Consider the following 57,671-nt stretch of genomic DNA (forward strand, 5'->3'; position numbering starts at 1 on the left):
CTCGCGCTCGGCCCAGCCCGAGTGGTCCTTGAGCGACAGGAACTTCAGCGCGTGCAGTTGCTCACCCCGCCGCGCCAGGAACACCGTGCCGAAGCCGCCCGCTCCCAGCCGCCGTTCCACCCTATAGGGGCCCACCTCCGTGCCCGGCCCTATCTGCGACACCGAGGTGTGATGCCGCCTGCGGCGCCCCTTCGCCGCAGCGGGCCTGACGGCGGGTTCACTCATGGCGGGCCTCCCTGTTAGGGAGGCAGAGACTACCACAACCACCCAGGTAGGTGCGCGCAGGCACTTATGACACCCCACGAGAGGCCCGCCCAGCCCGATGACCGGACGTTCGGTCATACCAGAAGGTTTGAACGGATTAACGCACGAGGTATATACACCTACCAACCCATGCGTATAACCCACTGCCAGCGTTCCCGACGCGGATCCGCGCAGGAGAGTCACTCCATGTCCTTGAAGCTCGCAGAGTACATAGGCACCGCCACCCGCCAGGCCCGCACGCAAGCGGGGCTCTGCCGCCAACAAGTCGCCGACGCCGTGGGGCTGCCGCTTCCCGTCTACGAAAGGCTGGAGCGAGGACGACTGCTGCCGAGTGTCGCCACCCTCTGCCGCCTGGCCCGGGTGCTCAACACCTCCGTGGATGTCCTCGTGGGACGGTTGTTCCTCTTCCCGGTCCTCGAGCCATGAGAGAGCAGATCGCTACCAGGTTGGGGTATGCCGCCCGCACCGCGCGAGAACGCCTGGGCCTGACCCAGGCCGAGGTGGCCGGACTGATGGAGCTGTCTCCCATCGTCTACAACCGCATGGAGCGCGGAAAGATGCTCCCCAGCGTCCCCACGCTCGTCCAGCTCTGCGAGACCTTGCGCGTCTCTCCCGCCGAGCTGCTCGGGTTTCCCCGCCCGGAGAAGTCGCGCAAGACTGCCACCTGGGATGAGGACCCGCCCTCGCTTCAGCAACTCGTCGCCCTGTCCCGGCGTTTGGACGACAGCCAGCGCCAGGTGCTCATCACCGTGGCCAAAGCCCTCCTCCGCTGAATCCAGGACCGGGGCGCCACCTCTTCGCGTCCCGGTCCTGGCCTCCTCTCACCCCTCCAGCTCGTGGCTGTCGATGGACTCGGGGTAGAGGCCCCCCTCCACGGGCTCTGCGACCTCCCGCACGGCGCGGGCCTCAGAGAGCAGCCGCTCCACATGCTCGGCGGCCTCCCTCCGCCCGTACCCCGGGGCCAGCACGGAGAGCTCCGCGCGAAGTTCGCCAAGCAGCTCCCCAGCCGTTGCGTGGCGCTCAGCCGGGTCTCTCTGGAGCGCCCTGCGCAGAAGGGCCTTGAGTCCCTCCGACAGGCCCGCTACCGCGCGCTCGACATCCTCCGGGCCGAAGCGCTCCACCCACGCCAGCATCTCCTCCAGCGGCAGCTGCGGAGCCTCATCCGCCCTCACCTTCACACCTCGTGACGGTGTGAGCGCCGCCCCTTGCTCCCCAGCGAGGAGGTGACGGCTCGTCAGCGCCTCCAGCAGGACCAGCCCCAGCGAGAAGATGTCCGAGCGGGCATCCATGGGCTGGTCCAGGAGGTACTCGGGCGAGGCATAGAGCAGCTCCCCTTTCTTGAGCAGCTCTGGCGTTTCTTGCCGCCCCACCCTCTTCGAGAACGCCGCGCCGAAGTCCGTCAGCTTCACCTCTCCGCCGCGGCGGCCCACCCGAATGTTCCGGGGGCTGACGTCCCGATGGATGATGCCCAGCGGGCGGCCTCCTTCCTCCCGGTCGGTGAGCGTGTGCGCGTACTCGAGCGCGTCCGCCACCTCCGCCGTGATGTAGAGGGCGAAGGGGGTCGGCAGCGGCTGGCGCCGCAACGCCGCCATGCTCAGCAGCGACTCGAGCTGCAGCCCGGCCACGTACTCCATGATCACGTACGGCGTGCCACCGAACACCTTGAAGTGATGGGCCTGGGCAATGGCCGGATGGTGGAGCCGGAACGCCAGCTGCACCTCTTCCTTCAGGCGCTGGCGCAGCTCAGCCCGTTGGGGGTGATGAAGGCGTTTGACCACCACGTAGCCACCCATGCCGTGAGGCAGCGACCGCTCGAAGAGGAGCAGTTGCACTCCGTTCTTCCGCTCCTCCAGGAGGCGCAGGAACTTGAAGGTGACCCGCCCCGCAGTGAAGGAGTCTTGCCGCTGGAGCAGACGGGACAGCCTCTCCATGCCCTTGATCACCACGGCGAGTTCCCGCCGCGCCTCCGGTGACAAGCCCTCCTCCGGCGCCTCGTCGCTCATGTCCTCGGTGGTCCGTTCCTCGGGGCTCGTCTCTTCCCCCTGCTCCACGTCCGCCCGCGACCCTTCCTCATGCTTCTTGTCACTCATGGTTGTGCTCCCGAGGGGCGCGGCGATGGGGTGCTGACCTCGGGCTCTTGCGGCTCCAGGCTGACGACGACGCCGTTGAAGTACGCGCTGCGGGGAAGCCGCGGCAGGCGGGTGTCCTCGCGAAAACCGCTCTCCCGCGCGGAGTAGAAAGTGCCGAGAACGAACTCCGCTGCCGTCACGGTTCCGGCCTGTACCTGCACAGGCCCCGCGCACTGAAGAGGGGTCCCCGTCAGCGTCATGACGAGATAGCCATCGGGCCGCAGCACCGCGAGGGGCTCGAAGCGCCGCACCCGCGCGTTGAGCACGGGCCGGGTGACAGGCTGCCCACCGGTGATGACCTCGGCCAGCAGGTAGCTGGCGGCGACCCGGGGGCCGTACCGCTGCATGCCCCCGTCCGCGAACTCCAGGTCGAGCATGAGGCGCAGCCGCCTGGCTTCGTCCACCGTGAGCTCGCCATCCGCCAGCAGCGGCTCGGTCCGCAGTCCCGCGCTGAGCAGCAACAGCCCGAAGTCGTCCGCGGCCGCCAGGATCGCATGCTCCTGGCGATAGACGCCGCTCTCCTTGCGCGCGCAGCCAGCGGCCCCTACCGCGAGCGCCACCGCCAACCCCCATGGGGTGACGCCATGGGTAGGCCACGCCCTACGCTTCAACCTGACTTGCCACATCTACAACCTCCTTGGTTAGTTGACCTATTGGGTTAGCACAAGAGGCAGGACAAGGGGAAGCAGGCGGGCTGGAGCGCCCTCCCATCGGGCACGCCGATGCGCAACTCAGGGAGAGGGGAACCGGGGATGCCGCCGCAGTCACGACGCCAGATACTTGGGCGCCAAGGGTAGCCGCACAATCAAAGAGCGGGCGAAGCCGGTGTTGGAGGCAACGATGCAGAATTCGCCCTACATGCCGTGGCGTGGACGCTGCGCAAGCCGCGCTGGTAACGTCGAACGTCCTTCACGCGAGGAACGGATGCCGACTCTCAAAGCGGTGGCCCTCGTCATTTCCGCCCTGGTGCTGAGCGGCTGCCCCTCGGAATTCGGCAAGGACGGCCGCGTTGCCAAGGCCGTGCACAAGGATTCGGAGCAGCAACAGCTAGAACTCACGCAGTGCTCAGACCAGCGAAAAAGGGAAGTCTGCGCACATGGCAAGGAGAACTCGGACGAGTGTCGTAAGTGTGGAGGGCCGTAAGTGCGGAGGGGGAACTGGCGTACCGTCGTCGCTGTCTTCGCGGCCGTTCTGCTGCCACTGCCAGTGCTGCTGCTGCTGTGGGGACTGCTGAGGCCGGAGATGCCAGCGCATGCGCCCCCCGGAGTGCGTATCAGTCCCATGCTCACCCAAGAGCAACGCTCGCAGTTGGCAACGTACGGGCAGCGCTGCGGACCGGAGAAGGTGAAGTGTGAGCCGCCACTGGGCTGTTTGTTCGACGTCCGCTTCCCGCGGTCGACCTGCGTCGACAGCGAGTGCCTGACGGATGCTCAATGCCAGGGAGGAGAGGTATGCCGAAGCCTTGCCACCTGGCCCGAGGGTCCACAGGTGCGCCGCTGCATTCCCATTGGCCCGCGCCAGGAAGGGGAGGCCTGCGTCGAACTTCCGCGTGACAAACGAAACTCCTGCGCCCCCGAATGGCTGTGCAGTGGCCGCGAACACGCCTGGTGCGCCCGGCCATGCCACCCAGGCGACAGCCAGGAATGTCCCGAGGGCTTCTTCTGCGCGGACACCGTTCCGCAGCCCGCCTGCCTGCCCACGTGCGAGACCCGGGGATGCCCCTCTGGTCAGCAGTGCATCTCCTTCGAGGAAGGGGCCTCGGTGTGCGCGCAGGTGTATGGCCCCCAATGCCAGCAAACACCCTGCCCCGGTGGCCTCAAGTGCGACGTAGCCTATGAGCCGCCGTATCCAGGCAAGGTGTGGATGGAATGTGTCGAAGAGTGCGGCGAAGGCCATCCCCCCTGCGGTGCTGGCAAGGTTTGCGACGGCTGGCATTGCCTACCCGCCTGCGACCCTCACGGCCCTCCTGATGCGTGTGGCGAGGGCTATCATTGCAACCGCAGTCTGGAGCGCGGCCCCTTCTCATGCCAACCGCTCTACTGGAATTGGACCCTGGGCATCTAAAGAGGGCGAAATCCTCAGCTCTTCACGCGCTCCTGGTCCTTCCCCTGCTCTGGAGCCTTGGCACCCTCGCCCTCCGAGCCAGCCTCGGGCGCCTGGGGCCAGATGATCGAAGCCACGATGCTGCCGGTGAGGATGAGGCCAATGATTCCCAGCGACAGCCCCTCGTGCAGGTGGAAGTCGAAGTACGTGGCCAGCATCTTCAACCCCACGAAGCACAGGATGATCGACAGCCCCACCTTCAGGAAGTGGAACGTGCTCATCAGCTTCGACACGAGGAAGAACAGCGAGCGCAGACCCAAGATGGCGCACACGTTCGATGTGTAGGCAATGAACGCGTGCTGGGTGATGCCCAGCACCGCGGGAATGGAGTCCAACGCGAACAGCAGGTCCGTGGCCTCCACCACCAGCAGCACCAGGAACAGCGGCGTCACCTTCAGCCGGCCATCCTCCCGCAGGAAGAAGTGGCTGCCAGAGCCCTGCCGCGCCACCGGCAGCACCCGCCGGGCTAACTTCACCACCGCCCGCTGCTCCGGGTCCGCCGCCTCGGCCTCCTCCTTGGACAGCAGCATCTTCAGGCCCGTGAAGAGCAGGAAGGCGCCGAACAGGTACATCAGCCAGTGGAAGCGGCTCACGAGCGCCGTGCCCGTGATGATGAGCACCGCGCGCATGATGAACGCGCCGATGATGCCCCAGAAGAGCACCCGGTGCTGGTACTCGAGCGCCACCCGGAAGTAGCTGAACACCACCAGGAAGACGAAGAGGTTGTCCACCGACAGCGCGTATTCGACCACGTAGGCGGTGAGCCACTGCAGCGCCAGCTCGTGGCCCATGAAGGCCCCGATGCCCGCGCAGAAGATCAGGCTGAGGGCGATCCACACCCCCGTCCAGATGCCTGCTTCCTTCGGTGTCACCGCGTGGTCCTTGCGGTGGAACACGCCCAGGTCGATGGCGAGCATCGCCACGACGAAGACGTGAAAGCCGACCCAGATCGCGACTTGCGTGTTCACAGACCTTCCCGGGTTGAGGCGGAACGCCGGCCACCCTACCCGGCCGGACGGGCTCCGTCGACTCCTGCCTAACGCTTCTGGGCCCGGTCCGCTACAAGTCCGTGGCCGGCCGGCGCAGGACGACCACCGAGCGACCCGCCACCTGCACCTTGCCCCCAGCGGGGGTATGGGCGTGGGAGCAGTCCTCCGCCGTCGTCGTGTCCACGAGCAACTCCCAGTCCGCCCCCCACTCGATGGCGGGCAGGGCGAACGTCATCGGCTCGTGGTGGGCGTTCATCAACACCAGCAGCGTGTCCCCCACCACCCGGTGGCCCTGCTCGTCCAGGGCCGCGATGGCATCCCCTCCCAGCAGGAAACCCAGCGCACGTACATAGGGTTTCTCCCAGTCCTCCTTCTTCATCTCCTTGCCGTCCGGGCGGAACCAGGCCAGGTCCTTCAGCTCGCTGTCCCAGATGTGGGAGCCGCGGAAGAAGCGCCGCTTGTGGAGCACCGGCTGCTCGCGGCGCAACCGGCTCAAACGGATGGTGAAGTCCAGCAGCGCCCGCTGGCGGGGGTTCAGGTCCCAGTTCACCCACGAGAGCGCGTTGTCCTGGCAGTAGGCGTTGTTGTTGCCCTTCTGCGTGCGCCCCATCTCGTCCCCGGCCACCAGCATGGGCACGCCCTGGGACAGGAAGAGGCTCGCCATGAAGTTGCGCTGCTGCTGGGCACGCAGGGCGTTCACCGCCGCGTCGTCCGTCTCGCCCTCCACGCCGCAGTTCCACGAGTGGTTGTCGTTGGCCCCGTCCCGGTTGCTCTCGAGGTTCGCCTCGTTGTGCTTCTCGTTGTAGGTGACCAGATCGTGCAGGGTGAAGCCGTCGTGCGCCGTGACGAAGTTCACGCTCGCCGTGGGCATGCGGCCGGACAGCGCGTACAGGTCCGACGAGCCCGTCATCCGATAACCGATCTCCGCCGCCTGCCGGTCATCCCCCTTCCAGTAACGGCGGATGGTGTCTCGGTACTTGCCGTTCCACTCGCTCCAGCGCACCGGGAAGTTGCCCACCTGGTAGCCGAAGTCCCCCACGTCCCAGGGCTCGGAGATGAGCTTCACCCGCCTCAGCACCGGATCCTGGTGCACCATCTGGAAGAAGGCCGCGCGCGTGTCGTAGCCGTGCCTGTCTCGCCCCAACGTGGTGGCCAGGTCGAAGCGGAACCCGTCCACGTGCATCTCCTCGACCCAGTAGCGCAGCGAGTCCATCACCAGTTGGAGCGCGTACGGGTGGGTGGCGTTCCACGAGTTGCCGCAGCCGGTGAAGTCCTGGAAGAAGCGCGGATCCTTGTCCGTGAGCCGGTAGTAGGCGCTGCAGTCCAGGCCCTTGAAGGAGAGCGTGGGCCCCAGGTGGTTGCCCTCGCAGGTGTGGTTGTAGACCACGTCGAGGATGACTTCGATGCCGGCGCGGTGGAGCGCCTTCACCATCTGCTTGAACTCGGTCACCTGGCCGCCGCGCGAGCCCGAGCCGCTGTAGCGCGCCTCGGGAGCGAAGAAGCCCAGGGTGTTGTAGCCCCAGTAGTTGGTGAGGCCCTTCTTCACCAGGAAGTGCTCGTCCACGAAGGCGTGGATGGGCAGAAGCTCCACGGCGGTGACGCCCAGCCGGGTGAGGTGCTCCACCACGGCCGGGTGCGCCAGCCCCGCGTAGGTACCGCGCTGAGACTCGGGCACGGCCGGGTGGAGCTTCGTGAAGCCCTTCACGTGCAGCTCGTACAGGAGCGAGCGGTTCCACGCGGTGGCGGGAGGCTTGTCCCCCTCCCAGTCGAAGTCATCTGTCAGGACCACGGCCTTGGGCACACCCGCGGCGTTGTCCCGCTTGTCCATGACGAGGTCCGCGTCCTTGTCGCTGTCGTCCCCCGCCTTGTAGGCATACATCGCCGGGGCGTAGTCCACGCGGCCGTGGAGGGCGCGGGCGTACGGATCCACCAACAGCTTGTGCGGATTGAAGCGCAGGCCTCGCTTGGGCTCGTAGGGGCCGTGCGCGCGCAGGCCGTAGATCGTGCCCGGCTGCAGCCCGGGAACGTAGCCGTGCCAGACGTGGTACGTGGTCTCCAGAAGAGGAAAGCGGCGGAGCTCTCGAGAGGGATCGCTCGGGTCGAAGAGGCAGACCTCCAGCTTCCGGGCATGCTCCGCGAAGACCGCGAAGTTGATGCCCTCTCCGTCGTACGTGGCGCCCAGGGGATACGGCTTCCCTGGAAGCACCTCGGCCCTCCTCATCCGGTGCTCCTCTCCAGCAGGATGACCGGGAAGTTCGCGAGGAGCGGCGAGAGGGGCAGCACCACGCCACCCGTCGTCCCGCGCTCCGGCCGCACCTCGCGCCCGGTGAACACATCCCGGAACATCATGCCCTCATAGGCGTCCGGAAGCGTCACGAAAGTGCCTTCATAGGCGCGAGACAGGCCCCCCTCCCCCTCCAGCGCGGGGAGTGTGAAACGCGGAACCACTGCGAGTACCACCGACTCCCCGTGCTCCCGGGCGAGGGCCACGGCCGCCCGCTCGCGAGGCCCCGTCAGCTCCAGCTCCCGGTAGCCTCCCGAGCGGAAGAGGCTCGCCTGGCGCTGGCGCAGCCGCAGGCCCTGGGCAAGCACGTAGAGCTTCACCCGCCCATCGTCCATGTGGGCCTTCAGCTTCGCGCACAACCCCAGCAGATTCCCGGAGGACTCCTGATCCAGCGCATCCAGCAGCTTCGCGCGCAGGCCGTAGTCCACCGGGCGCCGGTTGTCCGGATCCACGAGGGACAGATCCCACAGCTCACAGCCCTGGTAGGTGTCCACCACCCCGGGCGAGGCCAGCTTGAGCACGAGCTGCCCCAGGGCGTTGAGCTGCCCGGCCGGCTCGATGCGGTGCTTGAACTGGCGCACGTCCTCCAGGAACTCGGCGCTCTTCTTCCAGTCGAAGCACCCGTCCACGAAGCGCGCCACCGCGGTGTCGTAGTCCGCGTCCGGTTTGGTCCACGAGGTGCGGACCTTCGCCTCCTTGATGGCCTTGGCCATGTACTCGCGCACGCGGCGCTGGAGGTCCTCGTGTTCCGTCTGAGAGAGAGGCTCGCCGCCCATGGGCCAGGCGCCCACGATCGTCTGATAGAAGAGGTACTCGTCGTTGCGCGAGGGCGCCGCGCCACCGGGCAACGTGGAGACATGCGCCGCGTTGAGCTTCGACCAGCGCTCCACCCGCTCGCTCCACTCCTGGGGCAGCTCGGTGAGCACGTTCAGCCGGGCGCGCACGTCTTCGCTGCGCTTCGTGTCATGGGTGCTGGTGGTGAGCAGGCTCGCCGGCCAGTGCTCCGCGCGCTCGCGGTTGCGCTGGTGGAACGAGACTGCCCGCGTCCCGAAGTGCTCGGGCTCCCCGCCCACCTCGTTGAGCGAGACGAGCCGGTTGTAGATGTAGAAGGACGTGTCCTCCAGGCCCTTGGCCATCACCGGGCCCGTCACCTGCTGCAGCTTCATGGCGAAGCGCAGCATGACGGCACGCTCGTTCTCGTTGAGGTGCTCCGGGTAGCGCCGCAGCAGGATGTCCCCCAGGAAGTCGAAGATGCTGACGTTGGTGGTGGCGTTGCGCTCCTTCGCCCGGGCAATGGTCCACTCGATGTACTGCACGTCCCGAGCGTCCAGCTCCGGCCTCCACCCGTCCACGTAGGTGCGGTAGACGGGGAACAGCGCGATGAACTCCCCCAGCGCCCGGCGCAGGCTGTTGAGCGTGAAGTCCCGCGTGCGGCGGTTCATCTCCGAGATGCGGTTCAGCTCGTGAGCGAGCATGTTGATCTCGCTCGACATCGCCGTGCTCATGATGAGCAGCTTCTTCTGGCGGACCAGCTCCTCGAAGTCCGGCGCCTGGCCGATGAAGCGGTGATACGTCTCCGTCAGGGGCTTCTCGGCCTCCGCCTGCACGAAGACTCCGCCCACCGAGTTGGCGAAGCGGTAACCCGTCGTGCCGTGCACCGCCCACGCCTCGGGGATGCGTTCGCGGCCTCCCTGGATCTTCTCCACCACCACATAGAGCGCCTTGCGCAGCGGTGAGGCGACGTCCTCCGCCACCTCTGTCCGCCACAGCTCCAGCAGGCGCTGCTCCACCACCGACCAGCGCGTGTCGCTGTCTCCGAACTCCTCCTGGAAGCGCGCGCGCACCTGCTCCACGAAGAAGCGCTCCTGGAGCCTCAGGAAGTACGCGGTGGGATCGAACAGCCCATCCGGGTGATCGATGCGAAGGCCCGTGACACACCCTTGCCGCAGCCAGTCGAAGATGCGCGCGTGGGCCTCATCGAAGACCTCCGGATCCTCCACACGGATGGCCGCCAGCCCGTTGATGTCGAAGAAGCGGCGGTAGTTGATCTCCTCGCCAGCCACGCGCCAGTGCGCCAGCCGGTAGCTGCATCCAGCCAGCAGCGCGTCCAGCCGGTCGAACGAGCGCGGGTTGCCCGGAGTGCCATTGCACGAATCCACGCAGGCAGACACGAAGGTGGCCACCTCGGGGCTGGCCTCCACCACCGCCGCGAGCCGGCGCTTGATGACCTCCTTCTCGCGGTTGCGCTCGAGCACCTTGGGCCGCTCCGTCTCCGTACGCGTCGGCAGGTGCTCGATGGCGGTGAGGATGGATTGCAGCTCGATGAGGTGCGGGTGGCTCTCGCCCAGCCGTGCCTCCAGCTCCTGCAGGCCGGGCCGCAGCACGTTGCCGTACTGCCGAGGCGCCAGCGGCAGCAGGTGATCGTAATAGTGGATGAAGAAGGCGCCGTCCCGGTAGCCCAGCTTCAGCTCCCCGTTCTCCAGGACGATGCCGTACTGGTCCCCGAGGATCGGCAGGAGCACCTTGTCCTGCAGCTCGTCCTTCACCGGCTTCCAGTCGATGTCGAAGTACTTCGCGTACACGGAGGACGGGCCGTTCTCCAGCACGTCGAACCACAAGGAGTTGAAGCGCTCGATGCCCATGTGGTTGGGCACCACGTCCAGTACGTGGCCCAGCCCCTTCTCCTCCAACGCGCGGCACAGGGCCAGATGCTCCTCGGCCGTGCCCACCTCGGGGTTGAGGTGCTGGTGGTCCACGCAGTCATAGCCGTGGGTGCTGCCGGGCGTCGCCTTGAGGTACGGCGAAGCGTAGAAGTCGCTCACCCCCAGCCGAGCCAGGTACGGCACCACCGCCTGGGCCTCCCGGAAGTTGAAGCCCTGGTGCAGCTGCACCCGGTAGGTGGACAGCGGTGTCGTCCGAGCCCGAGCCAGCAACTCCTCGCGGACGCGCGCGTACAGCCGCTCGGCGATGGCGGCCCCACGCTCCGCCGCTCCAGGAGCAGCGTTACTCCCCTCTTCCAGTCCTTGGCGCAGCATGCGCTTGGAGAGGTAGGAACTCCTGCGGAAGTTGGCCAGTGGTCAGCAGCGCATTCCGCGCGATTTCCAACGCTCACCCGCCCTGGGGGATCCCCCCCAAAAGCAGAGGGCCCGCCACGGTGTGGCGAGCCCTCGGAGCAACGCGCGCCCGATCACGGGCTGGCGCGTGGCCAACTACTCCTTCAGGTGCTTGAAGGCCCCGGCGACCTCGGTCATCTTGATCTGCTTCTTGTTGCCGTAGACCTTCTTGAGGTTGTCGTCCAGGTTGATGAGCTGGCCCTGGTTCAGACCATTCTTCTTGAAGTAGTCCCAGAGCTTCTTGATCACCGCGGTGCGCGGCAGCGGCTTGTCGCCAACGACAGCGGCGAGCTCGGGCGTCGGAGTGAACTCCTTCATGAACGCGGCGTTCGGCTTGCGCTTGGCACCACCAGCAGCCTTCTTGGCGGCGGGAGCCTTCTTCGCAGCAGCAGCAGTGGTCTTCTTCGCAGCAGCCTTCTTAGCGGCCATTCTGTGTCTCCTCCCCTCCGAAGGGGACGTGGATTACGGCGTTGAACAACCTAAGCCGTGGGCGGCGTAGTAGCACGGCCCGAGCCGAAAAACAGCCCTTCCGTACGCATTCCCCTCTGAAAACCGCTCGGTGATCGCTGCCTCACACTCGAAGAAGGGGGGGTGAAGCATGGTTTTTCCCTCGGGAGAGCGGGGGTTACCCACGGGATTTTCTCGCCGCGGAACAGAGGTGACCCGCCACGTTTCTCCTCGGGCGTGCGGGGCTCCGCCGAGGGAATTCCTCTTGCCGCAGGAGCTTCTTTGGTTTTGAAGGCGGGGGCACCCACAGCCCGTGCGAGGCCCCGCGGCGCACGGCCCCCTTGCTCGCCGGCCGAGGTTGACCGGCGAATTCCCCCCCTTCCGGCATCGTTGACACACCCGTACAGGAGTGTCAGGAAGCCGCCAGCCCCATGCCCGCCAAAGCTGCCTTCTACGATGTCGACGGGACGCTCGTGAGGACGAACATCGTCCACGTCTACGCCTATTACGCCATGAACCGGGGCTCACTCCTGGGGATGGCGGGGCGGAGCCTCGGCACGGCCGCCAGCCTGCCCCTGTTCGGCGCCCTGGACTTCATCAACCGCAAGGTCTTCAACGAGTTCTTCTACCGCTATTACGAAGGTCTCTCCGAGGACCGCCTGGTCACCGTGGCCGAGGACATGTTCGAGGACGTGCTCAAGCCCGCCCTCTACGAGCAATCAAAGGATCTCATCGCCGAGGCCCGGCGCTCCGGTTGCCGCATCGTCCTCGTCACGGGAGCCCTGGACTTCACCATGCGCCCGCTCGCCCGATACCTGGGCGCCGACGAGCTCATCGCCAACAAGATGCAGTTCGTCGGCGGCAAGGCCACTGGCAAAGTGATTCCCCCCATCATCGAGGGTGCCAACAAGGCCAACGCCATCCGGGATTACTGCGCGAAGGAGGGCCTGTCACTGGCCCACTGCCACGGGTACTCGGACAGCGCCTCGGACTACGCCATGCTGGCCATCGTCGGCCGGCCCACGGCGGTCAACCCGGACGTGCGCCTGCGCCAGTTGGCGCGCGCCTACAACTGGCCCATCCTCGATCTGAAGTAGTCACGAAAAACTCCCATGCGCCCCATCAAGACGCTCCAGAAGCTCTACGACGAGGAAAGTCAGGTCGTCATCACCGAGAAGGGCAGCCCCCCGCGGGTCCTCTTCTCCGGAGAGAACTTCCTGTTGGAGGACCTGCCCGTCGGCACGCGGGTCATCTTCCCGCGGCCGCCCATGGCCGGCGTGCCCAACGTGAAGGCCGCCATCCGCTGGGCCATCAACCACCCGGAGGGCATGGACCCGCTGCACGCCCTCATGCGCCCGGGCATGAAGCTCACCTGCGTCATCGACGACATCTCCGTGCCGCTGCCACCCATGGTCACCCCGGACGTGCGGCAGAGCATCCTCGAGGTGGTGCTGGAGCTGGCCGCCGACAGCGGCGTGGATGACATCCACCTGCTCATCGCCAACGCGCTGCACCGCCGGATGACCGAGGCGGAGATGCGGCGCATGGTGGGCCAGAAGATCTACGACGCCTACTACCCGGACCGGTACTACAACCACGACGCCGAGGATCCGGACGGCATCGTCGAGTTGGAGCGCACCAGCCAAAACGAGGTGGTGGCCGTCAACCGCCGCGTGGCGGAGAGCGATCTCATCGTCTACGTGAACGTGAACTTCGTGCCCATGAACGGCGGGCACAAGTCCATGGGCACCGGTGTGACCAACTACGCCAGCCTGCGCCACCACCACAACCCGAAGACGATCCGCGAGTCGGACAGCTACATGGAGCCGAAGGCCAGCGCGCTCTATCGGAGCAACTCGCGCATCGGCACCGTCATCGACAAGAACCTCAAGGTGTTCCACATCGAGACGACGCTGAACAACCGCATGTTCGGCGCCCCCATGGATTTCCTCGGCAAGAAGGAGGAAGACTACACGGAGGCGGACAGGCTCAAGCTGCAGGCCACGCTCTTCGCGCTCAAGCATGCCCCGCGCGCGGCGGCCCGGAAGATCTTCAGCGCCGTGCCTGCCCCCTACGATGTAACGGGTGTCTTCGCCGGCGCCACCGAGCCGGCCCACGCCAAGACGCTGGAGATGAGCTGGAAGCAGTACTCCGTGCCGGTGGATGGGCAGAGCGACATCGTCATCTTCCCCATCCCCTTCATCTCGCCCTACAGCGTCAACTCCATTCTCAACCCGCTGCTGCTGCAGGTGATGGGGCTGGGCTACTTCTTCAACCTGAACCGCGGCATCCCCCTGGTGAAGAAGGGCGGCGTGCTCATCCTCCTGCACCCGGCGTTCGACGAGTTCGATCCCGTGCAGCACCCCAGCTACATCGAGTTCTTCAACCGGCTGCTGCCGGAGACGCGGGACTCCATGAAGCTGGAGCACAAGTACGAGCGCGAGTTCGCGGAGAACCCCTCGTACGTGCACCTGTACCGCAAGGGCAACGCCTACCACGGCGTGCACCCCTTCTACATGTGGTACTGGGGCGAGAACGGCCGCCAGCACGTGGGCAAGGTCATCGTCGCCGGTGCCGAGAACAACCACGTGCCCGAGCTGCTCGGCTGGGACCGGACGGACACCCTCACCGAGGCCATTGAAGAGGCCCGGGGCTTCATGGGCCGCTCCGCCACCATCAGCCTGCTGCGCATCGCGCCCACCCTGCTCGCGGACGTCAAGCTCTGAGCCGCTCCGAGCCACGTCCCGCGGAGCCCGAGTTGCACATGACTCAGCTGCCTGAACTGAACGTCTCCCAGATCTTCACCGGCAAGCGCCTTCTCTTCGCCGGCTCCACCGGCTTCGTGGGGAAGGTCACCCTGAGCATGCTCCTGACCCACTACGGCCAGGAGCTGGACAAGCTCTACGTGCTCGTGCGCAAGGGCAGCGCCGCCTCCGCCGAGCGCCGCTTCTTCGACAAGGTCGCCCCCAGCGAGCCCTTCCAGCCGCTGCGGGATGCCCTCGGCGAGGAAGGTGCCCTCGAGTTCCTCCGCAAGAAGTGCGAGATCCTCGACGGCGACATCACCGATCCCCTCATGGGGGTAGAGCCCGCCCAGGCCGACGCGCTCACCGGCAAGGTGGCCGCCATCATCAACTGCGCGGGACTGGTGTCCTTCAACCCCTCTCTGGAGGTGGGCCTCAACGTCAACACCCTCGGGGTGAAGAACGCGGTGGAGCTGGCGCTCAAGTGGAACGCGCCGCTCATCCACATGTCCACCGCCTTCGTCGCGGGCAACCGCAGCGGACTCGTCTTCGAGGACGAGGAGGTGCTCGGCTACTTCCCCAAGCGCGACGAGATGGATGGCCGCGACTTCAGCCTGGAGCAGGAGCTGAAGGATGCCGAGCGCATCGTCGCCCGGCTGCGTGAGCAGGCGGATGACAAGGCGCTCACGTCCATCTTCCGGAAGAAGGCGCTGGACCGGCTGGAGGAGGAGGGCCGGGACGCCTCGGACGAGAAGACGCTGCGCCTGGCCGTGGGCCGCGAGCGCAAGCTGTGGCTGTCCGGTGAGCTGGTGCGCGCCGGCATGGAGCGCGCCAAGCACTGGGGCTGGCCCAACACGTACACGTACGCCAAGAGCCTGGGCGAGCAGGTGCTGGCCGCCACGCCAGGCCTCCGCTACTCCATCGTCCGCCCCTCTATCGTCGAGAGCGCGCAGCACTTCCCCTTCCCCGGGTGGAACGAGGGCTTCACCACCTCCGCGCCGCTGGCGTTCGCCGGCCTCAAGGGCCAGCGCAGCATCCCCGCCGGGGAGCGCACCATCTTGGATACCGTCCCCGTGGACCATGTGGCCGGTGCCACCATCGGCATCACGGCCCACTCGCTCACCGTGGAGGAGCGGCGCGTCTACCATATGGCTTCGGGGGACCTGAATCCCTTCTACGCCAGCCGCTCCGTGGAGTTGGTGGGCCTGTACCGCCGCCGCTACTACCGCAACAAGGAGACGGGCAACGCGCTGATGAACAAGGTGCGCTCGCGCGTGGAGCCCGTGCCCGTGTCGCGCCAGCAGTTCGAAAGCTTCAGCGCCCCGGCCTTCATCCAGGGCGTGAAGCTGCTCAAGAAGGTCATCGACGAGGTGCGGCCCAAGTGGGGCGCGCCCTCGGTGCAGGCCCTGCTGGATCGCGCGCAGGTGAAGCTGGATGACGTGTCCGAGCAGGCCGCCAGCCTGTCCGCCATGATCGATCTGTTCCTCCCCTTCATCTGGGAGAACCGATACGTCTTCCGCTGCGACAACACGCGATCGATCTACACGCGCATGGCGCACTCGGACCGGGTGAAGATCCCCTGGGATCCGGAGCACATCGACTGGCGCACGTACTGGCTGGAGACGCACCTGCCCGGCCTGGAGAAGTGGGTGTTCCCCGGGCTCGAGGAGGAGACCCAGCGGCGCACCGTCATCCCCGCGCACCGCGATCTGCTGGAGCTGTTCGAGGCCTCGGTGCACTCGTGGCGCCACCGGGTGGCCTTCCGCATGTTCGCCGGGGAGAAGGAAGAGCGCTTCACCTACGGCGAGGTGCACCGCTACGCGGCCCGCGTGGGCAGTGCGCTCTTGCGCGCCGGCGTGAAGCACGGAGACCGGGTGCTGCTGGTGTCGGAGAACCGGCCCGAGTGGGCCATCTCCTACTTCGGCATCCTGCGCGCGGGCGCCACCGTGGTGCCCGTGGATCCGGGGCTCAGCGAAGCGGAGGTGGTCAACATCTCCCGCCGCGCCGAGGCCAAGGTGTGCCTCATCTCCGAGCAGGCCATGGAGGAGGACTTCCCGAACCTCGTCGGCGCGCTGACGACCGCCGAGAAGCCCACGCAGGTGCTCAGCCTAGCCGAGGCCATGTCCGGAGATCCGGCGTACCCGGATCGCATCGGTCCGGTGCGCAAGACGGCGGCCGCGGATGACGTGGCCAGCCTCATCTTCACCTCGGGCACCACGGGCACGCCCAAGGGCGTGATGCTGACGCACCGCAACTTCGCCGCTCTGGTGGCGAAGCTGGCAGGCGCGTTCAACATCGGCGTGGGAGACGGACTGGTCTCCGTGCTACCGCTGCACCACACGTTCGAGTTCTCCGCCGGGTTCCTCACACCGTTCTCTCGTGGCGCGGAGATCACCTATATCGACGAGCTGACGGCGGACCGGCTCGGCGAGGTGTTCGAGACGGGCCGCGTCACGGCGATGGTCGGCGTGCCGGCGCTGTGGCAGCTGCTGCACCGGAAGATCACCCAGGAGATGGCCAGCCGTCCTCCGGTGGTGGAGCAGGCCATCAAGGCGCTCATGGCTTCTCACGGGGAGCTGCGCAACCGCAGCTCGGTGAACCTGGGCAAGCTGCTGTTCTGGCCGGTGCACCGCAAGTTCGGTGGGAAGGTGAAGTTCCTGGTGTCAGGCGGCTCGGCGCTGCCGGATGACGTGCACAAGGCCTTCCACGCGCTGGGCTTCAACATCACCGAAGGCTATGGCCTCACCGAGGCCGCGCCGGTGCTCAGCGTGGCCGAGCCCACCAACAAGCGCCAGCCGGGCACGGTGGGCAAGCCGCTGCCGGGCATCGAGATCCGCATCGATCAGCCGGACAACGATGGCATCGGCGAGGTGCTGGCCAAGGGCCCCAACATCATGGCGGGCTACTTCGGGGACCGAGAGGCCACCGAGGCCGTCATCAAGGAAGGCTGGCTGCACACCGGAGACCTCGGGCGGCTGGACGCCGAGGGCCGGCTGTACCTGGTGGGCCGACAGAAGGACGTGATCATCGATGCCAACGGGAAGAACGTGTACCCGGATGAGCTCGAGGATCTGTACGGCGTCCACACGCACGTCAAGGAGCTGTCCATCGTCGGCCTTCCGGAGGACGGCGGGGGCGAGAAGGTCGCCTGCCTGTGCGTGCCGGACTACAAGGAGCGCCCGCGCGAGGAGGTCCGCCGCGAGTTGGAGGAGCACTTCCGCAACGTGAGCGCGGACATGCCCTTCTACCGGCGGGTGAAGGTGCTGCGCTTCTGGGATGGAGAGCTGCCCCGCACCTCCACGCGCAAGGTGAAGCGCAAGCTGGTGGTGGAGGAGCTCAAGCGCCTGGAGCGCCTGGCCTCCACGGGCGAGAAGGCTCGCGAGCGGGTGACGCACCCAAGCACCGGTGGCGTGAGCGACTGGCTCTACCCACTCATCGCCGAGGTGGTGAATCGGCCGGTGACGGACGTGCGGCCGGATGCGCGGCTCTCGGTGGACCTGGGCTTCGACTCGCTGATGCTGACGGAGCTCTCGGTAGCGCTGGAGCAGGCCGGCGTGCCGCTGCCCGCGGTGAATGATCTGACGCAGGTGCAGACGGTGGAGGACCTGCGCAAGGTGATCGTCGCCTCCGGGCGGCGGCCGGCGGCGGAGGCTCGGGCGAAGGAGATCTCCGAGGACCACAAGCGCTCCGAAGAGATGGAGATCCCCGTGCCGGAGGTGGTGGCGAACGTGGGCCGGCAGCTTCTGACATTCGGGCAGAAGGTGCTGTACGGCGGCATGTTCGACGTGAAGGTGACGGGCAAGCAGTTCGTTCCGCAGAACCGGAACTTCCTCGTCATCGCCAACCACGCCAGCCACCTGGACGCGGGCCTCATCCGCACGGTGCTGGAGGAGCAGGGCCGCAAGACGGTGGCGCTGGCGGCTCGGGACTACTTCTTCGACACGGCGCTCAAGCGGGCCTACTTCGAGAACTTCACGGATCTGATCCCCATGGATCGCCACGGAAGCCTGCGCGAGTCGCTGCGGCTTGCGGGCGAGTCTCTGCGCATGGGCTACAACCTGCTCATCTTCCCGGAGGGGACGCGCTCGACCACTGGGGAGCTGCTGGAGTTCAAGCCGACGCTGGGCTTCCTGGCGCTCACGTATGAGGTGGACGTGCTGCCGCTCTACCTCAAGGGCACCTTCGAGGCGCTGCCCAAGGGCACCATGTTCCCGAAGTCCAAGGAGCTGGAGGTGCACATCGGCCCGGCGCTGCGGTACGGGGATCTGCGGACGAAGACGCAGGGCATGGCGCGCTCGGAGAGCTACCGGTACGCCACGCGGCTGGCCGAGGAGGCCGTGAAGGCGCTGAGGGCCGGCCGGGTGCTGAACCTGGATGCGGCAGCGACGACGGAGGAGCAGCGGCGAGCGCTGGGCTCCAGGGGAGGGCAAGACGCGTGAAGCTGCTCGTGACGGGAGGCACTGGATTCCTGGGCACGCACCTGGTGCCCAAGCTGGTCGATGCGGGCCATGAGGTGCGGCTGATCGGCCGGACAAAGCCCGTGGCGCAGGGGTTGGCTCGGGCGGAGTTCATCCACGGGGACCTGAAGAACCGCGAGACGGTGCGCCGGGCGCTGGAGGGCGTGGAGGCCGTCTATCACCTGGCGGGGCTGGTCTCGTTCCAGGATAAAGACGCACGGAAGATGTACGAGCTGCACGTGAACGCCACGCGCGAGCTGCTGCGGGACGTTCGCGAGGCGGGGGTGAAGCGGCTGATCCTCGCGTCGACGTCGGGGACGATCTGCGTATCCAAGGAGGAGCGGGTCGGCACCGAGGAGGACGACTACCCGATCACCCTGGTGGGGCGGTGGCCGTACTACCTGTCGAAGATCTACGAAGAGAAGATGGCGCTGGAGTACTGCCGGAAGAACTCGATTCCGCTGGTGGTGCTCAACCCGAGCCTGCTGATGGGACCTGGGGATGACCGGCTGTCCTCGACGTGGATGATAGTGAAGTTCCTGAATGGGGAGATCCCGGTGATGCCGGGAGGCGGCATGTCCTTCGTGGATGCTCGGGACGCGGCGGATGCGTTCCTCAACGCGCTGACGCGCGGGGAGCTGTACGGCCGTCACCTGATGGGCGTGAACATGTCGATGGGGGACTTCTTCGACAGGCTCGAGCGGCTGACGGGAGTGTCGGCGCCGCGGATGCGGCTGCACTCGCAGGTGAATGTGATGGGGGCGAAGCTGCTGGAGCGGTGGGCGAAGTTCCGAGGCATGAAGCCGACGCTGGATCCGCAGGAAGTGGATATCGGCGAGCACTTCTTCTACGTGGACACCACGAAGGCGGAGCGCGAGCTGGGCTTCGTGGCGAGGGATCCGCACGCGACGCTGCACGACACGGTGCAATACATCTACACGAAGATGCCGCCGCAGAATCTGCCAGGCATCAAGGGCCAGCTCGCGGAGAAGCGCGAGGGCACCTGAGCTTCATGCAGCACGTACAGCAACGTACGGCCTGGAAAACGGGCACCAGAAGGGGCACGGTGGTAAAATTCCGGCCAGTAAACCCAAAGCGTCCTCTTTGAAAGACGACTCGCTGAGCTGCGGTTTCCTCTGTCCCAGTCTCTTGCCCCATGTACCTGACGCGATTCACAATCCAGAACGTCCGGGCCATTAGAGACCTAGACTGGCAGGTACCTCTCCACCGGGCTCCTGGTTGGCACGTCATCCTAGGAGATAATGGGTCTGGAAAGTCCTCACTCTTGCGTTCGATTGCGCTGAGCTTTGTGGGCCCAGACGAGGCGATGGCTCTTCGACAGGACTGGGCGCGCTGGCGAAGACCCGGAAGACCAGCAATCATTCGTCTCACGGTCGTCTCGGACGCAAAGTACGACAAGCCCACTGCCAAAAAGGCGAGAACCCCTCGAAGGCTGGAGTTCGGCCTGACCTTCAGCCTGCTTCAGCCGCGCAAAAATGCTCTGCCCATTGGCGTCGTCTTCGATGGTAGTAGCGATCCAGAACGCAGCATCTGGGGTGCAGGCGCGGGTTGGTTCTGCGCTTCGTACGGCCCATTCCGACGCTTCACAGGAGGCGACGAGGACTACGAGAAGCTCTTCTCAACGTCACCTCTCCTTGCCCGTCATCTCTCTGTCTTCGACGAGAGTGTCGCTCTCACCGAAGGGCTTAGGTGGCTCCAGCAGCTCCAGTTCAAGAAGTTTGAGAAGGATCCCGAAGGAAACCTGCTCGATCCACTGATGGAGTTCATCAATCAACCCGGATTCCTTCCCCACCAAGTCCGCCTGGAGAGCATCACCTCCCGCGAGGTGCTCTTCGTAGATGGCAACGGCCATCGCGTTCCCGTGGAAGAGCTGAGCGACGGCTACCGCTCCATCCTCAGCATGACCTTCGAACTCGTCCGTCAGCTCGCGGCCACCTATGGGCCCAAGCGAATCTTCAATCCCAAGGATCCCACGAAGGTCGATGTGCCCGGTGTGGTGCTGATCGACGAGGTCGACGCCCATCTCCACCCGACTTGGCAGCGCCGCGTCGGCATCTGGTTCCGCGAGCACTTCCCCAAGTTGCAGTTCATCGTCACAACTCACAGCCCCCTCGTGTGCCAAGCTGCGGAAGTGGGCACAGTATGGCAACTGCCAAGGCCTGGCACAGATGAAGCGCCCAAGCAGGTCACGGGCACGGAACTCGAGCGGCTTCTATACGGCAATGTGCTCGATGCCTACGGAACGGGCTTGTTCGGTGAGGGGGTTGCCCGCTCCCCTGCTTCGAAACAGCGGCTGGGGCGCCTTGCGGAGCTGAACCTGAAAGAAGTGCGAAAGGGTCTGAACGCTGCCGAGCGCCGCGAGCAGAGAGCGCTGCGCGCGAGCCAACCCACTGCGGCTATGACCGTCCGCGGGCTGGAGGCCGGGAATCTCAAGTGATCCAGCTGCACGCACAGCCTCTATCCACCGCTGCGCATCGCAGCCTTGCCCAGTGGCAGGCCGAGGTGAATGCGCTGGCCCACTACCCTGACCGCGTCGCGGAGGCACAGCGGCGCTTCAGCCAGCGCAACACCCGGCGTAACCGAACCTTTGCCGAGGTGCGCCGCTTGCTGATGCAGATGTGTTCAGGCGCTCAGCGCTGCGGCTACTGCGAGGACTCGGCCGCTGATGAGGTCGAGCACATCTGGCCCAAAAACTTGTATCCCGAGCAGGTCTTCGCTTGGCACAACTACCTCTATGCCTGTGGCCTCTGCAATGGCCCCAAGAACAACCAGTTTGCAGTCTTCCCACCAGGCGCGCGTAATCCCGTAGAGGTCAGTAGACCTACCGGGGCGACTGTCCGACCGCCTCGCAAAGGTGCCCCCGCGCTCATCGATCCACGCCACGAGAACCCAATGGACTTCTTGATTCTGGATCTCGGGGGAACCTTTTACTTCGAGCCGATGGCCCGGCCAGGAACAAGGGCTCATGAGCGGGCGGATTACACTCGACGAATCCTCAGGCTCAACACTCGTGAGTACCTGCCCGTTGCTCGAGCTGGAGCCTACGATGCATACCGGGCTCTTCTCTTCGAGTACATCTCCCTTCGCGAGAACGGAGCCTCACGCCCCCGTTTGAATCGATGCGTTCAGGGGATCCAGCGAGCGGCCCATCCGACGGTGTGGAAGGAGATGCAGCGACAGCACCTGTCGCATCCGGAACTGCGCTCCCTCTTTCGAAAGGCGCCTGAGGCATTGACCTGGTAGTGCGCTATCGCTTCGAGCGCCTCGGGCCCAGTTCCCCAGACTCAAGATCCTGAGCGAGCATCCCCACCACTGGCAGCTCCGTGGAACCTCCGGTGTCCAGCGTACCGGCCAGCAGCGCCGCGAGCGAAGTCCCGACGACAGGGATGTCCCCAGGCCACTCACGGGTCTGGAGAACGGACCTCGTCCCTTCTGTCCATGCCAGTCTTTGAATCGCGTCCTTGCTCGGGGGTGGAACAGGCTCCAGCATATCGGCGCGCAGCCGCACGATGCCTACGGGGCGCCGCCTCCCCCCAATGTGGAGCGCGAGCACCGTCCCATCCGGGAGATCGACCAGCGGCCGAACACTGGTGTACCTGTCTGCCTGAAGAGGAATCCGGATCTCGTCGTGCTCCTCCAACGCCCGGAGGTACCAGGGCCGAGTCCCTGAGAACAGGGTGGCGCGGCTGATGCGATCATAGAGGGCACTGAGTTCCGCGAGTCCCCTGTACTTGCTAGCTTGAGTGGCCTTCGTCGCTTCGTGCTCCGAGAGGATCCGCTCGATCACCTGCGCCACGGAGACTTCGCCGCGCCGCACGACCACTCCCACGCGCGGAAGCAGCGCACCGCCGCCATCCACCTCCACCGCCAGGACTCCGGCCTCGAGAGCCCACGTGGCACGTGTGCCTTGGCGCAGATCCTCGACCTCGAGCGGCACGCTGGAGAGTGTCGAGGGAGCCTCGTTCAGCGCGAACCCGGGCACCTGGAAAGGGTTTCCCCGCGTCCTCTCAGCCGTCGCCATCATCTTGGCGTGCGGCATCTCCAGGAGAGAGTTGCGCTGGTCGAAGCGACCATTGTCTCCGATATAGGGGAAGAGTCTCCCGATCCATCCCGAGACGCGCTCCGCCCCGTACGCCGCCCGGGGCTTGTAGATCTCCTGCCAGAGCTTGCGGTCCGGCTTCCCCTCGGACGCGCGTACGAACTCCTCCGCGATGGGAACGAGCGACGAAGTCCACCAGGCGAGATCGAACTCGGCGATGACATCGATGCGGCGGCGAATCGAGCGCCAGTCCTCCGATGTCCCCAGGAGCGTGACTCGGGGAATGCCGCACCCGCTCACCATGAGAAAGTCGAAATACGGAGAGAACGTGTCCATCAACACGACATCGCCCGCCATGCGCTCGATGTCCGTGCTCGTCGAGAAGTCGCAAGACAGCAACCTGGGAAGCCCGAGCCCGATCTCTTCACGAAGCTGTCCGCGAAACGCGGAGAGAACCTCTTGAATCCCGGCTCCATCGGTTGGCAGTGCGTCCACCTCGACGACCAGAGAGCGCCGCCCACTGTGCCGCACGAGGCGTGACTGGAGCGCCTCCGCATTCAGCCGGACATGCTGTGCGAAGCCCTGCGCGATGGTGAGCCAAACAACGTCGGGAGAGAGCACCAAGGGCCGGTGTTCGGCAAAGGCATGGTGCATCGCCGCGAGCAGGGGATGAACACCTCCTGGGTCCAGCACTCGGGTCTCTGCCCCGGGAGCAAACCAGAGCGCTCCACTGATAAGTGCCTCGAGTTGCTTCGTAGGCGGTGGCGCCGTGGCTTCTTTCACTTCATCCACTTCGAAGGTCACCATGGGTACAGAGCTCCCCCCTGATGCGCACTGTACAAGCATCAAGAGTGGTGCCGAAGGGCCTTCCTCGGAATGCCTCCTCAATGGGCCAACGGTAGGGAGAGCGTGAAGGTGGTCCCCTCCCCTCGCTGAGAGCGCACCTGCAGCGTGCCTCCGTGCAGCCGCGCCAGCGCCGACGCGATGTACAGCCCCAACCCGTGCCCCTGGCCCATGCTGCCCTCCGCGCGGTGGAACCGGTCGAAGATGCGCGGCAGCTCGGAGGCGTCCATCCCCTGGCCCCGGTCCGTGACAGCGACGATCGCCCGCCCAGGAGACAGCTCCAGCATGAGCACCACCGGAGCGGACGTCCCCCCATACTTGACGGCGTTCGACACCAGGTTGTTGAGGATCTGCCGGACCCGCTCGGGGTCCATCCAGGCCGTGGCCTCTTCGGCTGGCAACGCCAGGTTGAATTCGAAGTCCGGCCGGGTGTCCCGCCAGTATCGGACCACCCCCTGAAGGAAGGCCTTCAAGTCGCACCGCTCACGCTGAAGCTGGACACGCCCGTCGGACAGCTGCGACGCCTCGAGCACCGAGTTGACCAGCGTCGACATCCGGTCGAGCTGATGAAGCGCCTGGGTGCCTCGTCTCCGCTGCGCCTCCGGCGCGTCGCTGCCCAGGTCCCGGAGCATCATCTCGAGATTCAGCCGAGCCGAGCTCAGCGGCGTTTTGATCTCATGCGCCACCCAGCTCAGCATCTCCGCGCGGGCCAGGTTCAGCCCGTTTTCGGGCGCCTGTGTCAGGGGCTCTCCCTCCAGCCGCTCCCCTCGCCTCCCGACGGAGGCATGCAGTCCCTCCTCCACCACCCGCTCGAACGTCTCCAGGGACACCGGCTTGGCCATGTAGGCATGCGCCTCATGAGCCCCCTGAGGCTGCACCGCGCTCACCAGGATGAAGGGCGTCCCCGAAAGCCGCTCATCCCCTTGCACCGCTCGCATGAGCTCCACACCCGTCAGCCCCGGCATCATGTGATCGCTGACGATGAGATCGGGCAGGTGCGCGCGGGCGAGCCCCAGCGCCTCGTCGCCGGCATGCGCCCCGAGCACCGTGTGGCCCATGTCCGTGATCACCGATGAGAACACCTCCAGCAGTGCCTCCTCGTCCTCCACCACCAGGACGACCTTCACGGCAGCCCGGCCTCCTGGCGCGGCATGCCGAGCGGACGCGCCACCCCCGTCAGGAGCCCCTCCGCGGAGCGCAGCGGCTCCAGCACCCGCAACCCTGAGTCGCGAATCTCGAACTCGCGCAGGCTCGGGTCGAACCGGCTGTTGCGCAGGTTGAGGATGGACAGCACCCGGTGGAGCCGGCCGTGCAGTTCCACATGGCGCATGAAGAGGAGGTTCTCGGCGATGTTCGCCAGCGGGGACTCACTGAAGTCCAGCTCCGGCCCCACCAGCTTGGAGATCTTCCGGGTGAACAGCGCGGAGATCCCCATGTTCCGGAGCCGGATCAGCAAGGCGCCAAAGAAGGCACGCGCCCGGGCGGGGTTCTCCAGGGAGCGCTCGAGCACATCCACGTCCTCGAAGACCAGGCGCCGGGCGCCCGAGCGCTCGAGCTCGGCCAGCAGCTTCGCGACGATCTCGTCCGCCTCGAGCTCGAAGCAGTGAGCGTATTGAATGGTCAGCGCCCCGGAGGAGAGCAACGGTTGGAGTTCGAGGCTGACTCGCCTTGCTCGGGCAACGAGGCTCGCCGAGGGCTCCGAGGTGGTGAACACCAGCGCCTTCTCTCCGCGCGCGGTGCACTCCGCCGCGAAGTGCAGCCCGAGCAGCGTCTTGCCCACGCCCGTGCTCCCGGCCACGAGCGCCGCGCTGTTGAGCGGCAGTCCGCCGTCCAGCAGGGCATCCAGCTCCGGCAGCCCGAAGGCCGCGCGGCCTTCCGGCGGGACGAAGTCCACATCCGACGCGGTGACAGCCTCCATGCGAGGCAGGATGCGGATACCGGAGCCATCGATGAGCATCACGTGCCGGCCGGTCAGGTGCTTCATGCCACGCAGCTTCACCACCTCCGCGCGCCGGATGCGGCCGAGTCTCCCCTCGTCGAAGGAGAGGGAGATGATCCCGTCCACCGTCGTCGATTCGGGGTACTCGATCAGCTTGCTGAGCGGGTACTCGGTAATGAAGATGGCGGTGCAATCCACGGTCGCCAGCCCCACCGAGAGCTCATAGAAGAACTCGCGCAGCTTCGCCTCGTCCTGCCACAGGTCGCGCACCGAGCGCAGCCCATCCACCACGAGCAAGCGCGCCTTCCGCTCACGAATGGTGTTGATGAGGATGTCTCGCGCTTCCCGGGCGCCCTTCTTGAGCCACGAGTAGATGCTGAGGAAGAAGAGCTCCTCGCCCAGCCGCGCGCGGCTGAAGAACGAGAACCCCGCGAGATCTTCGAGCAGCTTGGCCTGGGACTCCGAGGTCGTCGTGGCCACCACCACCGGTGTGCCCGCGGCCGCGGTGTGGAACGCCACCTGGCTGGCGAGGATGGTCTTGCCCGTCCCAGGCTGGCCGGTGATGAGCAGGGACTGACGGGCAGGCAGGCCACCGCCCAGGAGGGCATCGAAGCCTGGCACTCCGCTGGGGATGACACTTCGGGATGAACGCACACGGCCCTTTCGATGAATGACGAGATGTTGATGGCCAACATCCTGATTCAGCGGAACTGGCCGCTCTTCAACTGGAAAAAATTCCAGTCCTCTGGATATCCACCAGACAACGCTTGGCCCCCCCGGTACGTGGCATGGTAGCCCCCCTGTGAGTTCCTCCTTTGCCCAGCTGGGCCTGTCGCCCGAAACCCTCGAGGCCCTGCGCCGCGCACGCTTCGCGCAACCCACCCCCATCCAGGCCCGGACCATTCCCCCCGCTCTCGCGGGCAAGGACGTCATCGGCTGCGCCGCCACCGGCACGGGGAAGACGGCCGCCTATGTGCTCCCCCTCGTGGAGCGCTTCGCCGGAAAGAAGGGCACGCTCGGCCTGGTGCTCGCCCCCACCCGCGAACTCGTGCAGCAGATCGCCGAACCCGTGCGCTTCTTCTCCGAGCCCCGTGGCCTCACCCACGCCGTGGTCATCGGCGGCGAGGACATGGCCGCCCAGGTCGAGGCGCTGAAGCAGCAACCCTCCTTCGTGCTGGCCACCCCAGGCCGGCTGGTCGATCTGCTCGACACAGGCGCCGCGAAGTTCCCCCGCCTCGAGAGCCTGGTGCTCGACGAGGCCGACCGCATGCTCGACATGGGCTTCCTGCCCCAGATCGAGCGCATCCTCTCCGCGCTCCCGCGCAAGCGACAGACGCTCCTGTTCTCCGCGACGCTGGGCCCGGATGTGACGCGGTTCGCCCGCGAGCAACTACACTCCCCCGTGCGCGTGGAGGTGACCCGCAGTGGAACTCCCGCCGAGCGCGCCGAGCAGCGCCTGTACCTCGTCAAGCCCGAGGAGAAGTCCCCTCTCCTCCTTGCACTGCTCGCACGCGACGAGGCCACGGCGCTCGTCTTCACCCGGACCAAGGAGCGCGCCGACAAGGTGCACAGCACCCTGCAGCGAGCCGGCCACCGATGCGCCGTGCTCCACGCGGACCGCACCCAGAACCAGCGCAAGCAGGCCATGGAGGGCTTCCGCAAGGGAACCTACCGCTGCCTCGTCGCCACCGACATCGCCGCCCGAGGGCTGGATGTCGAGGACGTGGGCCACGTCATCAACTACGATTTGCCCCACGCCCCCGAGGACTACGTGCACCGCATCGGCCGCACCGCTCGCGCCGCGGCCAGCGGGGTGGCATCCACCTTCGCCACCTCGAAGGACGCCCCCATGCTCGCGCGCATCGAGCGCATCATGCGCGCGAAGATCCCCCGAGTCCCCGTGCCTCGCGAGGACGCCGTCTTCCAGGCGGAGTGGGAACGGCTCCTGGCCGCCCAGCGCGATCCAGGGCCGCCGCAGAAGGAGCATGGAATCCCCCAGCGCACACCCGGCCAACAGCCGGGGCGCCACGCTCGCACACACAAGCGGCGCCCAAAGGGAGACGCTGGCTCCTCTGAGTGAGGCGAAGCCCTCGTCACCCCCACCAGAAGATCAGGTGAATGCTCAAAGCTGGGAGGCGCCCTGCGCACCAGCTATCGTGCCAGCCGCCGTGGACGGCCCCCGCCTTCCCGGTGCTCCCATGCCGCGCCACCCTACCTACGCTCCCTCCGTCACCAGCATGTCGGGCTCGGTGTACAGCGCGCTCGCCGAGAGGCTCAAGCAACTCGAAGGCGAGGTGTATCCGCTCCACGTGGGAGACACCTGGATGGAGCCTCCCGAGGGCTGCCGGATGGAGGACCTGCGGGTCACCGACCATCCCGGCCTGCACCGCTACGCCCCCGTTCAAGGACACCCCGCGCTGCTGGACGCCATCGTCGAGCATGTCCGGGCCCACGTAGGCCTCCCGACCGAGCGCTCCCAGGTGCTCGTCACCACGGGGGCCACCGGTGGGCTCGGGGCCATGATGGGAGCACTGCTGGCTCCCGGCGAAGAGGTCCTGCTCCTGGCGCCCTACTGGCCGCTCATCGCCGGCATCGTCCGATCCTTTCACGGAGTGCCGGTGCCCGTGCCCTTCCTGGGGCTGAACAGCGCCGAGGAGCTGATTGAAGCCCTCCGCGCACGGCTCACCGAGCGCACGGTGGCGCTGTATCTCAACACGCCGAACAACCCCACGGGCCAGGTGCTGTCACGCGCGTGGATGGAGGCCCTGGCCGAGTTCGCCCGGCGCGAGGGGCTCTGGTTGCTCACGGACGAGGTGTACGAGAACTACGTCTATACGGGCGAGCACATCTACGCGCGCTCCCTCGCCCCCGAGCGCACGCTGTCCGCCTGGAGCTTCAGCAAGTCGTACGGAATGGCCGGCAACCGCTGCGGCTGGGTGATCGGCCCCACCGAGGCGATGGAGCAGCTGCGCAAGGTGAGCACCCACGCCTTCTACAGCGCTCCCACCGCCGCGCAGATTGCCGGCATGCGCGCCCTGCAGGGCCCCGGGACCCAGTGGGCCGCCAAGGCTGCAGCACAGTACGCGGACACGGGCCGCAAGGTGGCCGCCCGCCTGGGAATGCCACCGCCCGAGGGCAGCACCTTCCTCTTCGTGGACGTGGCCCGCCACCTGGACGAGCGGGGCCTGCCGGGCTTCCTGGAGCGCTGCGTGGAGAACCGCCTGCTCGTGGCGCCGGGCCCCAGCTTCGGTCCCTTCCCCCACCACATCCGGCTCTGCTTCACCTGCTCGCCACCGGACGTGATTCTGCGCGGGGCCGAGGTCCTCGCCCGGCTCATCGGGCGCTGAGAACTCCGAGGGGACCGCCTACTTCAGCAGCTTCAGCACCTGCTCCTTGGCATCCACCGTGAGCCCGGCGTGCCCGTCCGCGACGCGAGAGAAGTCCACGTCCCGCAGCTTGTGCAGGGACCGGAGGCACTCCTTGTTGTCCTCGGAGAAGATGAACGGCGAGAGCGCCAGCCCCCGGTTGCTGCGCACCAGCGTGTCTCCCACGAAGAGCACGTCCTTCCACAGATACGCGACGCTGCCCGGCGTATGCCCCGGCAGCGCGATGACGCGTATCTTCTCTCCATCCAGGTCCAGCTCCTGCCCATCCTCCACCTCCCCGAGCTGCGCCGGCAGGGGAGGACGGGCCATGGAGCGAGTGAGCCGGCCCACCAGGCTCTTCTCGGGATACTGCCCTCGCATCAGCGAAGCCTCTCCCGGCCCCGCCAGCACCCGAGCCTGGGGAAACAGGTGCGCGGCGGCCCAGTGGTCCACGTGGCCATGCGTCAGCAGCACCGTGTGCACCTGCTCCGGCGACACGCCCTGCGCCGCCAGCTCCGCCAGCAGCTCCCGGCCCGAAGGATTGGCGCCCGCATCCACGAGCAAGGCGCCATGGGCCGTCTTCAGCACCCACGCGTACGAATACCCCTGCGTGAGAACGCCCGTCAGCCCGGGCTCCACGGCAATCCGCTCACCGCCGCGCTTGGGGAGCTGCGGCCACAACCAAGCGGCGCCCAGCAGCACCAGCCCCAGGAAGATGAACAGGGCCCGCGCCAGCCGCGATGGCGAGTCCTTCGCCACGCCCTACCCGACCACCCGGTTCCGTCCCGCCTTCTTGGCCCGGTACAGGTTGGCGTCCGCCACCTTGATGAACTGCGTCGGCTCGGTCATGTCCCGCTCCATCTCCGCCACGCCGATGGAGATGGTGACCGGGATCTCCTTGTCCTCGAAGACGAACGCCTTCTCTTCGATGAGCTTGCGGATCTTCTCCGCGAACAGCCGCGCCTTGTCCGGCCCGTCCTCGGGCATCACCAGCGCGAACTCCTCGCCGCCGTAGCGCGCGAAGCACTGCTCGCGCCGCACCAGCCGCTTGATGGACTGGGCCAGCTCGCGCAGCACGTAGTCACCCGCCAGGTGCCCGTGCACGTCGTTGATCTTCTTGAAGTGGTCGATGTCGAACATCATCAACGTCAGCGCCCGGTGGTAGCGGTGCGAGCGCCCCATCTCCCGCTCGAGGTACTCGAGGAAGTAGCGCTTGTTGTTGATGCCCGTGAGGCCATCCGCGATCGTCAGCGTGTAGATGGTCTCGTGGTACTGCGTCTCGATGTTGGCCCCGTCCAGGAACTTGAAGATGGAGCCGCCCACCTTGATCAAATCACCGCTGCGCAGCGGCTGCGCACCGAGCACCTCCTGATCATTGAGGAAGGTGCCGTTCGTGGACTTCAGGTCCTCCACGAACATGCGGTCGTGACTGCCAAAGATGCGCGCGTGGCGGCGGGATACGTTGTCCAGGTCCACGACGATCTGATTGTTCTCGTCGCGGCCGATTGTGTACTCCCTGTCGTCCAGCACGTACTTCTTGCCCAGCTCGGGCCCGTGGATCTGAACGAGGCAGCAATCCCGGTTGACCGCGCTAGGAGCCTTGACCGTGGTGATCTTGGTGACCCGCGTCTCGTCGGAAGCCATCGAAAACTAGGAATACCACGCCTCACTGGATGGAAGCCATGTAGGCGGGGATCAACCCACCCAGCGAGTAGGCGGGAGCTTCCCCGAGGGACGGGGCTACACCTACACGTAGCGCGTCCTTCCTTCCGGAGTGGAATTCCAGGTGGGGGGCCCCGGCGTTCTCCAGGATTCAAGAGGGGAGGCGAGCGCGGTTGGGCACTCAACGAACGGGAGCGGCCGAGCGCTGCCGCCCTTGTCGGCCCGTGAGGCGCGGCTAACGTCCGCGCGCATATGGCAAAGCTGCTGGCGATGATTCTGGCAGGTGGTGCAGGGACCCGGCTCGAGCCGCTCACGCGTGAGCGCGCCAAGCCCGCCGTCCCCTTCGGGGGCCGGTACCGCATCATCGACTTCGTTCTCTCCAACTTCGCGAACTCGGGCGTGTACCGGATGAAGGTGCTCACCCAGTACAAGAGCGACTCGCTGAACAACCACCTGTCCCGGGCCTGGAGGATGACGGCCTTCCTGGGCCACTACGTCGAGTCGGTGCCCGCGCAGATGCGCACCGGCATGGACTGGTACAAGGGCAGCGCGGACGCCATCTACCAGAACCTCAACATCATCACGGACGAGGAGCCGGACTACATCTTCGTCTTCGGCGCGGATCACGTGTACCGCATGGATGTGAGGCAGATGCTGGACTTCCACACGGCCAAGAAGGCCGCGTGCACGGTGGCCGCCATCCCGGTGCCCATCGAGCAGGGCCGCGAGTTCGGCATCATCGACGTGGGGCCGGACGGGCAGATGCGCCAGTTCCTGGAGAAGCCCAAGGATCCGCCGCCCATGCCGGGCAATCCGAAGATGTGCCTGGCGTCCATGGGCAACTACCTGTTCAGCACGGACGTGCTGGTGCAGGAGGTGGTGCGGGACGCGGCGGACGAGGCCAGCGCGCACGACTTCGGCAAGTCCATCATCAGCCAGTTGTACAAGCGCGCGCCGGTGTACGTGTACGACTTCGCGCAGAACCGGGTGGCGGGCCAGGAGGAGAAGGAGCGCGGCTACTGGCGGGACGTGGGAAACATCGACGTGTACTTCCAGTCCAACATGGATCTGGCCGAGGTGGACCCCGTCTTCAACCTCTACAATGACCGGTGGCCCATCTACACGGCGGCGCACAACCTTCCGCCAGCCAAGTTCGTCTTCGCGGACCGGGACAACAAGCGCGTGGGCAACGCCACGGACTCGCTGGTGTCCGAGGGCTGCATCATCTCGGGCGGCTCGGTGAACCGCTCCATCCTGTCGCCCAAGGTCCGCGTGCACTCGTACTCGGAGGTGGAGGACAGCATCCTCTTCGAGAACGTCTCCATCGGCCGGCGCTGCCGCATCAAGCGCGCGATCATCGACAAGAACGTGGAGATCCCCCCGGGGATGACGATTGGGTATGACTTGGAGGAAGACAAGCGGCGCTTCCACGTCACATCGGGCGGCGTGGTGGTCATCCCCAAGGGCATGAAGGTGGCGTGACGCCTTGGCGCGAGGGCTGAGCCTCCGGCCGGCGACTCCGGGAGACCGGCCGGCGCTGTGGCGGATCCACTCCCGCTCCGTGGAGGCGCTCTGCGAGGGCGCCTACTCCCCGCGCGAGATCCAGACGTGGGTGGAGTTGCTGCGCCCGGAGGGGTACCTGCGGCCAGAGCAGCCTCGCACGGTGCTGGTGGCCGAGCGCGGCCGGCACCTGGTGGGCTTCGGGCAACTGGACGCCTTCCTGGGAGAGCTGGAGGCGCTCTACGTGGTGCCCGAGGAGGCGGGGTGCGGCGTGGGCTCGGTGCTGCTGGCCTCGCTGGAGGAGTTGGCGTGGCGGGCCGGAGCGCGGGGAATGAGCCTGGATGCCAGCCTCAACGCGGAGCGCTTCTACCAGGCGCGGGGCTACGTGCGGCTCCACGCGGCGCGGCGCATCCTCACCTCGGAGGTGCAGCTGGCCTGCGTGCGGATGCGCAAGCAGCGGCCGGTACCACCGCTGCGGCTCGGGGAGCGCCGGGGCGACTCCTTCACCTCGCCCCGCCCCGAGCCGTGAAACGGAGCCCCGCCGCGCATCGGGCCGGGCTCCGGCTCATCGCCGTTACGAGCGCGGGAAGGCGGCCTTGACCTCGGGCTTGTTGAGGATGATCAGCGACCAGATGCCGATCGGAATGCCGATACAGCAGCACGAACCGAAGCAGGGAATGATCGCGATGATGGAGGCCGCCATCGCCAGCCCGTAGCTCTCCAGGTTCTTCATCTTCAGGCCACCGAAGAGGGTGACGCCGCCGAGGCCGAGCTGGAAGATGCTGCTGAAGATGCCGCCCTTGCTCGTGGCGGCGAGGATGGACTTCGCTCCCTCTGGGAGCTGCGGGTTGTTGAGCATCTGCTCCATGGCGGCCTGGTTGGCCCCCGTGAGCGCCTGGACGACGCCCCACAGCGCCGCCAGGACGGAGATGCCGCCCACCACCATCAAGAGAATGGCCGGTGTGCTCACCTGCTCGCGCGCATTGCCGCCGCCAGCCCCGGCGCTGCTATCCATGTTGTCCATCTTCCCCTCCCTGAGTTCACTTCGATGGGTTTGGTGCCGGGCGCTCCGCCCGCACGCGCGCGATTCCACATGGCGAGCCCCTACTCCGCCAGTGAATAAGCATGGCCCGAAGGGGAATTTCCCCACCGCCTCGGCCGCCTCGGGCCTGGAACTTCCGCCTTGGAAAAGGACGACCCTCGCGGCATCAAGCGTTCACTGAGAAACGAACCCCTTGTGAAGCGTGACCACCCCCAGACGCTGTGTGAGTCTCCCGCCATGGATGTGCTGGATCGGGTCCGCGTCGAGTGGGCGGCCACGGTGTTCGGGCTGCTCGTCGGGATCACGATGGTGTACGTGCCCTACGAGTTCGGCTCGAGCCCCTTCCAGACCATCTACACCCATGTCCGCCTGCTGGGCGGGATGTTCCTGGTGGGCTCCATCGCCCAGATTGCCTGCCTGCTGTACCCCTCGTGGCCCGTGGGGATTGGCTGGCTCGGGCGCGCGCTGTTCCTGGGCGCGCTGGGGACCTATTGGTGGGCCGTCAGCCTCGTGTCGGGAGGACTGACGGGAGCCTTCCTCTATCCCCTGATGACAGCTTCCATGATCGCCGAGGCACTCCCCCGCTGGCGCGGCCGGGGGCTGTTCTCCGCATTCCTCGCCGTGGTGGCCGTGGGCTTCGCGGGGCTCATGCTGGCCGAGCCCACCGCGTTCGGACCGGTTCTCTACTCGTCGCTCCAGCCCATCGTCCGTCCCGTAGGCGTGCTCTACCTGAGTGCCGGAGTGCTGCTGACCTTCGGGCTCATCCGCCGGCGGCCGGGGCTCAGCCGCCTGGCCCTCGGCGTGCTCGGCGCCCTGTTCCTGCACATGGCCTTCGTCCTCGCCGTCGCGGTGTCGTGGATCGGCATGGAGCTGTACCTCGTCCTGGCGGCCGGGTGTTTCCTCGTGGTGCTCATGCGCCGCCTCCCCCAGCCCTCCGGGGTCCGCTGGCGGCTGTTCCGGGGCATGGCGATCGCCTCGGTCCTCCCAGTGCTGGCGGTGGGGGCACTGGCCTCCTTCGTGGCGCAGCGGGCCATCGAGCGCGAGCTGCGAAGCAAGGCGGAGACCGCCGTCGACTCCGAGGTCGCCTGGCTGGAGCAGAACGTGGCGGCGGCGCGGAACGTGCTCCGAGCCCAGGCGCAGGAGCCCGCGTTCCTGGCCGCCACCCGCTCGAGGGACATCGCCACCCTGGAGGCCCGGGTCCACCAGTTCGAGAACCAGTCCGGGCAGTTCGACGCGGCCTGGATGCTGGATGGCACGGGCACCACGCTGGTGCCCTCCGTGGCGCTCGGGAGCCTGCGCGGCCACTTCGCGCACCGAGAGTACTTCCAGCGAGCACAGCAGGCGCGGCACGAGTCCGAGGTGTTCCTCTCGCAACCCTTCCTCGGAGCGGGCGGACAACCCGTCGTCGTCTTCGCCATCCCGGTAGACGTGGAGGCCGAACACCCGGCCGTCCTCGTCGGCGCCCTGTCCCTGCCCCGCCTGCGGCTCCAGCGGACGCTCGCCGCGAGGAGCTACCACGTGGAGCTGTTCGACCAGCGGGACGGCGCCCTGCTGCGAGAGACGGATCGAAACGACGTGCTCACCCGTGCGCCCATCCTGGATCTCGTCGACGCGGCGGACCTCTCCACGCCCATGGGCATGAACGAAGCCTTCGAGCCCTCCGGGCGCCGCCTGCTGGTGGCCCATGCCCAGGTGCCCGGCACGCCCTGGACGGTGGTGGTCACCGCCTACCTGCGCGAGGCCTTCGCGCCCCTGACGCGATTGAGCGCCCTCGTGGTGGGCATCGCGCTGCTGGCGGGCGCCGTCGCGCTGCTGCTGTCCCGGTGGGCGGGCCGGGACGTGGCGCAGCGGCTCGAGGCGCTCCGGGATGGCTTCGCCGCGCTGGGCACGTTGCCGCTCGAGCACCCCGTGCCGGCCCGAGGGAATGACGAGCTGGCCCAGCTCACCTCGGGATTCAACGAGATGGCGGCCCGCATCGAGCGCACCCAGCAGGAGCTGCGCGAGGCGGTGGCCCTCCGAGACCAGTTCCTCTCCATGGCCAGCCACGAGCTGCGCACGCCCCTGACGCCGCTCAAGGCCACGGTCGCGATGCTGCTCCGGCAGGAAGCGGGAGTCCCACCGCTCAGCCCGGACAAGCAGCGCTCGACGATCATGCGGCTGCAGCGGCAGGTGGATCGCCTCACGCGGCTGGTGGGGGACATGCTGGACGTGTCGCGCATGCAGTCCGGGCGCTTCTCCCTGAACCGCACCCCGTTGGAGGTAGGCGCGCTGGCTCGCGAAGTCGTCGACCGCATCCAACACTCCCGGCCGGAGCGGAGCGCGCCCATTCAGCTCGAACTCCCCGAGGGTCCGCTGACGGGCGAGTGGGACGAGCAACGCCTGGATCAGCTCCTGACGAATCTGATCGAGAACGCGGTGCGGTACTCCCCGCCGGACACCCCCATCCAGGTCCGCATCCATCCCGAGGACGGCGACGCGCTGCTCGAGGTGGAGGACCGGGGCATCGGCATCTCCGCCGAGAGCCTGCCGCACCTGTTCGCGCCGTTCTACCGGGCGCAGAACGCGGCCCTGCACTACGCCGGAGGGTTGGGACTCGGACTGGCCATCTGCCGGGAGATCGTCGAGCGCCACGGCGGCACGCTGTGGGCCACCAGCGCGGGGCCGGGCCAGGGCAGCCGCTTCTCCGTTCGCCTGCCGAGGGCCGCTCCTTCGGGGTAGAAAGGCGCCCGGGTCACACCCGGCCACTGGACCCGGGGTTGAGTCCATTGCACGATGGGGGAGGAACTTCCCATGGCGAACAAGCAGAGGGGTCCCCTACCACCGGTGCTCTCCTCCGAGGAGACTCGCGTCAAGCCTCCCCAGGAGGAGGACGAAGAGGATGCAGCGGAACTACCTCCCGAGCCTCCCACGTGGGACGAGGACAGGGACTCGACGCGGCTGATGCCCAACGCCGCGCCCCCCGGTGATGAGAACGAGGGGGACCCGTTGGATGACGCGACCCCGCCCGTGCCTCGGAAGATCGATCCTGTCCCCTACGATGACGACGTCCAGGGGCCGGACGAAGCCACGCGCAACATCCCTCTGAAGGCGGGGGCGCGGCCGGCACTGCAGGGCCCGGACGACTCGACGCGTCCCATCCCTCGGAAGACGGGGGCGCGGCCGGCACTGCAGGACCCGGACGACGCGACACGCCCCATCCCTCGGAAGACAGGGGCACGACCGGCGCTCCAGGACTCGGACGACTCGACGCGTCCCATCCCTCGGAAGACGGGGGCACGGCCGGCCCTGCAGGACTCGGATGATTCCACGCGTCCCATCCCTCGGAAGACGGGGACACGGCAGGCCCTGCAGGACTCGGATGACGCACCGCGTCCTCCCGCTCGGAAGTCTGGCGTGACGCCCTCGGTGGGCAAGCAGGCGGCTCCCCTGCCCTGGGATGCGGGAGAGAATGAGGCGGCCGCGCTCCCGACTCGGGCCCAGTCGCTGCCTCCCATCGCCTCGGGGCCGCACCAAGCCCTGGTGTCTCCTCCGAGCGGCCCACCGGTCCTCGTTCCGATGCATACGGAGCCGCACTACATCCCCCAGGCGCCCATCGTTCCGGTCGTCACCCAGCCCAACTACATTCCTCCCCCGCCGGCGGCTCCCACCCCCGTCATCACGTCTCCCAACTACGTTCCGCCGCCGCCGGCCGTCGTGACACCCGTAGTCACCGCGCCGCACCTGCTGCCGCCGCTCCAGCCCCTGCCCGTGAATGCGACTCCGCCGGGCGAGGAGCTGAGGACGGCGTTCTCGAACAAGGCGGCGATGGTCGCGGATCTCATCAAGGCGACGTTCGCGCGCCGGAGCTACGGCACGGCATCCTACCGCCTGCGCATCGACGAGCCGGACGGGCCCAGCACCGCGGGAGGGCTGTTGGCCCGGCAGCCCATCTCGCTCGTGTCGAACCTGGAGACGGCGCCCGCGGTGGTCTGCGGCTGGGTGGACGTGGCCAAGAAGGAAGCCCAACTGCGCAGCTACGCCGTGGTGGAGCGGCGGCACAAGGCCCGCTACGCCGCAGCGCCGGACATCACCGACGAGGAGTACGAGCGGTTCCTCAACGAGTTGGTGGAGACGCTGTTCTACGGCGGCATCAAGATCGTCGTGCAGATCCCTGATGATCCGGATCCGACGCAGGCGCAGGGTGCGCAGGCGCAGGGCGTCCAGGCGAAGGCTCGCGGTGGGGGCCGCTCGTCCGTGGGGACATTGCTGCTGGTGATCATTGTGTTCGCCCTGGGGCTCTTCGTGGGCATGAACATGGAGCGGCTGACCGCCTCGTTCCGAGCGCTCGGGCAGTAGGACATGACCTCCCGTCACGCGCGTTTCCTCTTCCTTCTGGCAGCATGTGTCCTCGTCACGGGCTGCCCGCGCCCATGGACTCCGGCGACGCGGCCCGAGGACGCGCTGCGCGAACCGTCCGGCTCGCTGGAGCTGCGGGACGATGGACAGCCCGCAGCGCTCCGGGCGGCGATCGCGGAGAGCCTGACCTGGCTGAAGACGCGGCCCGTGGATCAGCCCTTCGTCTTCGGCCCGCGAGTGGTGCCAGCCGCCGAGCTGCGTGCGGCCCTCGAGCGCCTGCAAGCGCGCCTCACCAATGGCCTGACTCCAGCGGAACTCACGGCGCGCGTCCTCGCGGAATTCGAGCCCCTGGAGGCCGCGGGAGGCGAGGACGGCCAGGTCCTCTTCACGGGCTACTACGAGCCGGCGATCGAGGCGAGCCTCACCCGGACGACCGAGTACGCCACACCCATCTACGGAGCCCCGAAGGATCTGATCGAAGTTCCCCTGGAACCCTTCGCCGAGCGCTTCAAGTCGGAGCGCGTCTTCGGGCGGCTTGAGGGACGGCGGCTGGTGCCCTACTGGAGCCGGGGGGAGATCCGTGGCGGGAAGCTGAACGGCCAGGGGCTGGAGCTGGCGTGGGCGAAGGATCCGGTGGCGCTCTTCTTCGTGGAGGTGCAGGGCAGCGGCACGCTGCGGCTTCCGGACGGGAGCGAGCGGCGCATCGGTTATGCGAGCTCGAATGGGCGACAGTACCGGAGCATCGGCTCGCTGCTCATCCAAGAGGGAGCCATCCCCCGCGAGACCATGTCGATGCAGGCGCTGCGCGCGTGGCTGGCGGCGAACGAGACCCAGTGCAACCGGGTGCTCGACTACAACGAGTCCTACGTGTTCTTCCGCTTCCTGGAGAGCAGCGCGGTGGGCTCGCTCGGGAGGCCGGTGACGCCGGGGCGCTCGATCGCCACGGACGCGAAGCTGTTCCCGCGCGGCGCGCTGGCCTTCCTCCAGACAGAGCGGCCGGTGCAGCGCGCGGACGGAACGGTGGAGTGGCAGCCGTTGTCGCGGTTCATGCTGAACCAGGACACGGGCGGCGCCATCAAGGGCGCCGGGCGTGTGGACATCTTCTGGGGGCGCGGGCCCGAGGCCGAGCTGTCCGCCGGATTGATGAAGCAGAAGGGGCGGCTGCTCTTCCTCGTCCCGCGCCGGACGGTGGCTCCAGCTCAGTAGACGCGGAAGCCGGTGAACTCGGCCTGGCTGTCCTCGGCGACGACACCCGTCTGGCACCCGGAGAGCCCCACGGTGCGCGACTGCTTCTGCACGCCGTCGACATACACGGTGAAGGTGGAGCCACTGCGGACGACCTTGAGCGAGTGGGTGCTGGTGAAGGTGAACCCGCTGAGCGCGGTGTTCTGCCAGCCCAGGTCCACGCCGCCGCCCACGGCGTGGGTGGCGAGCACTCCGGACTTCGGATCCATCCACGCGGTCATGTAGTTGGCCCCGTTCTGAAAGCACCCGTAGATGCCGTACTTGGGATAGGCGGTGGAGCCCTGGGAGAGCAGCCGCACACCGGACTCAACGGTGTAGTTGGCCGTGGTGGGCGAGGCCGTGCGCCAGAGGCTCTTCCAGCCCCCTCCGAACTGCCAGGCCACGACGTCCTGGGCGCTGCGAATCTCGTACATGCCGTTGCCGGCCCAGTCGGAGGCCGGATCTCCCCAGCCCTGGAGCGAATCCAGGGTGACGCCCGTGTACTCGGCCTGGGTGTCCTCGGTGACGAGCCCCATCATCCCGATGACGTTGTCCAGCGCGCGCGTCTGCTGGAGCGCACCATCGAGATAGAACTTCTGGCTGCCGCTCCAGCTGCGCTCGATGCGGAGGTTGTGGGCCACGGTCCACGAGAAGCCCGCGGGGAGCGCCGAGTTCTGCCAGCCCTTGTCCACGCCGCCAATCATCGCGTGCGTGGCGAGCACGCCGTACTTCTTGTCCAGGAACACGGCGATGTAGTTGTTCTGATCCTTGTACGCTCCGAAGATGCCGAACTTGGGATAGGCGGCCGTGGTGCCCGTGGCGATCCACCGGACGTTGGCCGAGGCGGCCACGGTCTCGAAGTTGGGGTTGCCGCGGAAGAGGCTGGCCCAGCCGGCGCCGAGCGTGGTGCTGGTGGCCGCCGTGGGGCTGGAGATGGTCCACGAACCGACGCGGCCCGCGCCCTCGAACGAGCCGCCCCAGCCGTTGCCATCGAGCAGGTTGGCGGAAGCGGGCGCCCCACCCTCACCCGCGGGCTTGGGCTGGGCGATCGACACCGAGCGGGCAACACCGAGGTTCAGCGAGCCGGCGCTGTCGACATAGAACTTCTGGGCACGAACGCTGCGATCACCCCACCCGTCGGAGCTGAGGCGCTTGGCGTGGTAGGCGATCCAGTTCTCCGAGCCGTCGGGCGACTTGACGAAGGTGGGATGCCCCACGCCGTACACATCGCCGTTCTGGCGGAACACGGGCCCGGTCTTTACCCAGGACTTGGGGTTGAGCAGGTTGCCGTCGGTGTTGGTCAGCAGCCCGAGGGTGTACTCGCGCGTCCAACTGCCGCTGGCGGAGAAGATGATGGCGTACTTGCCGCCGAGGCGGATGGGCTGCGGCCCCTCGTTGAGCGTCATCGCGCGGCCCTCCCACATGAACGTGGGCTGGGAGATGAGCACGCGCTCCCCGCTGACCGTGTATGGGTTGCTCATCGGGGCGATGTAGAGGTTCTGCTGTCCATCCGTGGTCCCCGACCAGCCGGACCAGACGAAGTAAAGCGAACCATCGTCCTTCTGGATGGCCGCACCATCGATGGCCCACCTGTCTGTCGTGGCCTTCAACTGTCCCCGGAACGTGTATGCGCCCTGTGCGTCCAGCGAGGCGGACTCGAGCACATACATGCGGTGGTTGGCATTGTTGCCATCCGAGGCCGCGAAGTAGATGTACCAGCGCCCGTTGATCAGCTGGATCTCCGGCGCCCACACCTCCTTGCTGTAGGCCCCCGTGGCCGGAGCGGTCCAAACCCTCACAGCCGAGGCGCTCGCCAACCCCGTCAGGGTGGAGGACTTGCGGACCTGGATGCCGGCGTCTCCCGCACTGGACGCGTGGTAGTAGAACCCGTTGTAGAGGACGATCGATGGATCGGCCGACGTCTCGGGCAGGATGGGATTGGTGAACGTCTGGGCGCTCGCGGCCGAGACCGTGAAAAGGGCCGCGACCAGCAACAGTTGCTGCATGGCGTTTCTCTCTTTCTTGTTTTCCAGAGAGAACCACCTAAGCACACTTAAGACAGGAATAGCACGACCTGAGATTGACACCGCCGACAGGCGAACGGTTGAGTGGAACAAGTCGGGCCGCGGATGGGACCAGATCAACTGACGGGCCTCACCCGGTCCGCGCGAGCGACGTGAGGATGTCCTTCCACGAGGTGAAGATCGAGAAGTGTCCACCTCGGGGGAGGAAGTGCGGCACGGTCCGAGGGATGCGCGAGGCCAGGTAGTGCCCCATCTGTGGAGGCACGATGCTGTCTCCCTCCCAGTACCAGAGGTGAACCTCCGGGCGGATCTCCTCCAACCGGAAACCCCAGGGCGAGACGAGGATGTGAGCTTCGCGCCGCATGCCTCGCACGCCCTGGCGAGTGGCCTCCAACCTCCAGCCCTGCACCTGATCGGCGATGGCCGGGTCGGACAGCACGGCGCGGTCATCGGCCGAGCTGTGAGCCATCACCCCCGCGAGCGCTTTGTGAGGGTTGCCGCGCACTGACCGATCATGGAGGGCCATGATGGGGTGCAGCAACCACTCGGGCCAGGCCGCCATCGAGTACGCGTTGCGATAGTCGCGGTTGACGCCTTTCGTGGCTCCGGGCCGATCGAACGGCGCCGCGCCCGAGACGATGGCTGCGCGGGTGATGCGCTCGCCCAGGCGCCACGCGCACGCCGCGGCGTACGGGCCGCCAGCCGACACCCCGAAGACGGCGAAGCGTGCCAGCCCCAGCATGTTGGCGAGCTGCTCGATGTCCGAGGGGCAGTCGAGCAACGTACGCTCGGGCTGGTAATCGGAGTGCCCGTAGCCTGGCCGATCCGGGGTGATGAGCCGCACGCCCAGACGATGGGTGAGGCTGTCGTCGGGGTGGCGCATGTAGCGCGAGCCCGGGTTGCCGTGAAGGAAGATGACGGGCGCGCCCGAGGGGTCTCCGGACTCAGCGAACGCGAGCCGGCGACCGTCCCTGAGGTGGACCGAGCCTTCACGCAGTGACGACATCGGATTCCTCATCGCGTCACGACTCCAACGGCCGCGAGCGTGCGGCGATCCAGTCGGTGATGGCGGGCCACACCTTGGAGGGGCTCTTGCTGGAGGCCGACAGGCCGATGTGTCCCACTGGGAAGCGGAGCGTCTGCACGTCCTGAGAGCCCACCAGCTTGGGCAGGGGCTCGCTCATGGGAGGCAGAGCAATGGTGTCCTGCTCGGCGATGACGTTGAGCAGGGAGGCGCGAATGCGGCTCAGCTCGACGCGCTCACCGCCCACCTCCATACGGCCCTGACAGAAGAGGTTCTGCTGATAGCAGTCCTTGATGTACTGGCGGTAGACCTCGCCTGGGAACGGGACGGCGTCAGCGCCCCAGCGCTCCATGGCGAGGAACGTGGTGACGTACTCGGGCTCGTCGATGTGGCGGCACACGTCCAGCCACCGCGTGATGCGCTGGACGGGCGCTGCGGCGAAGAAGCCGCTCTCGAGCACCCGTGAGGGGATGTTGCCGTAGGCATCCACCAGCGAGTCCACGTCGAAGTGGGCTGGCTGCGTCCACAGCGAGTAGACGCCGCCCTGGCTGAAGTCCACGGGAGTGGCCTGTGCCACGAAGTTGCGGAGGCCCTGGGGATAGAGGCTCGCGTAGGCCAGGGCCATCGTGCCGCCCATGCAGTAGCCGTAGAGGGTGAGCTCGTCGCTGCCGCTGGAGCGCAGCGTCCACCGCACGGCCTGGCGGACGAGCTCTCCCAACAAGTCCCCCCACGAGAGGTGCTGCTCATCGGCGCCGGGGATGCCCCAGTCGATGGCGTACACATCGAAGCCAGCGCGGGTGAGGAACTCGATCAGGCTGCGGCCGGGGAGGAAGTCGAGGATGTACCAGCGATTGATGAGCGAGTAGGCGAAGAGGATGGGCGTGCGCCACCGGCGATGGGGCGAGGCATAGCGCAGGAGCCGCATGCTGCCGCGCGTGTAGACCACCGAGTGCTGCGTGGGGCTGATGGGCGGCTCTCGCACGCCCGAGGCCCTCTCGATGATGGGTCGCAGGTACGGATAGGGGTTGATCGGACGCTGCTGGACGGCCTGAGTAATGGCACGAGACAGCTCGACCTGGCCCGAGACGAAGGAGCGGAAGCGTTGGAAGGTGTTCGACGGCATGGGGCACTCTCGAAAGGCTCAGCGTCCGTGTCGGCGGGGGACGGGCTCGGGCGGAGGAGACTCCTGCAAGGAGTCGGAGGTTTGGGAGGGGCGCTCCTGGCGTTCGAGCAGCTCCACGGCCATCTCGAGCTGCGAGCCGAGCGCCTCGACCTGCTGGCTCAAGCGGCGGACCTGATCGCGCATGGACTCCACATCGGAGGCTGCGGGCATGCGCAGGGCCTGGAGCACGCGCTCCTGGAGGGCGTGGCGGCGGATGCGGAGGTTGAAGCCCTGCCGCATGACTCCGCCGCTGATGCGCAACCAGGTGGGGCTCTCTCCGAGCTTGGTGGTCACCTTGGTGAGGCCGCGCTCGACCTTGGAGAAGACCTGGCCCGAGCGGGTCTCGGGACTGGTGAGACGTCCGACCAGCTTGAGTCCGCGGACCAGGAGCCCCTTGGGAGGGCGGGAGGAGTTGCTCATGGCCTCCAATGTACCCAATCGGCTAGGAGCGTACTGCCCTCGTCGAATCCCTCCCGCACCGCCAGCCCGGTTCCCCAGGCGCCCCAGCCCCCAAGCCTGCCGAGCTCGTCTTCATATGGGGGGTTCGCCCCTCTTACGCCGACACCGGTCCGCGTGACATGGTCTGCCCCCGTTCCACACCTCAGCTTCCCCGACCTGTCTTGAGCCCCTCTCTCTCGACCCGCCTCCTCCCCTTCGCTGTCCTCCTTTCACTCGGAGTCTCCTGCCGTGAGCAGGCGGCTCCTCCCACCGATCGGACCCCACCGCCCCGCGTCTCCTTGGATACGCCGGGCGCTCCGTTCGATCTCGGTTCGGTCATCCGCCGCGTGCACTTCGCATATCGGCGAGAGGGTGACGCCTGGACCGCAGGCCACACCACCTGGTCCGCCCGAGTCACGGAAGGTGGACTGACCTTCACTCCGCGCCATGCCTCGCTGGCAGTCCCGGAGAACCACCCCAGCGCGAGCGGCTCCGTCCTCACGGGCACTCCCGTCACGTTTGGCGCAGCAGTCTTCTCGCGTGGCGGAGCACTGGTGGACAACGCCCGTCCACTCGGCGCCCTGTCCCAGGAAGGTGCGCTCACGCTGGCGCGAGGCCCAGTGGAGGAGCAGCTTCGGAATCACGAGAACGGCATCGAGCAGCGCTGGAGCCTCGCCCATCCGCCTCAGGGCGCGGGGGATCTGCTCATCCGGGTGCCAATCCGTGGGCTCCGCCTGGCGGGAGAGACCGCCCAGGGCGTGCACTTCGCGGACGCGTCCGGGCTGGGCGTCCGGTACAGCCACGCCACCTGGACGGATGCCTCCGGACAGCAGCGGGAGCTCCGCGCCCACGCCGTCGCGGGAGCCGTGGAGTTCCGGGTGCCCGAGGCCCTGCTGGCCACCGCGGCCTTCCCGGTCATGCTGGCGCCGACGATCTCTCCGGAGTTCGGACTGGATACACCGGTGACAGCGGGCGGAGGCAACCAGACCACGCCGGCCGTGGCCTCCAACGGCACGGACTACCTCGTAGTGTGGGTGGACGACCGAAGCGGTGACGCGGACATCTACGGTACTCGCGTGAGCCAGTCCGGAACCGTGCTGGACACACTGGGCCTCGCGATCGGCGCGTCCCTCAACGCGCAACAGAGCCCGGCTGTAGCCTTCGATGGCACGAACTACCTGGTCGTCTGGAGCGACGGCCGGCGCGGGAGCGGCAACGACATCTACGGCGCCCGCGTGAGCCCGGCCGGCTCGGTGCTGGATCCGAACGGACTGGCGCTCGCGACCTCGGCGGTCTTCACGCAACTGATGCGCGCTCCGGCGATCGCGTTCGATGGCACGAACTACCTCATCGTCTGGGACGAGAGGACCGGCTTCAACGGGCCCAGCAACCTCAATGCCCTGCGCGTGAGCCCATCGGGCCAGCCCGTGGGGAGCCCCTTCGCTGTCTCCGCCGCCGACAAGAACCAGCTCGCGGCTTCGCTGGCCTTCGATGGGACGAACTACCTGGCCGTCTGGCAGGACGATCGCCTGGGGCAGAACGACATCTATGGTGCGCGCATCTCCCCGAGCGGGACCCTCGTCGACACGGGGGGGATCATCATCAACTCGGCGCAGCAGGCGCAGACCAACCCCACGGTGGCGTTCAACGGCACCTCCTACGTCGTCGTCTGGGAGGACGCTCGCAACACCGCCGCCACGGGAATCGACCTCTATGGAACCCGCGTGGCACCCGACGGGAGCGTGTTGGACGGATTGGGACTGCCGCTCGTCACGTCCGCGGCCAACCAGACCCTGCCCGCGCTCGCGCGTCTGGGAACGCAGTGCCTGCTGGCCTGGCAGGACCTCCGCAACGGGACGCTGGATGTCTACGCGACCCGGCTGGACGGGGCGGGGACGGTGCTGGATGCCTCGGGGCTGGCAGTGGCAACGGCGCTGGGAGACCAGTCCACGGTGGCGGTGGCGAGCAGTGGCACGAGCGCCCTCGTCACCTGGGGCGATGCGCGGACCCTGGACATCGTCGGGGCCCGGGTGGATGCGACGGGCGCGGTGCTCGACCCGAGCGGCGTCACGCTCAGCCTCAACACCAACAGCGAGACGAACCCGGCGGTGGCCTTCGACGGCACGAACTACCTGGTCGTCTGGCAGGACAACCGGGGCAGCGGGTTCGATCTCTACGGGGTGCGAGTCAGCGCGAGCGGCACGGTGCTGGATTCCGCGGGAGTGCTGATCTCCGGAGCAACGGGCCACCAGCGCAACCCGGCGGTGGCCTTCGACGGCACGAACTACCTGGTCGTCTGGGAGGACACACGCAACGGTCCCACCAGCGACATCTTCGGGGCGCGGGTGAGTCCGGCGGGGACGATGCTGGACACCACCGGCCTGCCCCTCTGCCAGCGCTTCAGCCCACAGGAGCACCCTGCGGTGGCCTTCGACGGCACGAACTACCTGGTCGTCTGGGACGACTCGGGCACCAGTGCCGCCCGAGACATCTACGGCACGCGGGTGAGCAAGTCGGGCAGCGTGCTCGACCCGCTCTTCTTCGGGATCAGCACGGACGCGAATGATCAGTCCATGCCTGCTCTGGCCTTCGATGGAACGAACTACCTGGTGGCGTGGAGCGACTTGAGGAACAACTCGACCGCCGACGTGTACGGAGCGCGGGTGAGCCGCACGGGAGCGGTGCTCGATACGGCGGGAGTGCAGCTCGCGAGCGGCACCGAGGCACAGACAGATCCAGCGTTGGCGTTCGACGGGACGAACTATCTGCTGGTCTGGTCGGACTACCAGTCCTTCCCCTCGTCGAACCTGTTCGCGCGTCGCGTGAGGACGACTGGGATTCCGCTCGACGCAGCGCCGATCGCGGTGTCCACCGCCCCGGGACATCAGCAGCAACCCTCTGTGGTGTTCGATGGAACGGACTTCCTCATCGCGTGGCAGGACGGACGAGGCGGAACGGACCTGGATCTGTACGCCGGGAGAGTCTCGCGAAGTGGCACGGTGCTGGACGGTGACGGCTTCATCCTTTCGGCGAGCGCCTCGGACGAGAGCGTCGTGACCCTGGCGTCCGGGGGCGCGCAGGGGGTGCTGGCGGTGTATCAGGTGACGGACGTATCGCTGGGCAGCAGCGTGCAGCGGCTGAAGGCGCGGCGGCTGTTGCCCGGGAGCTCGACCAACACTCCGCCCACCGCGCAGTCGCAGAGCGTCAGCACGGACGAGGATGTGGCGCTCGCGCTGGAACTCACGGGGACCGACGCCGAGGGAGGGCCACTGACCTATGCAGTAGCCACGGCGCCTTCGCACGGAGCGCTCACCGGTACTGCACCGAAGCTCACATACGTGCCCGCGGCGAACTACTCCGGGCCGGACAGCTTCACCTTCACGGTCTCCGATGGGCAGGCAACGTCGACTCCGGGCACCGTGTCCCTCACGGTCGCTCCGGTCAATGACGCTCCGGTGGCGTCCGCGCAATCCGTGACCACGGCGGAGGAGACCGCCAAGGCCATCACGCTGAAGGCCACGGATGCGGAGAACGATCCGTTGAGCTTCGTGGTGGCCTCGGCTCCCAGCCACGGCAAGCTGACGGGTTCACCTCCCAACGTCACCTATACGCCCGACGCAAACTACTTCGGGCCGGACAGCTTCACTTTCTCGGCCTCGGATGGCACAGCGAACTCGGGGCTCGGAACGGTGAGCATCACTGTCACCCCGGTGAACGATGCACCGGTGGCCACCTCGCGTTCGCTGAGCACTCCGGAGGACACGGCGCTGCCAATCGTCCTCACGGGGACGGATGTGGATGGGGACTCGCTCTCCTTCGCGCTCACCTCTCAACCCACGCATGGCACGCTGAATGGCACGCCTCCCAACCTCACCTACACTCCCGCGGCGGGCTATCATGGAGCGGACCGCTTCACCTTCACGGTCTCGGATGGCCAGGTGACCTCCGTCCCGGGCACCATCTCCCTCTTCGTCGGCACGGGGAACAGCGGCCCCTCTGCCTCGAACAACGCGGTGACGACCTTGGAGGACACGCCAGTCGGCGTGAAGCTGGAGGGCTCGGATCCGGATGGAGACACCCTGTCCTTCACCATCACCTCGCAGCCTGCGCACGGCACGCTGACGGGCACGCCTCCCAACCTCACCTACACGCCGGAGGCGAACTACTCCGGCTCGGACAGCCTCTCCTTCACGGTGTCGGACGGCCTGGAAACCTCGGCGGTCGCGACGGTCTCGATCACGGTGACACCGGTGAACGACGCGCCCGCTGCGGAGGCCCAGTCGCTCACGGTTCCAAAAGGGACGGCCACGACCATCACGCTCACCGCTGTGGATCCGGAGGGCTCTCCGGTGAGCTTCAAGGTGGCATCGGGCCCCAGTCACGGCACGCTGACGGGCACGCCGCCCAACCTCACCTACACGCCCGCGGCGAATTACTCCGGGCTGGACAGCTTCACCTTCACGGCCTCGGACGGGCAGGCGACCTCACCCGAGACCCTTATCTCGCTGACCATCGGAGGGGACAATGGCGCGCCGGTGGCGTTGGCGCAGACGCTGGACGTCGCCGTGGGCAACCCGACGGCCATCGCCTTGGATGGCAGCGACGCGGACGACGAGGCCCTCACCTTCGCCATCGTGTCCCCACCCACGAGGGGAACACTGACGGGCAAGCCGCCCGACGTCCTCTATATGGCGCCGGCGGATTTCCGGGGCACGGAGCGCTTCACCTTCTCGGTGAGCGACGGCAAGTCGAGCTCCACGGCGGAGGTACAGCTCAACGTGGAGGAGCGAGCGCTCACGGTCAGCGCGGCAGCGGACACCCTGCGCCCGGCCCAAGGCCAGCAGGTGCGCTTCTACGCCAACGCGGTGGACAAGGCCGGCGCGGAGATTGCGCTCCGGTGGGACTTCGGAGACGGCCAGACGTCCCAGGAGGACCTGCCTGTCCACACCTTCGCGGCTCCGGGCACGTATGCGGTGCGGCTCGAGGCCACGACCACGACGGAGAAGGCCAGCACAGTGCTCCGGGTCCGGGTGCGCGACGCCGCGCCCATCCAGGTCGCGATGGACGTGCCCTCCACTCCGGTCATCGTCGGAGTCGAGGGCTCCTCGGTGCCCTTCAGCATCACCGCTCCGCAGTCCAACCTCTTCTATATCTGGGACTTCGGGGACAGCACTCCTGCCACCACGGGCACGACGGCTTCACACACCTGGGCCGACGACGGCAGCTTCACGCTGAAGGTGACGGCCAAGGACAGCCTCACCGGCGCCAGCCAGGTGATCACGCGCAACGTGCTCATCTACAACACACTCCCCGTGCCGCTACCGCAGGAGCGGGTCTCCATCACTCCCGGTCAGCCCGTCACCCTCCAGCTCTCGGCCTCGGACGCTGCGGGAGCCAGAGACCCACTCCGTTGGGTACTCGTGAGCGCGGAAGGCTCTCTGACGCCTGAGGGAGTCTTCACCCAGACTCCCTGGGAGAAGGGGCTGCTCACGGTGATCACCAAGGTCATCGACGGTGACGGCGGCGAGTCGCGGTTCGCATTCCAGATCTCCACGGGGGATGTCCCTGTCCTCCCCGAGGATTCGGAAGGCTGCGGCTGCGGCACGGGCTCTGGGGGTGCATCCGGCGCCTTCGGACTGGGCATGCTGCTCCTGGCGCTCGTGGCCGTGGGCCGCAGGGCCAGGAACTAAGGCGAAGCAGGGCTCGGAGTCGCGAAGGGATTCCGAGCCCCACCTCACACCGCGCCGGACAGTCCTCCATCCACATTGATGGCGGTGCCGGTGACATAGGAAGCGCGCGCCGAGAGAAGGAACGCCACGACGTCGGCGAACTCCTCGGCCCGCCCGATGCGCCCGAGCGGCACACCTGCCTCACGGCTGCGCTCGGCGTAGAACTCGTCCGCGGATTTGCCTGAGGCCTCGGCGCGACGGTTCCACTGCCCGCTCTCGATCATCCCCACGAGCACGGCGTTGACGCGGATGCCCTCCGGTCCGAACTCCTTGGAGAGCACCTTGGTCAGGGACATGCCCGCGGCGCGGGACACGGAGGACGGGGTGGTGTTCTTCCCGGGCTCCTTGGCCTTGATGGAGAGCACGTTGACGATGGACCCACCGCCCGCGGCGCGCAGGTGGGGGACGACGAGCCGCACGGTGCGCATGGCGGCGAACACCTTGAGCTGGAAGTCCTCCTCCCACTCCTTCTCGGTGACGGCGAGGAAGGGCCTGGCGGACGCGGAGCCGGCATTGTTCACGAGCCCATCCACGCGGCCCCATCGCTCGTGGGCGGCCTTGACGAAGCGCTCCAGGTCCTCGGCGCGAGTCACATCCGCGGTGAGCGCGAGCACCTCACCGCCCTGGGCGCGCAAGGTATCGGCGGTGGCCTCGAGCTTGCGCAGGTTCCGGGCGCATAGGGCGACGCGAGCGCCTTCCCAGATGAGTCGATTGCAGACGGCGGCTCCGAGTCCCTCCGAGCCACCCGTCACGAGCACCACCTTGCCGGCGAGCTCCAGGTCCATTGAGCGGGTCTCCTCCTGAGACGAACCGCCTCCTTATATATGGACCCGCGAGCTCATCGGCTCGGGAACTCAGGCGGGCTTTTTCACGGGGGTGGGTCGCTTCTCGAAGGCGGCGAGCGTGGTGGCGATCTCCTGGTTCACGGCGCGCAGCATGTCCTGCTTCTCGCGGAACGGGAGGAAGGCGCTCTTGAAGCCGGAGACGATGATGGTGGTGAGGTCTTCCAGCGCGAGACCGAGCTCCTTGTGAGCGAGCCACAGCTCCTTGGTGACCGTGGTGTCGGTGATGAGCCGGTTGTCGGTGTTGATCGTCACGCGCAGGCCGTAGTCGAAGTAGAACTTGAGCGGGTGCGCGTTGAGGCTGGAGACCGCGCCCGTCTGCACGTTGGAGGTGGGACACACCTCGAGCGGGATGCGGTGATCGTTCACGTAGTTGAGCAGGTCGCCGTCCTCGCGAAGCCGCGTGCCGTGGCCGATGCGGTGCGCGCCCAGGTAGTGGATGGCCTGGGAGATGGACTCAGGGCCGAAGGCCTCGCCGGCGTGGGCGGTGCAGTTGACGTTGTTCTTGAGGATGAGCTGGAAGGCGTCCTTGTGGTCCTTGGCGGGGAAGCTGGCCTCGGCGCCAGCGAGATCGAATCCGATGACGCCGCGGTTCTTGTAGGCCACGCTCAGCTCGGCCAGACGCATGGAAGTCTGGGGGTTGATGTGACGGATGCCGCAGACGATGACGCCGCACTTGATGCCCGTCTCGCGCTTGGCGGCGCGCAGGCCCTCGAGCACCGAATCGATCACCGTGGTCATCTTCAGGCCCTTCTGCAGGTGCAGTGCGGGCGAGTAGCGGACCTCCAGATAGCGCACGTTCTCGGCGGCGGCATCGACGGCCAGCTCGTAGGCGGAGCGATAGAGCGCATCAGCGGTCTGCAGCACGGAGAGGGTGACGTCGAACGCCACCAGATACTCCTCGAGGCTCTTGCACACCTGGCCCATGTGGATGGCCTGGGCCAGCCCGTCCACGGAGTCAGCGGGGAGCTTGATCTTCTGCTGCTCGGCCAGCTCGAGGATGGTCTTCAGCCGCATGGAGCCATCGAGGTGGCAGTGCAGATCCGTCTTGGGGAGGGCGTGGAGCAGCTCCTCGGTTACTTCGATGGCCGGGGGTGGGGAGATGTCGGCACGCCTGGCGGCGGAAGGGATCCCGGTAGCGCTGGGGAGCTCGTCGTCACGAATGGAGGCCATGGTCGCGGTTCCTTGCTTGCCAACCCGCGAGCGGGTCGGAAGATGCATCCCTCAAACCATGCTGCCGCGCGCGTGTCCATGTAGCTGCCTGCTGCTCGTACTCCTGGCGACAGGAATGGCGGGGTGCCAGCGGCCCACGGAGCGGGTGTTCGCGTTCTCCACGGATGCGTCCTCGCGAGCGGGGCTGGTGGGGTTGGAGGACGGCGTGTTGGTGGGCAACGAGGCAGGCGCGCTGGTGCGGCTGACGCGCAGCGGCGAGCCGGTGTGGCGGGTGAAGTTTGGCCAGGAGGTGGCGGCGCGGCCCACGGTTGCGGGGGACAGCGTCGTTGCGGGGACGGTGGGAGGGGAGCTGGCGAAACTGGGGCTCGCGGATGGCACGGAGCGTTGGCGCCTCACGGGAGTGCCGCCGGTACTCACGGCACTGGTCTCGGACGATGCATCCGTCTACGTGCAGGGGCCAGACGGAGCGGTGCGAGCGCATGCCTTGGACACGGGACAGGTCCGCTGGAGGCAACCCGCGCCGAAGGCGGAGGAGGCACATATCGATCCGAGCCAACGGCTGCCCGCGCCGGTGCTGGCGGGAGGCGTGCTGGTGGTGTCGTTGGGGGATGCGGGGCTGGTGGGGCTCTCCACGGTGGATGGGACGGTCCGCTGGCGCAAGCCCTGGACCCAGGTGTTGGGGATGACGCGCGAGGGAGACACGCTGTACGTGTCCATGCGCAACGGGAGAGTAGGCTCGCTGAAGGGAGAGGATGGCTCCGTGCGGTGGGAGCAGACTCCGGCGGAGGTGCTCACGAGCCCGCCAACGTACCTGCAGGGAGTGCTCTGGGTGGGAACCGAGCCGCCGCAATTGCTGGCGATCTCTCCAACGGACGGACGGCGACTCTCGGGGATAGCCCTGCCCGCTCAGCTGGTGACGCAGATCACCGAGCATGGGGAACAGCTGATCGTGCCCACGAGCGGCCGGGAAGGCCTGCTAGTAGCCCTGCGGCGGCAGGGAGGAGCGCCGGTGTTCTCGGTACGCACGGACACGCCGCTGCGGACGACACCGGTGGTCATCGGCGATCAGCTCTTCGCGCTGGGCCTGGACGGACGAGTGCTCTCCTGGAGCATCCGGGTCCCAGAGCCGTAAGCGCCCCGGGCCGCGAGGCTCTGCTCAACCCGGCATGAGAAAGCGGGCGATGACGCGCTTGAGGCCCACGCTCCCACCGAAATCGACGGTGACCTTGGCGTTGGGGCCCACACCATCGGTGGAGATGATGCGGCCGACGCCGAACTGCTCGTGGCGCACGCGCATCCCCCGGACATCTCCGCTCATGCCCTCTCCATCCGAGGCCTGGGAGTAGGAGCGATCGATGCGAGGGCCGCTGTCGTCATCATAGGAGCGACGGCGAGGAGCCACGGGAGAGGGCGCGGGGCGCTGGACCTGCTGGGCCTCGGGCTCGATGCCGAAGAGCTGGGGCGGCACATCTCGAAGGAAGCGGGAGGGAGGGTTGTAGCGCAGCTCACCGAAAAGAGAGCGGCACTGCGCGAAGCTGATGAAGAGGCGCTTGCGAGCGCGAGTGAAGCCCACGTAGCAGAGGCGGCGTTCCTCGGCCATCTCCTCACTTTCCTCGGGGTCCTCGACGGCGAGGGAGCGCGAGTGGGGAAAGACGTTGTCCTCCATACCGGTGAGGAACACGGCATCGAACTCGAGGCCCTTGGCGGCGTGGAGCGTCATGAGCGCCACCCTGCCCTCTCCCACCTCGGCATCCGCCTCACCCACGAGGCTGATCTGCTCCAAGAAGGCCTGGAGCGGGGGCACATCGGCGGACAGAGACGCAGCCTCGAGTTCAGGAGGAGGAGGCTCGGCTCCCTCTGGGGGCTGGGCCGTGGCAGCGGCCACTGCAGCGGCTGCGCGATTGAGATCGAACTCCTGGGCGGCGCCGAGGAATTCGCGAAGGTTCTCCGCGCGAGTGAGGGACTCGTCACTTCCCTCAGCGGTGAGCGACTCCACGAGCTTCGTCTCCTGGAGCATCTGATCCACGGCACTGGCGGCGTCGCGGGCCTCCTGGGCAAAGTTGTTCAGCGAGGACACCAGCGCGTGGAAGGTGGAGAGCCGTCGCGTGGCGGTGGTGTTGAGCCCGGGGATGCGCTCGGGCCGGGAAGTGGCCTCATAGAGGCTGATCCCCTGCTGGTCGGCGTAGTCGGAAAGGCGCTCCACGGTGGTGTCGCCGATGCCACGAGCGGGAGTGTTGATGACGCGTAGCAGGTCCGCATCGGAGCGAGGGTTGACCATGAGCCGCAGGTAGGCGGCGGCATCGCGCACCTCGGCACGGTCATAGAAGCTGCGGCCGCTCACGAGCGAATAGGGCACACGAGCCAGACGCATGGCCTCTTCGAGCACGCGGCTCTGGGCGTTCGCGCGGTAGAAGACAGCCATCCCCGAGTACTTGATGAAGCCCTCGCGCTGCAGCGCATGAATCTGCCGAGCCACTTCTTGGGCCTCGGCGCGCTCGTCGCGGCTGATGAGGAGCTGGAGGTGTTCGCCGCACTGCCGATCGCTCCAGAGCTTCTTGGGCATGCGGCGGCGGTTCTTGGAGATGACGGAGTGAGCGGCCTCGAGGATGTTCTGGTCGGAGCGGTAGTTCTGCTCCAGCTTGACGACCTTGGCGCCGGGGTACTGCTCGGGAAAGCGGAGGATGTTGTCCACGCTGGCTCCGCGCCAGCGGTAGATGGACTGGTCGTCATCGCCGACCACCACGAGGTTGGCGCTTGGAGGAGGCGCCAGCAGACGCAGCAGCTCGTACTGAACGGGGTTGGTGTCCTGGAACTCGTCTACGAGCACATGGGTGAAGCGTTGCTGGTACCGGGCGAGGACATCGGGGCGTTTGCGGAACAGGGTGACGAGAAGGAGCAGCAGGTCACCGAAATCCACTGCATTCGCGGCGCGCAGCAGGCGCTGGTAGGCCTGATAGGTCCGCTTCACCACCATGCCGCGCACATCATCGATGTCCACCTGCATGTCGTCGGGCATGCGGGCGGCGTTCTTCTCCTGGTCGATGCGGTGGAGAATCTCTCGGGGCTGGATGCTCATCTCCACGCGAGCGTCGCGCATGGCGCGCTTGACGAGCCCGAGCTGGTCCCCGTCGTCATAGATGACGAAGCTGCGAGTGAGCCCCACGGCCTCGGCCTCGCGGCGGAGGATCATCGCGGCGGACGAGTGGAAGGTGCTGACGACGAGCTCATTGGCCTGCCCGCCCAGGAGCTGGGTGAGGCGTTCGCGCATTTCGCGAGCGGCCTTGTTGGTGAAGGTGACGGCGAGGATGCGCCAGGGGAAGACGCGGCGGACCATCACGAGATGAGCCACACGGCGAGTGATGACGCGCGTCTTGCCGCTCCCGGCCCCGGACAGGACGAGCAGCGGACCGTCCCCATGGAGGACGGCCTCCTTCTGGGGCGGGTTCAGGTCTTCGAGGAGGGCTTGTTCGTGCGATTTCACGGAGGGTCGGGTGGGAGCGGAAGCCCTGTCTTCTAACGGATTTCAGCGCTGTGCGACGGACGTTCCGCGAAAGAGAGTGGCAGGCTGCTCGCACAGCCTGCTTCTGACAGGTCAGGCCCGGCTCGAATAGAGTGGTGGCTCATGTCCGACACCCCGTCCCGCCCCACGCAGGAGCAGCTCGATCGCTACGCGGAGCTGTTCAACAAGAGCCAGACGCTGAGTTTCCTGGGATGCCGCGTCTCGTTTCCCGAAGGCCGCAAGGTCGTCGTGAGCATCCCGGAGGTCGGCCCTCAGCACCTGGGCGGCCTGGGTACCTCGGCCATCAACGGCGGCATCATCGCGGCCCTGTTCGACCTGGTGATTGGCTGCACGCCGGCGCTGTTGGATCCCACGCGGCGCTGCGCCACGCTGCAGCTCTCCATGAGCTTCCAGCGCCCGCTCACGGGAAAGACGGTGCGCGCCGAGGCGGAGATCGACTCCTACGGCAAGAACACCCTCTTCGCCTCAGCCCGGGTGCTGGACGGCGAGAACCAGGTCTGCGCGCGGGCCCAGGGGGTCGTCCGCATCTCCACCCTTCCCTGGGCCTCGGGCGAGAGCCCTGCTGTCAACTAGAAACTCACCTTGCCCTACATCCCCATCCATTCTGTCCGATATGCCTGGAGAGGCCGGACGTTTTCGGAGGCACCAGGGAGGAGTCAGGCTCTGGGAGACCACCGAAAACACAGGAAGAAACGATGGTGGGAGCAGCTGTTCAGGGCTTGCCGATGATTGGCCGACAGCGAGAGGACGCCGAGCAGGCTGCCGAGAAGGACCGGACGGGGGAGGACGAACTCTCCCAGAGGGCCTTGGCAGGGGACCGGCGGGCCTGGGATGCGCTCATCGCGCGCCACCACCGTCGGGTCGTGGTATCGCTGTTGGCGAAGGGGATCCGGGCGGACCGGGCCCATGAGCTTGCCCAGGAGGCCTGGACGCGGCTCATCCAACAACAGCAGCGAGGGCTGCTGACGGAGCTGCGCCTGCCGAATCTCGCGCTCACCCAGGCGGCCTTCCTGGCCGCGGACGATGCCCGGCGCAACCGGCGTGAAGCCATTGCGGGCAACGTGGAGGAGCTGCCCGAGCGGCAGCACCCGGTGGACCCTTCGGTGTCCGCGGAGCGTCGGCTCCTGTCGGAGGAGCAGCTGTCGCGAGCCCATCAAGCCCTTGAGGGGTGCTCGCAGAGTGCCCGCACCGTGTTCCTCCTGGCCTGTGATGGCCAGGAACTACCCCATGCCGAAGTCGCGGCGCGTGTCGGCCTGTCCGTGCAGCGCGTGCGACAGATCCTGTGCGAGGTGCGCAAGAAGCTGCGGACCGCGCTCGAGGAGGAGAACCATGTCTGATTCGCACCTGACTCCGTCTGACGCGGAGCAATACATCCTGGGTGCGCTGGCCCCTGAACTCGAGCGCAAACTCGAGGCGCACACGCTGGTCTGCGACGCATGCGCCCGGCTGTTGCAGCAGGAGGCGCTGCTCGAGGAGCAGTTGCGCGAAGTAGCCAGTACAGTCCCTCGAGAGGACAACATCGTACGCCCGGCGCGCTGGAGGGTGGGACGGGTTACGGCGCTGGTGGCGGGACCCGCCTTGGCGGCAGCGGCGGCGCTCGCGCTGATGGTGTCGCACCCCAAGCCGGTGTCGCGGCCTGTGCCTACGAGCCCGGCGGAGCTCACGTTGGAGCTCCCCACGGAGCTACATGGCGCGGTGGTGGCCTGCCCGGATCTCACCACGCAGGAGTCCTGTGCCGAGGCGGCGGCGGCTCGAGGGCTGCTGGTGCAGTACCCGCTCGGCATGGGTGAGGTGCCTCGCTACGAGGGCAACACGGGACTTCCATCGGGGACACTACCCTCCCGGCCCGCGTCGCTGTGAGGAGCCGCGCCATGACAAGTTGGATGAGACACCTCCGCGCGCTCCTGGTGTTGCTGCTGCTGGGAGCGGGGATGGCGCGAGCCGACGAGCCCCTGACGTCCACACTCGGAGATTCGAAGAACCTGCCGGTGGGCTGGTTCGTGACGCAGAGCGCGCCCAACCTGTACGAGGCGGGAGTGGACACGAACTCGCCATGCGAGGGCACGCGGAGTGCGTCCCTACGCTCGCGTACGGAGACGTCGCCGGGCTATGGCACGTTCATGCAAGCGTTTGGCGCCCAGGACTTCCGCGGCAAGCGGCTGCGCTTTTCGGCCATGGTGCGCGTCAAGGACGTGAGTGGCTGGGCGGGGTTGTGGATGCGCGTGGAGGGCTCGGATCCGAAGAGCCCGCTGGGCTTCGACAACATGCAGTCCCGAGCGCTGACGGGGAACACGGAGTGCAAGCGGTACGAGGTGGTGCTGGACGTGCCTCCAGAGTCCTCTGCGGTCATGGCGGGGTTGCTGTTGAGCGGTACGGGGCAGGCATGGCTGGACGGGGTGCGCTTCGAGATCGTGGATCGCACCGTACCTGTGACGGATCTGCTCGCGGCGCGCCCGCCCACCTCTCAGGGAGGCCCTCGCGGGCTGGAAGAGACATTGGCCACGCCAACGCCTCGCGAGAAACAGCTCGCCACGGGCAAGGTGGGAGACATCTGGTTCAACCTGGGCCGCGTGAACATGGACAAGAGCTACACGCGCGGCAATGACGGCATCTGGCGGAACATCCTCGACGAGGAGCTCACGGAGCGAGGCAACGAGGTGATCGGGACGTTCGAGCAGCGGCCGGTGGCGCTGAAGGTGAGGACGGAAGGGACGCGGACGATCATCGAGGGCTCGTGGGGCATTGACCCTGTGAACATCCAGCTGGATCCGGAGCGTCTGAGCATGAAGTGGGGCATCCTCGAGCGCGACATGATGCGCGTCGCGGACTACAATGAGGATCCCAACTGCTTCCGCTATCAGCGAGTCGAGGGCCTGCGGAAGACCGATCGACTCGACGTGTGTGGCGCGGCGCTCAGCAGCAAGCCTCTGGCGCTGCAGCTGTCCCTGGCCCTCCTGGGCAATGGCTTCCGGCGGGTCCCGCCACTGGGAGGACTCCCGCCGCCGAGGCCACCGATGGCGCCCCGGGACGCGATGCAGGCCGGGACGCTCCGTCAGTAGGAGAAGTCGCGCTCCAGGGTCTCACCGCCCGCCTGGACGGTGAGGTGAGCCGAGCGCGCGCCACCACCCTCGGCGCCCAGATCGAAGGAAATGCCCTCGGGCCCTTGGGAGGGCTTGAGCGAGGGCTTGCCGGGAGTGAGGAACACGGCGGCAGCGACGGTGCGGCCGGAGAGGGGCTGCACCAAGAGCCTCACACGCTGGCG

General features: G+C 67.2%; 42 protein-coding genes (1 of these 42 running past the window's edge). 21 read left to right on the plus strand and 21 right to left on the minus strand.

The genetic code is table 11. From position 1 onward, the window contains the following. The coding region (locus KY501_RS24410; RefSeq protein ID WP_224365674.1) for a hypothetical protein at nt 1–225 on the minus strand (225 nt) is incomplete at its 3' end. 225 nt (nt 226–450) lie between these two features. On the opposite strand from KY501_RS24410, the gene KY501_RS24415 reads away from it, so the two are divergent. Then, complete coding sequence (locus KY501_RS24415) at nt 451–690, plus strand: helix-turn-helix domain-containing protein (RefSeq protein ID WP_224365675.1); 240 nt, start codon at nt 451–453, stop codon at nt 688–690. Next, the gene (locus KY501_RS24420) at nt 687–1,037 is read left to right on the plus strand and encodes a helix-turn-helix domain-containing protein (RefSeq protein WP_224365676.1); all 351 of its coding nucleotides are present in this window, start codon (nt 687–689) and stop codon (nt 1,035–1,037) included. Before KY501_RS24415 ends, KY501_RS24420 begins: the two co-directional genes overlap by 4 nt. 48 nt (nt 1,038–1,085) lie before the next feature. On the opposite strand, the gene KY501_RS24425 is transcribed toward KY501_RS24420, so the two are convergent. The 6 genes from KY501_RS24425 to KY501_RS24450 all read right to left on the minus strand — a co-directional run bounded on the left by KY501_RS24425 (nt 1,086) and on the right by KY501_RS24450 (nt 11,311). Further along, nucleotides 1,086–2,354, minus strand: a complete 1,269-nt coding sequence (locus KY501_RS24425; protein ID WP_224365677.1) for a serine/threonine-protein kinase — start codon at nt 2,352–2,354, stop codon at nt 1,086–1,088. Continuing rightward, nucleotides 2,351–3,019: a hypothetical protein gene (locus tag KY501_RS24430; RefSeq protein WP_224365679.1), complete on the minus strand. Its 669-nt coding sequence runs from the start codon at nt 3,017–3,019 to the stop codon at nt 2,351–2,353. Before KY501_RS24430 ends, KY501_RS24425 begins: the two co-directional genes overlap by 4 nt. 1,452 nt (nt 3,020–4,471) lie before the next feature. Next, entirely contained in the window at nt 4,472–5,464 is a 993-nt protein-coding gene (locus KY501_RS24435) for a TerC family protein (protein WP_224365681.1), read from the minus strand. Nucleotides 5,465–5,555: 91 nt separating this feature from the next. Further along, a complete protein-coding gene (gene glgX / locus KY501_RS24440; protein ID WP_224365683.1) occupies nt 5,556–7,706 on the minus strand; it encodes a glycogen debranching protein GlgX in 2,151 nt (716 codons plus the stop codon). Beyond that, on the minus strand, nt 7,703–10,804 hold the full coding sequence (treY, locus tag KY501_RS24445) for a malto-oligosyltrehalose synthase (RefSeq protein ID WP_224365685.1): 3,102 nt from the start codon (nt 10,802–10,804) through the stop codon (nt 7,703–7,705). Before treY ends, glgX begins: the two co-directional genes overlap by 4 nt. A gap of 174 nt (nt 10,805–10,978) precedes the next feature. Next, nucleotides 10,979–11,311, minus strand: coding sequence for an SWIB/MDM2 domain-containing protein (locus tag KY501_RS24450; RefSeq protein ID WP_224365687.1), 333 nt, complete (start codon nt 11,309–11,311; stop codon nt 10,979–10,981). A 449-nt stretch (nt 11,312–11,760) separates the two neighbouring features. On the opposite strand from KY501_RS24450, the gene KY501_RS24455 reads away from it, so the two are divergent. The 6 genes from KY501_RS24455 to KY501_RS24480 all read left to right on the plus strand — a co-directional run bounded on the left by KY501_RS24455 (nt 11,761) and on the right by KY501_RS24480 (nt 21,791). After that, nucleotides 11,761–12,426: an HAD family hydrolase gene (locus tag KY501_RS24455; protein WP_224365689.1), complete on the plus strand. Its 666-nt coding sequence runs from the start codon at nt 11,761–11,763 to the stop codon at nt 12,424–12,426. A gap of 15 nt (nt 12,427–12,441) precedes the next feature. After that, nucleotides 12,442–14,055, plus strand: coding sequence for an NPN-dependent hydroxyacid isomerase, LarAH14/15/16 family (gene larAH / locus KY501_RS24460; protein WP_224365690.1), 1,614 nt, complete (start codon nt 12,442–12,444; stop codon nt 14,053–14,055). A 38-nt stretch (nt 14,056–14,093) separates the two neighbouring features. After that, complete coding sequence (locus KY501_RS24465) at nt 14,094–18,509, plus strand: AMP-binding protein (protein ID WP_224365692.1); 4,416 nt, start codon at nt 14,094–14,096, stop codon at nt 18,507–18,509. Next, entirely contained in the window at nt 18,506–19,534 is a 1,029-nt protein-coding gene (locus tag KY501_RS24470) for an NAD-dependent epimerase/dehydratase family protein (protein WP_224365694.1), read from the plus strand. Before KY501_RS24465 ends, KY501_RS24470 begins: the two co-directional genes overlap by 4 nt. A 278-nt stretch (nt 19,535–19,812) precedes the next feature. Beyond that, the gene (locus tag KY501_RS24475; RefSeq protein ID WP_224365696.1) at nt 19,813–20,985 is read left to right on the plus strand and encodes an AAA family ATPase; all 1,173 of its coding nucleotides are present in this window, start codon (nt 19,813–19,815) and stop codon (nt 20,983–20,985) included. Next, nucleotides 20,982–21,791, plus strand: coding sequence for an HNH endonuclease family protein (locus tag KY501_RS24480; protein WP_224365698.1), 810 nt, complete (start codon nt 20,982–20,984; stop codon nt 21,789–21,791). The genes KY501_RS24475 and KY501_RS24480 overlap by 4 nt, the downstream gene beginning before the upstream one ends. A 4-nt stretch (nt 21,792–21,795) precedes the next feature. Here the strand turns inward: KY501_RS24480 and KY501_RS24485 are convergent, their stop codons facing one another. The 3 genes from KY501_RS24485 to KY501_RS24495 form a co-directional block, all read right to left on the minus strand. Further along, entirely contained in the window at nt 21,796–23,394 is a 1,599-nt protein-coding gene (locus KY501_RS24485; RefSeq protein ID WP_224365700.1) for a DUF4419 domain-containing protein, read from the minus strand. 77 nt (nt 23,395–23,471) lie between these two features. After that, complete coding sequence (locus KY501_RS24490) at nt 23,472–24,557, minus strand: ATP-binding response regulator (protein ID WP_224365703.1); 1,086 nt, start codon at nt 24,555–24,557, stop codon at nt 23,472–23,474. Beyond that, entirely contained in the window at nt 24,554–26,023 is a 1,470-nt protein-coding gene (locus KY501_RS24495) for an ATPase domain-containing protein (RefSeq protein ID WP_224365705.1), read from the minus strand. The genes KY501_RS24490 and KY501_RS24495 overlap by 4 nt, the downstream gene beginning before the upstream one ends. A 148-nt stretch (nt 26,024–26,171) precedes the next feature. On the opposite strand from KY501_RS24495, the gene KY501_RS24500 reads away from it, so the two are divergent. Both KY501_RS24500 and KY501_RS24505 read left to right on the plus strand, forming a co-directional pair. After that, nucleotides 26,172–27,449, plus strand: a complete 1,278-nt coding sequence (locus tag KY501_RS24500; RefSeq protein WP_224365707.1) for a DEAD/DEAH box helicase — start codon at nt 26,172–26,174, stop codon at nt 27,447–27,449. A gap of 118 nt (nt 27,450–27,567) precedes the next feature. After that, entirely contained in the window at nt 27,568–28,716 is a 1,149-nt protein-coding gene (locus tag KY501_RS24505) for a pyridoxal phosphate-dependent aminotransferase (protein WP_224365709.1), read from the plus strand. An 18-nt stretch (nt 28,717–28,734) separates the two neighbouring features. On the opposite strand, the gene KY501_RS24510 is transcribed toward KY501_RS24505, so the two are convergent. Further along, a complete protein-coding gene (locus KY501_RS24510) occupies nt 28,735–29,493 on the minus strand; it encodes an MBL fold metallo-hydrolase (RefSeq protein WP_224365711.1) in 759 nt (252 codons plus the stop codon). Nucleotides 29,494–29,496: 3 nt separating this feature from the next. Further along, on the minus strand, nt 29,497–30,378 hold the full coding sequence (locus KY501_RS24515; RefSeq protein WP_224365713.1) for a GGDEF domain-containing protein: 882 nt from the start codon (nt 30,376–30,378) through the stop codon (nt 29,497–29,499). Nucleotides 30,379–30,648: 270 nt separating this feature from the next. Between KY501_RS24515 and glgC the strand changes: the two genes are divergently transcribed. Together glgC and KY501_RS24525 are read left to right on the plus strand one after the other, a co-directional pair. Next, nucleotides 30,649–31,878, plus strand: coding sequence for a glucose-1-phosphate adenylyltransferase (glgC, locus tag KY501_RS24520; protein ID WP_224365715.1), 1,230 nt, complete (start codon nt 30,649–30,651; stop codon nt 31,876–31,878). Between the two features lie 4 nt (nt 31,879–31,882). After that, nucleotides 31,883–32,425: a GNAT family N-acetyltransferase gene (locus KY501_RS24525; protein WP_224365717.1), complete on the plus strand. Its 543-nt coding sequence runs from the start codon at nt 31,883–31,885 to the stop codon at nt 32,423–32,425. Between the two features lie 45 nt (nt 32,426–32,470). Here the strand turns inward: KY501_RS24525 and KY501_RS24530 are convergent, their stop codons facing one another. Next, nucleotides 32,471–32,920 carry a hypothetical protein gene (locus KY501_RS24530; protein WP_224365719.1) on the minus strand — a complete coding sequence of 150 codons (450 nt, stop codon included), beginning with the start codon at nt 32,918–32,920 and terminating at the stop codon, nt 32,471–32,473. A 213-nt stretch (nt 32,921–33,133) separates the two neighbouring features. Here KY501_RS24530 and KY501_RS24535 point away from each other — a divergent pair, with 213 nt between their 5' ends. From KY501_RS24535 to mltA, 3 genes are all read left to right on the plus strand, one after another. Further along, nucleotides 33,134–35,656 carry an ATP-binding protein gene (locus KY501_RS24535; RefSeq protein ID WP_309242990.1) on the plus strand — a complete coding sequence of 841 codons (2,523 nt, stop codon included), beginning with the start codon at nt 33,134–33,136 and terminating at the stop codon, nt 35,654–35,656. Nucleotides 35,657–35,728: 72 nt separating this feature from the next. After that, nucleotides 35,729–37,273 (plus strand): hypothetical protein, encoded by a 1,545-nt coding sequence (locus tag KY501_RS24540; RefSeq protein WP_224365721.1) that lies wholly within the window; start codon nt 35,729–35,731, stop codon nt 37,271–37,273. Nucleotides 37,274–37,276: 3 nt separating this feature from the next. After that, nucleotides 37,277–38,479, plus strand: a complete 1,203-nt coding sequence (gene mltA / locus KY501_RS24545; RefSeq protein WP_224365722.1) for a murein transglycosylase A — start codon at nt 37,277–37,279, stop codon at nt 38,477–38,479. On the opposite strand, the gene KY501_RS24550 is transcribed toward mltA, so the two are convergent. The 4 genes from KY501_RS24550 to KY501_RS24565 form a co-directional block, all read right to left on the minus strand. Beyond that, entirely contained in the window at nt 38,473–40,503 is a 2,031-nt protein-coding gene (locus KY501_RS24550; protein ID WP_224365724.1) for a glycoside hydrolase family 43 protein, read from the minus strand. The genes mltA and KY501_RS24550 overlap by 7 nt on opposite strands. A gap of 148 nt (nt 40,504–40,651) precedes the next feature. Then, nucleotides 40,652–41,527 carry an alpha/beta fold hydrolase gene (locus KY501_RS24555; RefSeq protein ID WP_224365726.1) on the minus strand — a complete coding sequence of 292 codons (876 nt, stop codon included), beginning with the start codon at nt 41,525–41,527 and terminating at the stop codon, nt 40,652–40,654. A gap of 16 nt (nt 41,528–41,543) precedes the next feature. After that, nucleotides 41,544–42,668 (minus strand): alpha/beta fold hydrolase, encoded by a 1,125-nt coding sequence (locus tag KY501_RS24560; RefSeq protein ID WP_224365728.1) that lies wholly within the window; start codon nt 42,666–42,668, stop codon nt 41,544–41,546. A gap of 18 nt (nt 42,669–42,686) precedes the next feature. After that, nucleotides 42,687–43,127: a hypothetical protein gene (locus KY501_RS24565; RefSeq protein ID WP_224365730.1), complete on the minus strand. Its 441-nt coding sequence runs from the start codon at nt 43,125–43,127 to the stop codon at nt 42,687–42,689. A gap of 317 nt (nt 43,128–43,444) precedes the next feature. Between KY501_RS24565 and KY501_RS24570 the strand changes: the two genes are divergently transcribed. Beyond that, on the plus strand, nt 43,445–48,835 hold the full coding sequence (locus KY501_RS24570; RefSeq protein WP_224365732.1) for an Ig-like domain-containing protein: 5,391 nt from the start codon (nt 43,445–43,447) through the stop codon (nt 48,833–48,835). 44 nt (nt 48,836–48,879) lie between these two features. Here KY501_RS24570 and KY501_RS24575 read toward each other — a convergent pair whose 3' ends face one another. Together KY501_RS24575 and add are read right to left on the minus strand one after the other, a co-directional pair. Next, nucleotides 48,880–49,659 (minus strand): SDR family NAD(P)-dependent oxidoreductase, encoded by a 780-nt coding sequence (locus KY501_RS24575; RefSeq protein ID WP_224365734.1) that lies wholly within the window; start codon nt 49,657–49,659, stop codon nt 48,880–48,882. A 69-nt stretch (nt 49,660–49,728) separates the two neighbouring features. Beyond that, a complete protein-coding gene (add, locus tag KY501_RS24580) occupies nt 49,729–50,889 on the minus strand; it encodes an adenosine deaminase (protein ID WP_224365736.1) in 1,161 nt (386 codons plus the stop codon). A gap of 115 nt (nt 50,890–51,004) precedes the next feature. Between add and KY501_RS24585 the strand changes: the two genes are divergently transcribed. Further along, a complete protein-coding gene (locus KY501_RS24585) occupies nt 51,005–52,021 on the plus strand; it encodes an outer membrane protein assembly factor BamB family protein (RefSeq protein ID WP_224365738.1) in 1,017 nt (338 codons plus the stop codon). A 24-nt stretch (nt 52,022–52,045) separates the two neighbouring features. Here KY501_RS24585 and KY501_RS24590 read toward each other — a convergent pair whose 3' ends face one another. Continuing rightward, nucleotides 52,046–54,370: an ATP-dependent helicase gene (locus KY501_RS24590; RefSeq protein ID WP_224365739.1), complete on the minus strand. Its 2,325-nt coding sequence runs from the start codon at nt 54,368–54,370 to the stop codon at nt 52,046–52,048. 141 nt (nt 54,371–54,511) lie between these two features. Here KY501_RS24590 and KY501_RS24595 point away from each other — a divergent pair, with 141 nt between their 5' ends. The 4 genes from KY501_RS24595 (at nt 54,512) to KY501_RS24610 (ending at nt 57,468) form a co-directional block, all read left to right on the plus strand. Further along, nucleotides 54,512–54,982 (plus strand): PaaI family thioesterase, encoded by a 471-nt coding sequence (locus KY501_RS24595; RefSeq protein ID WP_224365740.1) that lies wholly within the window; start codon nt 54,512–54,514, stop codon nt 54,980–54,982. 122 nt (nt 54,983–55,104) lie between these two features. After that, nucleotides 55,105–55,746, plus strand: a complete 642-nt coding sequence (locus tag KY501_RS24600) for an RNA polymerase sigma factor (RefSeq protein ID WP_224365741.1) — start codon at nt 55,105–55,107, stop codon at nt 55,744–55,746. Continuing rightward, nucleotides 55,739–56,269, plus strand: coding sequence for an anti-sigma factor (locus KY501_RS24605; RefSeq protein ID WP_224365742.1), 531 nt, complete (start codon nt 55,739–55,741; stop codon nt 56,267–56,269). The genes KY501_RS24600 and KY501_RS24605 overlap by 8 nt, the downstream gene beginning before the upstream one ends. An 11-nt stretch (nt 56,270–56,280) precedes the next feature. After that, on the plus strand, nt 56,281–57,468 hold the full coding sequence (locus KY501_RS24610; RefSeq protein WP_224365743.1) for an AraC family transcriptional regulator: 1,188 nt from the start codon (nt 56,281–56,283) through the stop codon (nt 57,466–57,468). Here the strand turns inward: KY501_RS24610 and KY501_RS24615 are convergent. After that, nucleotides 57,462–57,671, minus strand: partial view of an anti-sigma factor family protein gene (locus KY501_RS24615; RefSeq protein WP_224365745.1) — the 3' portion only. The gene runs 963 nt beyond the window's last position; only the last 210 of its 1,173 coding nucleotides appear in the window; the start codon falls outside the window, past its right edge; the stop codon is at nt 57,462–57,464. The genes KY501_RS24610 and KY501_RS24615 overlap by 7 nt on opposite strands.

This window comes from Hyalangium versicolor, from assembly GCF_020103695.1.
GTDB lineage: Bacteria > Myxococcota > Myxococcia > Myxococcales > Myxococcaceae > Hyalangium > Hyalangium versicolor.

Excerpts from the sequence above, each read along its gene's own strand:
- KY501_RS24415 (WP_224365675.1), top strand. The coding sequence starts at position 451 with ATGTCCTTGAAGCTCGCAGAGTACATAGGCACCGCCACCCGCCAGGCC.
- KY501_RS24420 (WP_224365676.1), top strand. The coding sequence starts at position 687 with ATGAGAGAGCAGATCGCTACCAGGTTGGGGTATGCCGCCCGCACCGCG.
- KY501_RS24425 (WP_224365677.1), bottom strand. The coding sequence starts at position 2,354 with ATGAGTGACAAGAAGCATGAGGAAGGGTCGCGGGCGGACGTGGAGCAG.
- KY501_RS24430 (WP_224365679.1), bottom strand. The coding sequence starts at position 3,019 with ATGTGGCAAGTCAGGTTGAAGCGTAGGGCGTGGCCTACCCATGGCGTC.
- glgX (WP_224365683.1), bottom strand. The coding sequence starts at position 7,706 with ATGAGGAGGGCCGAGGTGCTTCCAGGGAAGCCGTATCCCCTGGGCGCC.
- treY (WP_224365685.1), bottom strand. The coding sequence starts at position 10,804 with ATGCTGCGCCAAGGACTGGAAGAGGGGAGTAACGCTGCTCCTGGAGCG.
- KY501_RS24450 (WP_224365687.1), bottom strand. The coding sequence starts at position 11,311 with ATGGCCGCTAAGAAGGCTGCTGCGAAGAAGACCACTGCTGCTGCTGCG.
- KY501_RS24455 (WP_224365689.1), top strand. The coding sequence starts at position 11,761 with ATGCCCGCCAAAGCTGCCTTCTACGATGTCGACGGGACGCTCGTGAGG.
- larAH (WP_224365690.1), top strand. The coding sequence starts at position 12,442 with ATGCGCCCCATCAAGACGCTCCAGAAGCTCTACGACGAGGAAAGTCAG.
- KY501_RS24465 (WP_224365692.1), top strand. The coding sequence starts at position 14,094 with ATGACTCAGCTGCCTGAACTGAACGTCTCCCAGATCTTCACCGGCAAG.
- KY501_RS24485 (WP_224365700.1), bottom strand. The coding sequence starts at position 23,394 with ATGGTGACCTTCGAAGTGGATGAAGTGAAAGAAGCCACGGCGCCACCG.
- KY501_RS24505 (WP_224365709.1), top strand. The coding sequence starts at position 27,568 with ATGCCGCGCCACCCTACCTACGCTCCCTCCGTCACCAGCATGTCGGGC.
- KY501_RS24515 (WP_224365713.1), bottom strand. The coding sequence starts at position 30,378 with ATGGCTTCCGACGAGACGCGGGTCACCAAGATCACCACGGTCAAGGCT.
- glgC (WP_224365715.1), top strand. The coding sequence starts at position 30,649 with ATGGCAAAGCTGCTGGCGATGATTCTGGCAGGTGGTGCAGGGACCCGG.
- KY501_RS24530 (WP_224365719.1), bottom strand. The coding sequence starts at position 32,920 with ATGGACAACATGGATAGCAGCGCCGGGGCTGGCGGCGGCAATGCGCGC.
- KY501_RS24540 (WP_224365721.1), top strand. The coding sequence starts at position 35,729 with ATGGCGAACAAGCAGAGGGGTCCCCTACCACCGGTGCTCTCCTCCGAG.
- mltA (WP_224365722.1), top strand. The coding sequence starts at position 37,277 with ATGACCTCCCGTCACGCGCGTTTCCTCTTCCTTCTGGCAGCATGTGTC.
- KY501_RS24550 (WP_224365724.1), bottom strand. The coding sequence starts at position 40,503 with ATGCAGCAACTGTTGCTGGTCGCGGCCCTTTTCACGGTCTCGGCCGCG.
- KY501_RS24555 (WP_224365726.1), bottom strand. The coding sequence starts at position 41,527 with ATGTCGTCACTGCGTGAAGGCTCGGTCCACCTCAGGGACGGTCGCCGG.
- KY501_RS24560 (WP_224365728.1), bottom strand. The coding sequence starts at position 42,668 with ATGCCGTCGAACACCTTCCAACGCTTCCGCTCCTTCGTCTCGGGCCAG.
- KY501_RS24565 (WP_224365730.1), bottom strand. The coding sequence starts at position 43,127 with ATGAGCAACTCCTCCCGCCCTCCCAAGGGGCTCCTGGTCCGCGGACTC.
- KY501_RS24575 (WP_224365734.1), bottom strand. The coding sequence starts at position 49,659 with ATGGACCTGGAGCTCGCCGGCAAGGTGGTGCTCGTGACGGGTGGCTCG.
- add (WP_224365736.1), bottom strand. The coding sequence starts at position 50,889 with ATGGCCTCCATTCGTGACGACGAGCTCCCCAGCGCTACCGGGATCCCT.
- KY501_RS24585 (WP_224365738.1), top strand. The coding sequence starts at position 51,005 with ATGGCGGGGTGCCAGCGGCCCACGGAGCGGGTGTTCGCGTTCTCCACG.
- KY501_RS24595 (WP_224365740.1), top strand. The coding sequence starts at position 54,512 with ATGTCCGACACCCCGTCCCGCCCCACGCAGGAGCAGCTCGATCGCTAC.
- KY501_RS24600 (WP_224365741.1), top strand. The coding sequence starts at position 55,105 with ATGGTGGGAGCAGCTGTTCAGGGCTTGCCGATGATTGGCCGACAGCGA.
- KY501_RS24605 (WP_224365742.1), top strand. The coding sequence starts at position 55,739 with ATGTCTGATTCGCACCTGACTCCGTCTGACGCGGAGCAATACATCCTG.
- KY501_RS24610 (WP_224365743.1), top strand. The coding sequence starts at position 56,281 with ATGACAAGTTGGATGAGACACCTCCGCGCGCTCCTGGTGTTGCTGCTG.